This is a genomic window from Labilibaculum antarcticum, from assembly GCF_002356295.1.
Lineage (GTDB): Bacteria > Bacteroidota > Bacteroidia > Bacteroidales > Marinifilaceae > Labilibaculum > Labilibaculum antarcticum.
The window spans coordinates 5017421-5075091 of record NZ_AP018042.1 but is presented as its reverse complement, the minus strand read 5'-3'; the positions used below and the strand labels follow the sequence as shown (position 1 = coordinate 5075091).

Annotated in this window: 42 protein-coding genes (2 of these 42 running past the window's edge); 22 read left to right on the top strand and 20 right to left on the bottom strand. The window is 35.7% G+C overall.

From position 1 onward, the window contains the following. Nucleotides 1–1446 carry the 5' portion of a M3 family metallopeptidase gene (locus ALGA_RS20285; RefSeq protein ID WP_096432396.1) on the bottom strand. The gene continues 591 nt to the left of window position 1, outside the view, so only the first 1446 of its 2037 coding nucleotides appear in the window; the start codon lies at nucleotides 1444–1446; the stop codon falls past the left edge of the window. A gap of 561 nt (nucleotides 1447–2007) precedes the next feature. Between ALGA_RS20285 and proB the strand changes: the two genes are divergently transcribed. The 3 genes from proB (at nucleotide 2008) to ALGA_RS20270 (ending at nucleotide 6760) form a co-directional block, all read left to right on the top strand. Next, nucleotides 2008–3078 (top strand): glutamate 5-kinase, encoded by a 1071-nt coding sequence (gene proB / locus ALGA_RS20280; RefSeq protein ID WP_096432394.1) that lies wholly within the window; start codon nucleotides 2008–2010, stop codon nucleotides 3076–3078. A 92-nt stretch (nucleotides 3079–3170) separates the two neighbouring features. Further along, nucleotides 3171–4418 carry a glutamate-5-semialdehyde dehydrogenase gene (locus ALGA_RS20275; RefSeq protein ID WP_096432392.1) on the top strand — a complete coding sequence of 416 codons (1248 nt, stop codon included), beginning with the start codon at nucleotides 3171–3173 and terminating at the stop codon, nucleotides 4416–4418. Nucleotides 4419–4951: 533 nt separating this feature from the next. Further along, the gene (locus tag ALGA_RS20270) at nucleotides 4952–6760 is read left to right on the top strand and encodes a MutS-related protein (RefSeq protein WP_096432390.1); all 1809 of its coding nucleotides are present in this window, start codon (nucleotides 4952–4954) and stop codon (nucleotides 6758–6760) included. A gap of 424 nt (nucleotides 6761–7184) precedes the next feature. Here the strand turns inward: ALGA_RS20270 and lgt are convergent, their stop codons facing one another. The 4 genes from lgt to ALGA_RS20250 all read right to left on the bottom strand — a co-directional run bounded on the left by lgt (nucleotide 7185) and on the right by ALGA_RS20250 (nucleotide 12485). Beyond that, a complete protein-coding gene (lgt, locus tag ALGA_RS20265; RefSeq protein WP_096432388.1) occupies nucleotides 7185–7988 on the bottom strand; it encodes a prolipoprotein diacylglyceryl transferase in 804 nt (267 codons plus the stop codon). A 97-nt stretch (nucleotides 7989–8085) separates the two neighbouring features. Further along, on the bottom strand, nucleotides 8086–11382 hold the full coding sequence (gene secA / locus ALGA_RS20260; RefSeq protein ID WP_096432386.1) for a preprotein translocase subunit SecA: 3297 nt from the start codon (nucleotides 11380–11382) through the stop codon (nucleotides 8086–8088). Between the two features lie 103 nt (nucleotides 11383–11485). After that, nucleotides 11486–11869, bottom strand: coding sequence for a hypothetical protein (locus tag ALGA_RS20255; protein WP_145957691.1), 384 nt, complete (start codon nucleotides 11867–11869; stop codon nucleotides 11486–11488). Between the two features lie 103 nt (nucleotides 11870–11972). Beyond that, nucleotides 11973–12485: a ferritin gene (locus ALGA_RS20250; protein WP_096432382.1), complete on the bottom strand. Its 513-nt coding sequence runs from the start codon at nucleotides 12483–12485 to the stop codon at nucleotides 11973–11975. Nucleotides 12486–12739: 254 nt separating this feature from the next. Between ALGA_RS20250 and ALGA_RS20245 the strand changes: the two genes are divergently transcribed. Further along, nucleotides 12740–14338 carry a cation:proton antiporter family protein gene (locus tag ALGA_RS20245; RefSeq protein WP_096432380.1) on the top strand — a complete coding sequence of 533 codons (1599 nt, stop codon included), beginning with the start codon at nucleotides 12740–12742 and terminating at the stop codon, nucleotides 14336–14338. A 108-nt stretch (nucleotides 14339–14446) separates the two neighbouring features. Here the strand turns inward: ALGA_RS20245 and ALGA_RS20240 are convergent, their stop codons facing one another. From ALGA_RS20240 to ALGA_RS20230, 3 genes are all read right to left on the bottom strand, one after another. Continuing rightward, nucleotides 14447–16672: an NADP-dependent isocitrate dehydrogenase gene (locus ALGA_RS20240; RefSeq protein WP_096432378.1), complete on the bottom strand. Its 2226-nt coding sequence runs from the start codon at nucleotides 16670–16672 to the stop codon at nucleotides 14447–14449. A 246-nt stretch (nucleotides 16673–16918) separates the two neighbouring features. Further along, nucleotides 16919–18697: a DNA polymerase III subunit gamma/tau gene (locus ALGA_RS20235; protein ID WP_096432377.1), complete on the bottom strand. Its 1779-nt coding sequence runs from the start codon at nucleotides 18695–18697 to the stop codon at nucleotides 16919–16921. A gap of 214 nt (nucleotides 18698–18911) precedes the next feature. Then, nucleotides 18912–21113 carry a RelA/SpoT family protein gene (locus ALGA_RS20230; RefSeq protein WP_096432375.1) on the bottom strand — a complete coding sequence of 734 codons (2202 nt, stop codon included), beginning with the start codon at nucleotides 21111–21113 and terminating at the stop codon, nucleotides 18912–18914. A 309-nt stretch (nucleotides 21114–21422) separates the two neighbouring features. Here ALGA_RS20230 and ALGA_RS20225 point away from each other — a divergent pair, with 309 nt between their 5' ends. The 6 genes from ALGA_RS20225 to ALGA_RS20200 all read left to right on the top strand — a co-directional run bounded on the left by ALGA_RS20225 (nucleotide 21423) and on the right by ALGA_RS20200 (nucleotide 27316). Next, nucleotides 21423–22127, top strand: coding sequence for a uroporphyrinogen-III synthase (locus tag ALGA_RS20225; RefSeq protein ID WP_096432373.1), 705 nt, complete (start codon nucleotides 21423–21425; stop codon nucleotides 22125–22127). Nucleotides 22128–22139: 12 nt separating this feature from the next. Next, entirely contained in the window at nucleotides 22140–23432 is a 1293-nt protein-coding gene (gene hemL / locus ALGA_RS20220; RefSeq protein ID WP_096432371.1) for a glutamate-1-semialdehyde 2,1-aminomutase, read from the top strand. 86 nt (nucleotides 23433–23518) lie between these two features. Continuing rightward, nucleotides 23519–24457 (top strand): pyridoxal-phosphate dependent enzyme, encoded by a 939-nt coding sequence (locus tag ALGA_RS20215; RefSeq protein WP_096432369.1) that lies wholly within the window; start codon nucleotides 23519–23521, stop codon nucleotides 24455–24457. A gap of 92 nt (nucleotides 24458–24549) precedes the next feature. Continuing rightward, nucleotides 24550–25059 (top strand): hypothetical protein, encoded by a 510-nt coding sequence (locus ALGA_RS20210; RefSeq protein WP_096432367.1) that lies wholly within the window; start codon nucleotides 24550–24552, stop codon nucleotides 25057–25059. Nucleotides 25060–25711: 652 nt separating this feature from the next. Then, a complete protein-coding gene (locus ALGA_RS20205) occupies nucleotides 25712–26833 on the top strand; it encodes a hypothetical protein (protein WP_197705633.1) in 1122 nt (373 codons plus the stop codon). A gap of 84 nt (nucleotides 26834–26917) precedes the next feature. Further along, a complete protein-coding gene (locus ALGA_RS20200; RefSeq protein ID WP_096432365.1) occupies nucleotides 26918–27316 on the top strand; it encodes a permease in 399 nt (132 codons plus the stop codon). 54 nt (nucleotides 27317–27370) lie between these two features. Here the strand turns inward: ALGA_RS20200 and ALGA_RS20195 are convergent, their stop codons facing one another. The 7 genes from ALGA_RS20195 to hemA form a co-directional block, all read right to left on the bottom strand. After that, the gene (locus tag ALGA_RS20195) at nucleotides 27371–28117 is read right to left on the bottom strand and encodes an acyl-CoA dehydratase activase (protein ID WP_096432363.1); all 747 of its coding nucleotides are present in this window, start codon (nucleotides 28115–28117) and stop codon (nucleotides 27371–27373) included. 84 nt (nucleotides 28118–28201) lie between these two features. After that, nucleotides 28202–29476: a double-cubane-cluster-containing anaerobic reductase gene (locus tag ALGA_RS20190; protein WP_096432361.1), complete on the bottom strand. Its 1275-nt coding sequence runs from the start codon at nucleotides 29474–29476 to the stop codon at nucleotides 28202–28204. A gap of 186 nt (nucleotides 29477–29662) precedes the next feature. After that, nucleotides 29663–30751, bottom strand: coding sequence for a formylglycine-generating enzyme family protein (locus ALGA_RS20185; protein WP_096432359.1), 1089 nt, complete (start codon nucleotides 30749–30751; stop codon nucleotides 29663–29665). A gap of 126 nt (nucleotides 30752–30877) precedes the next feature. Then, entirely contained in the window at nucleotides 30878–31909 is a 1032-nt protein-coding gene (gene hemE / locus ALGA_RS20180; protein ID WP_096432357.1) for a uroporphyrinogen decarboxylase, read from the bottom strand. A gap of 60 nt (nucleotides 31910–31969) precedes the next feature. Further along, nucleotides 31970–32962, bottom strand: a complete 993-nt coding sequence (gene hemB, locus ALGA_RS20175; protein ID WP_096432355.1) for a porphobilinogen synthase — start codon at nucleotides 32960–32962, stop codon at nucleotides 31970–31972. 84 nt (nucleotides 32963–33046) lie between these two features. Further along, a complete protein-coding gene (gene hemC / locus ALGA_RS20170) occupies nucleotides 33047–33973 on the bottom strand; it encodes a hydroxymethylbilane synthase (protein WP_096432353.1) in 927 nt (308 codons plus the stop codon). Nucleotides 33974–34081: 108 nt separating this feature from the next. Then, on the bottom strand, nucleotides 34082–35335 hold the full coding sequence (gene hemA / locus ALGA_RS20165; protein WP_096432351.1) for a glutamyl-tRNA reductase: 1254 nt from the start codon (nucleotides 35333–35335) through the stop codon (nucleotides 34082–34084). A gap of 284 nt (nucleotides 35336–35619) precedes the next feature. Between hemA and ALGA_RS20160 the strand changes: the two genes are divergently transcribed. Together ALGA_RS20160 and ALGA_RS20155 are read left to right on the top strand one after the other, a co-directional pair. Continuing rightward, complete coding sequence (locus ALGA_RS20160; RefSeq protein ID WP_096432349.1) at nucleotides 35620–36456, top strand: Rossmann-fold NAD(P)-binding domain-containing protein; 837 nt, start codon at nucleotides 35620–35622, stop codon at nucleotides 36454–36456. 242 nt (nucleotides 36457–36698) lie between these two features. Next, entirely contained in the window at nucleotides 36699–37004 is a 306-nt protein-coding gene (locus ALGA_RS20155; protein WP_096432347.1) for a hypothetical protein, read from the top strand. Here the strand turns inward: ALGA_RS20155 and ALGA_RS20150 are convergent. From ALGA_RS20150 to ALGA_RS20130, 5 genes are all read right to left on the bottom strand, one after another. Beyond that, nucleotides 36976–37482 (bottom strand): hypothetical protein, encoded by a 507-nt coding sequence (locus ALGA_RS20150; protein ID WP_145957690.1) that lies wholly within the window; start codon nucleotides 37480–37482, stop codon nucleotides 36976–36978. The two genes, ALGA_RS20155 and ALGA_RS20150, sit on opposite strands and share 29 nt — an antisense overlap. Before the next feature lie 21 nt (nucleotides 37483–37503). Beyond that, a complete protein-coding gene (locus ALGA_RS20145) occupies nucleotides 37504–39216 on the bottom strand; it encodes a histidinol-phosphatase HisJ family protein (RefSeq protein ID WP_096432343.1) in 1713 nt (570 codons plus the stop codon). 165 nt (nucleotides 39217–39381) lie between these two features. Further along, nucleotides 39382–40644, bottom strand: a complete 1263-nt coding sequence (locus ALGA_RS20140; protein ID WP_096432341.1) for a TolC family protein — start codon at nucleotides 40642–40644, stop codon at nucleotides 39382–39384. A gap of 32 nt (nucleotides 40645–40676) precedes the next feature. Beyond that, nucleotides 40677–43805: an efflux RND transporter permease subunit gene (locus ALGA_RS20135; RefSeq protein WP_096432339.1), complete on the bottom strand. Its 3129-nt coding sequence runs from the start codon at nucleotides 43803–43805 to the stop codon at nucleotides 40677–40679. 59 nt (nucleotides 43806–43864) lie between these two features. Continuing rightward, a complete protein-coding gene (locus ALGA_RS20130; protein ID WP_096432337.1) occupies nucleotides 43865–44974 on the bottom strand; it encodes an efflux RND transporter periplasmic adaptor subunit in 1110 nt (369 codons plus the stop codon). A 223-nt stretch (nucleotides 44975–45197) separates the two neighbouring features. On the opposite strand from ALGA_RS20130, the gene ALGA_RS20125 reads away from it, so the two are divergent. The 10 genes from ALGA_RS20125 to ALGA_RS20080 form a co-directional block, all read left to right on the top strand. Next, entirely contained in the window at nucleotides 45198–46253 is a 1056-nt protein-coding gene (locus tag ALGA_RS20125; protein ID WP_096432335.1) for a sensor histidine kinase, read from the top strand. Continuing rightward, nucleotides 46250–46978, top strand: a complete 729-nt coding sequence (locus ALGA_RS20120) for a LytR/AlgR family response regulator transcription factor (protein WP_096432333.1) — start codon at nucleotides 46250–46252, stop codon at nucleotides 46976–46978. Before ALGA_RS20125 ends, ALGA_RS20120 begins: the two co-directional genes overlap by 4 nt. A 271-nt stretch (nucleotides 46979–47249) precedes the next feature. Continuing rightward, complete coding sequence (locus ALGA_RS20115) at nucleotides 47250–48257, top strand: DUF21 domain-containing protein (RefSeq protein WP_096432331.1); 1008 nt, start codon at nucleotides 47250–47252, stop codon at nucleotides 48255–48257. 27 nt (nucleotides 48258–48284) lie between these two features. Further along, nucleotides 48285–49349, top strand: a complete 1065-nt coding sequence (gene corA / locus ALGA_RS20110; RefSeq protein WP_096433793.1) for a magnesium/cobalt transporter CorA — start codon at nucleotides 48285–48287, stop codon at nucleotides 49347–49349. Nucleotides 49350–49693: 344 nt separating this feature from the next. Further along, nucleotides 49694–50203, top strand: coding sequence for a GbsR/MarR family transcriptional regulator (locus ALGA_RS20105; protein WP_096432329.1), 510 nt, complete (start codon nucleotides 49694–49696; stop codon nucleotides 50201–50203). A 122-nt stretch (nucleotides 50204–50325) separates the two neighbouring features. Beyond that, on the top strand, nucleotides 50326–51483 hold the full coding sequence (locus tag ALGA_RS20100; protein ID WP_096432327.1) for an efflux RND transporter periplasmic adaptor subunit: 1158 nt from the start codon (nucleotides 50326–50328) through the stop codon (nucleotides 51481–51483). Nucleotides 51484–51517: 34 nt separating this feature from the next. Next, nucleotides 51518–54670 (top strand): efflux RND transporter permease subunit, encoded by a 3153-nt coding sequence (locus tag ALGA_RS20095; protein ID WP_096432325.1) that lies wholly within the window; start codon nucleotides 51518–51520, stop codon nucleotides 54668–54670. Nucleotides 54671–54680: 10 nt separating this feature from the next. Then, nucleotides 54681–56096 (top strand): TolC family protein, encoded by a 1416-nt coding sequence (locus ALGA_RS20090; RefSeq protein WP_197705632.1) that lies wholly within the window; start codon nucleotides 54681–54683, stop codon nucleotides 56094–56096. A gap of 480 nt (nucleotides 56097–56576) precedes the next feature. Beyond that, on the top strand, nucleotides 56577–57089 hold the full coding sequence (locus ALGA_RS20085) for a ferritin-like domain-containing protein (protein ID WP_096432323.1): 513 nt from the start codon (nucleotides 56577–56579) through the stop codon (nucleotides 57087–57089). A gap of 25 nt (nucleotides 57090–57114) precedes the next feature. Then, nucleotides 57115–57671, top strand: the 5' portion of a protein-coding gene (locus ALGA_RS20080) for a peroxiredoxin (RefSeq protein ID WP_096432321.1). It continues 148 nt past the right edge of the window; 557 of the gene's 705 nt are visible here — the first part of the coding sequence; the start codon lies at nucleotides 57115–57117; its stop codon lies beyond the right edge, outside the window.

The window sequence follows — 57671 nt, the reverse complement described above, 5'->3', positions numbered from 1 at the left end:
TTTAGACAACATTCCGTGCAAAGCGTGACCAAACTCATGTAAGAATGTTGTTACTTCATTAAAAGTAAGCAAAGATGGCTTTGTCTCACCAGGTTTCGTGAAGTTGCATACAATAGAAATATGCGGACGATGATCTAAACCATTCTTTCGGTATTGATCAACGAAGGATGTCATCCACGCTCCTCCTTGTTTCGAATTACGAGGATGAAAATCAGTATATAGTAAGGACAAAAACTCTCCTTTTTCATTAGTCACCTCATACACATCAACTTCTTCATGGTATTTCGAAAGATTAGGGTTGATATTAAATTTGATTCCGTATAGACGTGTTGCTAACGAGAAAACGCCCTTTTTAACTCTTTCTAACTCAAAGTAAGGTCGGGTAATTTCATCATTAACATCAAATTTTTCTGTTTTTAATTTTTCAGCATAATAAGACCAATCCCATCGTTCTAATTTAAAATCAGCGCCTAAGCTTTTGGCGTAGTCTTGCAACTCCTTAAATTCTTCTTTTGCCTTTGGCATCGAAGCATCTAATAATTCAGTAAGAAAATCAAAAACCTTACTTGATTTTTCTGCCATTCTTTCTTCTAGAACAAAATCTGCGTAAGAATTGTATCCGAATAGCTGAACTTTCTTCAAACGCAGTTCAACAATGCGTTTGAGAGTCTCCTGGTTATCGTATTTGTCGTTAAAACAGCGAGAAGTATATGCTTTAAACATTTTCTCACGTAATTCTCGATTATCAGAGTATTGCATAAAAGGAACATAACTGGGAAATTGAAGAGTAAATCCCCATCCTTCCTTATTATTCTCCTTTGCAACGGTTCTTGCTGCTTCAATAATACCATCCGGTAGACCGGATAAGTCTTTTTTATCGGTAATATATAGCGCAAAATCATTTGTTGCAGCCAATACATTCTCACCAAACAGCAGGCTTAACTTAGAAAGCTCTTTTGATATTTCTCTAATCTGATCTTTTTTCTCTTTTTCCAAATTGGCACCCGATCTCACAAAGGATTTATAACGATCTGTCAACAATTTTTCTTGTTCAACAGTCAGTTTCAATTCACCTTTTTGATGATAAACTTCCTTTACGCGGGAGAATAGTTTCTCATTCATGATGATATCATTTGAAAACTCTGTTAACATTGGCGAAATTTCTCTGGCCAATGCCTGCATCTCATCATTTGTATTGGCATGATTCAAATTGAAGAAAATAGAAGCCACCCGATCTAATTTATGTCCGATATACTCTAAAGCTTCAATCGTATTTGCAAAACTTGCTTGATCTGTATTATCAGCAATTTGATCTATTTCCATTCTCGCGATTTCAACACTCTCGGTAAAAGCAGGCAAATAATGGTTTATCTCAATTTTTTCAAAAGGAGCTGATTCGTATGGAGTAGTAAATTCGTTTAGTAATGGATTTGTCTGTACAGTCATAGTTATTTTTTTATATCAAAAACAAAGATATAAAATTGAAAAGCCAATCAATCCAGAAAAAATCTAATTATCCAGAAAATTTCCGGATAGCACTTCTACACCTCCAAACAACCATTATTACCACCTGATAATATGCGACTTAGTATATGCGTAAACCTATCTGTGTTTTGATAATATTTTTTTACGCAAACCTTTCCATTCGATCTATAATAAGCAATATATCAATACGTAAGGAATCATTTCATGAAAAAATCCCTATATTTGATTCAATAAAAACAAGGGGGATTTGTAATTATCAAGCGTTATCGAAATGAAAGGCATGAATTTTCTTATCCAAAAAAGTTTACACACAGAAGCAATAATTCCACTTTTTGCTTCTGAATTGTTACGTCCTACGCTCACATACCACTTACCCACTCATCCCGTTGGGTATTTCTCAATTAGCATCTTGAATTAATATTTCTTTTTGCCATTCATTAGCCAATGAATGGATACTCAATACATTCCAATTTTAAGACTGGAATTAAATTCTCGTACTTTAAATTGTCATACCTAATATATATGAAACGAATTTGCATTAAAATCGGCTCCAACGTTCTTACAAATGAGAACGGAGAATTAAATACATCCCGAATTAAAAATATTGTCCATCAAATATCCTCACTACGAAATCAAGGAATACAATGTATTCTTGTATCATCGGGAGCGGTTGCTGCAGGTAAAAGTAAAGTAAAACTGCCCGCAAAAATTGATACTGTATCAGCAAGACAGGTATGGTCAGCTGTTGGTCAGGTAGAGCTACTGAATACCTATTCCTCTTTTCTTAGCGAGTTTGATATAGGATGTGCGCAAGTTCTTGTTACAAAACAAGATTTTCGAACAAGAGAGCACTATTTAAACATGAAGAACTGTTTAAATTCTCTTCTTAATAATGGAATTCTACCAATTATTAATGAAAATGACGCTGTATCGGTTACGGCTTTAATGTTCACCGATAATGATGAGTTATCTGGCTTGATTGCATCGATGATGGATGTTGAAGCACTTTATTTGCTGAGTAATATCAATGGAATTTATACAGGAAACCCTAATGATTCTAATTCCACCGTAATACAAACTGTAAATGGTGATATTAACCGATTAAAACAATACATCACGACGCAAAAATCTAATTTTGGAAGAGGTGGAATGCTAACCAAATGCACTATTGCCGGAAGAGTTGCCAAATCGGGAATACCAGTGCACATTGCTAATGGTGCAATTGACAATATCGTATTGGAACTTATTAATTCACCTGACAAGGTAAATCACACAAGTTTTACGGCAAGCAAGAAGGCATCAACAGTGAAACAATGGCTGGCGGGATCTGATGGTTTTGAAAAGGCCGAATTGGTTATTAATAAAGGTGCAGAGGAGGCTTTGCTCTCAAAAGAAGCAACAAGTTTATTGCCTATTGGTATCATGAATATGATTGGAGATTTTGAAAAAGGTGACATTATTAAAATAATTGGCTCAACAGGAAAAGTAATAGGACTTGGGAAAACACAATATAATAAAAGTAAAGCAGAAAGTTATATTGGAACAACTGGCGCAAAACCCCTGGTTCATTACGATTACCTTTTTCTTTACTAAAGAAAACGGTCGACAAATTCTATTGTATCGATTTAAAAAATAAGAATTAACTTACTTACAATACTTGATTTAAACCCATAATCATTCAAAATATGAATTGCACGGAACAACTATATAAAGTCAAAGAAGCTTCCAGAACCATGTGTTTACTAAGTTCTGAAAAGATAAATAATGTGTTAAAAGATCTTGCAAAGTCTCTAAGAGAGACAACTGCACAAATTTTAGAAGCCAATAAAGTAGATTTAGACTTAATGTCTGCATACGATCCAAAATATGATCGTTTACTACTAAGCGAAGAAAGAATTAATGGAATAGCTGAGGATATTGAAAATATCCTAAAACTGACTTCTCCATTGGGAAAAATACTCTCTGAAAAAACGCTTGAAAATGGTTTGCTAATTAAAAAAGTAAGTGTTCCATTAGGAACTGTAGGTGTCATTTATGAGGCACGGCCTAATGTTACGCTTGATGTTTTTGCACTTTGCTTTAAATCTGGCAATGCCTGCGTTTTAAAAGGTGGTAATGATGCCGAAAATTCGAATAAAGTTTTGGTTGAGTTAATAAAGAAGACACTGATCAAAAATGAGATTAATCCTGATATTATTCAATTACTACCTTCGGCCAGAGAAGCGGCTACGGAGTTAATGAATGCAATAGGTTTTGTAGATGTTCTAATACCAAGGGGCTCTCAGAATTTGATTAATTCAGTTCGGCAAAATTCTAAAATTCCGGTAATTGAAACTGGAGCCGGTATTGTACATACCTATTTTGATAAAGACGGAGATTTGCAAAAAGGAAAACAGATTGTATATAATGCCAAAACTCGCAGAGTAAGTGTTTGCAATGCATTGGACTGTCTAATTATGCATAAAGACCGACTTGCTGATTTATCAACGCTAGTAAATAAGCTACAGGATAAAAAAGTTGAAATATTTGCAGATCAAGAAGCTTACGATGCTATTAAAGATACCTACCCTGAGTCTCTACTTAAAAAAGCAGATGAGTCTTATTTTGGAAATGAGTTCTTGAGTCATAAAATGTCGATTAAAACTGTTTGTAATTTTCAAGAAGCTACAGATCATATCTATAAGTACAGTTCGAAGCATAGTGAAGCCATTATTAGCGAGAATTCAAAAACCGTAAGTGACTTTTACTCAGTGGTTGATGCTGCAGCAATTTATTCTAATACTTCAACGGCATTTACCGATGGGGCACAATTTGGATTAGGAGCTGAAATTGGGATAAGCACACAAAAATTACATGCTCGGGGACCTATGGGTTTGGAAGAATTATGCTCCTACAAATGGTTGATTACCGGAAATGGACAAATTAGAGAATAAGTAGAAAATAAAACGTAAGTTTTTCAAATCTAATCCGGTGAATATTTATATTCTACCGGATTTTTTATTTCCTTTTTTCCAAAAAAAAGGATTTATTACTTTAGAATAACAAAATCATTAAAAAGAGGCATTGTCAATACTTGAACTGATCTATTCATGATCACAATAATCACCATTAGATTCCTTTTTTCATTGATGAATACATCAACATATTACACTAAAGGTGATATACGGATAATACTACATTCTTAAAATATTACAAAACGACACCCATAAACATCAAAAAACACCGGATTCAGCACCATACGAACGGCTTCCAAAACAAAAATCGCTTTCCATTCGCCACAAAACCAATCAGATTTGACTAAAATAGGAGCTTCCGAAAAGCCACCGCTTGCTTAAGACATAGCAATGGCCAGCATTGTAATTATTGGAAGATTCATCTAAAATTAATCCTTATCTTAATCTAGTACTGAATATAAAACTCAATCTTTTGATTATTTTTGCATCTTTAATTTCAACAACAAATTGACATGAAGCAAAAACTATCCTTTTATACTGACAGAATAAATGACTTTAATAAGCAAAGCTCTGATCTGCAAAAGCAAAATAGAAACCTCTCTTTCTTACGTTTGATAAGTGCGATTGGAGCATTCGTGTTATTTTATGTAATTCTTTCCTATTCTCTATTAATTGCAAGCACAGTTGCTATCACACTAGTACTCTCATTGATTTATTTTGTAAGAAGATACAATCGTAATAGTAAAAATAGTAAAAGGCTAAAGGCTTTAATTGAAATCAACGAAAATGAAATCTCTTGCTTGCAAACACGCCATAGCAGGCTTTTTTACAATGGTGAAGAATATTTAAAGCCAAATCATTCTTATGCATCAGACTTAGATGTATTTGGCAAGTATTCTCTTTTTCAATTAATTAACCGAAGTGTTACAAAAACTGGAAATAACACTCTTGCTAATTGGCTTTCAAAGCCATCGTCTAATAAAGAGATTCGCAAAAGACAAGATGCCGTTAAGGAATTGGCAAAAAAAATTGATTGGAGACAAAATATTATTCAATATGGTTTTACAGGCAAACTAAAAAATGATGATCCCAATTTTGTTATTGAATGGGGTAAAAAGCCCTCTCTTTTTCATGGTCAAAAACTATTGAAGATCGTTGTAACTGTTATGCCGTTTCTTTCCTTAGCAGCCTTAATTTATGCTTTTATCGGCTCGCAAGCTCCTATTACAATTATGATATTGGCTAATATTGGAATCCATTACTTCAATCGCAAAAAGGTTAGTAAGGAGCATGAACAAACTTCGAAAAGAGGGGAAATGCTCAAAACCTACTCCTATATTATTGAGCAGTTCGAAAGAGGGAATTGGGAATCTGAAAAACTGAATGAGCTTAAAACTACATTAGCAACTGATGATCAGCCAACGGCAAAAAAAATAAACCAATTGACCCGTTTAATAGAATTACTTGATCAGCGCTTGAATCTTGTTGTTCAATTCCTTTTCAACCTTTTGTTTTTTTATGAATTGCACATATTGTTTCGGATTGACCGTTGGAAGGAAAAATACGGCCATGACATTGAAAAATGGTTTGATGCGATCAGTGAAATTGAAGCGATATCCAGCCTCGCTAATTTAAGTTTTAATCATGAAGATTGGGCTTTCCCGAAAATCTCTGAGAAACACTTTGAATTGGAATTAAAAGAAGCAGGACATCCGTTGATTGATCAGAAAGCTAGAGTGAATAATGACTATCAGCTGAATGGACCAGGAACTGTGCATATCGTTACAGGATCGAACATGGCAGGAAAAAGCACATTTTTGCGAACAGTTGGTGTCAATATTGTTTTAGCTCTTTCTGGTGCACCGGTTTGTGCCAAAGAAATGAAAGTTTCTAATGTTGAAGTCAACACCTCTATGAGAATTAAAGATTCAATAGAAGACAATGAATCATCATTTTATGCAGAGCTAAAGAGAATTCAGCAGGTTATTGAAAAGGTGAACAAAAAAGAGAAGACATTACTGCTGTTGGATGAAATTTTAAGAGGGACTAATTCGAAAGATAAACACACCGGATCGCGGGCATTGATTAAGCAATTGGTGAAACACGATGCTGTTGCCATGGTTGCGACTCACGATTTGGAGTTATCCATATTAGAAGAGGAGTTACCAGGACAAGTTGAAAATCGATTCTTTGACATTAAAATTGATGGTGATCAGCTTTATTTCGACTACAAAGTGCAGAAAGGATTTTGCAAAACCTTTAATGCTCCAATTTTAATGCGGAAAATGGGAATTGATCTGGAAATATTGAAGGAAGCATAAAGCTAAATACTTTTCCATGATCTGGTAATCCTGTTTGGGTGATTTTAAATGCCTTCCCATATTGGGGAATTTGCCTTGAATGCTTCGAAGTGCACTCCCTCAATTGGGAAACAGGATTGTATCGGTTAGAAGTGATTTCCCACAATTAGGAGCAAGCTTTGGATGATTCAAGCTGCTCTCCCATAATTAGGCAACTTGCTTTGGGTAGTTCAAACTGCTCTCCCATATTCGGGAAAGAGGCTTATGATGGTTTTGAGTGCTCTCCCACTTTTGGGAACAGGCTTTGGACGGTTTGAAGTGCTTTCCCATCATTAGGAAGGCTTTTTTGGATGATATGGATTGGCAAACTTGATTTTAAAAAGAGATTCAAACAACAAAAAAGCCGAATCAGAAATGATTCGGCTTTTTTTATGCTGTTTTTGTACTAAGCCACTGGTTTTATTTTAAAGGATCGTATAAAAAAGAACAACCCAATTAAAACAAAAGGTATACTTAATAATTGTCCCATATTCAATGCCATTCCCTGTTCAAAAGCTTCCTGATTTTCTTTTATGAATTCGATAAAGAAACGTGCAGTAAAAATCATCACGAAAAAGGCTCCAAACAGTCTTCCACTGTATTGTTTTGCATTTGTTTTCCAATACATGAACGACAATACAGCAAAGGAAATTAAATAACATATTGACTCGTATAACTGAGCTGGATGTCGAGGAGCCAATGGCTCATAAATAGATGCTCTGATGAATTGAATCCCCCATTCCGAATGAGTTTGAGTTCCGATAATTTCAGAGTTCATCAAATTTCCAAAACGAATAAAACATCCCGCCAAGGCAACTGGAATTACGACGTAATCCAATATCCAAAGCATTGACTTCTTGCTGACTTTCTTTGAATAAAACCACAATGCGATAAGAATTCCAATTGTAGCGCCATGAGAAGCTAATCCTCCACGCCAAATTTTTATAATTTCCGCTGGATGCTGAGAATAGAATTCCCAACCATAAAAGAATACATGTCCCAAACGAGCTCCTACAACTGTTGCAATCATGGTATACAGAAACAACTTATCAAGCCATTCCAGTTCAATACCATCTTTTTTAAACATCTTTTCTACCAAATAATATCCCAACAAAAAGCCTAAAGCGAAAAGTAATCCGTACCAACGGACAGCTACAGGGCCGATTCTAAATATTTCCGGGTCGATATCCCAAAGGATTGAAAGCAACATATGCGTTTTTTAAATTTTGGTAAGTAAAACTAAATGGATTGTTTCGACTTGCGAAACAATCCATGTCAATTTAGTATGATTTTTTTAATTATGGAAATTAAGCAGGAACTCCTTTTCCATGACATTGTTTGTATTTTTTACCACTACCACAAGGACAAGGTTCATTTCTACCCACTTTTTGAGCGACACGAACTGGCTCCATCTTTTTTGGCTCCGATTTGCCCCGACCTCCGCCAATTTCTTCTTTGGTAGTTTTTAAATTGCTTAAATCGGTTCTTTTACGCTCTTCGGCCTTACGAATATCTTCAGGATCCGATAATGGAATATGACCTTTCATTAAGCTGCTAACAACACTCTTATTTGTAGTTTCAATCATCGTTTTAAACAAATTGAACGATTCAAATTTGTAGATCAACAATGGATCCTTTTGTTCGTAAGAAGCATTCTGAACAGATTGTTTCAAGTCATCCATCTCACGCAAATGCTCTTTCCAAGCATCATCAATGGTTGCAAGAATAGATACCTTCTCGAAAGAACGAACCAAGTTTTCAGCCTTACTCTCGTATGCTTTCTTTAAGTTGGTTACTACCTGAAACATTTTAGAACCATCGGAGAATGGAACCACAATATTCTCATATATTTCCGCTTTGGATTCGTATACATTTTTGATTACCGGATAAGCTTGTTTGCTAATTGATTCCACTTTTCGCTTGTAGTTATCTAAAACCACTTGGTAAATCTTCTCAGTAACTACTTCTGGTTTCTCCTTCATTAATTCCTCTTCACTGATTGGAGAATCGGTTGATAAAGTACGAATTAAATCTAGTTTAAACTCCTCAAAATCACCACCATGATATTCATTTGCAATCAATTCAGACAAATCAAACATCATATTGGCAATATCAACCTGAATACGCTCACCAAATAAGGCATGACGGCGACGTTTATAAATAACCTCACGCTGAGAGTTCATTACATCATCGTACTCCAATAATCGTTTACGAATACCGAAGTTATTCTCTTCCACTTTTTTCTGGGCACGCTCTATCGATTTGCTAATCATGCTGTGCTGAATTACCTCACCCTCTTTCAGTCCCATTTTGTCCATCAACTTCACAATACGATCTGAGCTAAATAAACGCATCAAATCATCTTCCAAAGACACAAAGAATTGAGAAGATCCAACATCTCCCTGACGACCGGCACGACCACGTAACTGACGGTCAACACGACGGGAATCATGACGCTCGGTACCAACAATTGCCAAACCACCAGCAGCTTTTACTGCTTTGGTTAGCTTAATATCAGTACCACGACCAGCCATATTTGTAGCAATGGTTACAGTTCCTGATTGACCTGCTTCCGCTACAATATCTGCTTCGCGCTGATGTAATTTTGCATTCAGTACGTTGTGCTTAATTCCTTTAATCTTAAGCATACGACCTAATAATTCAGAAATTTCAACTGATGTTGTTCCTACCAAAACCGGACGACCAGCTTTTACCAGATCAACAATTTCATCAATTACCGCTGAATATTTTTCTCGTTTTGTTTTATAGACTAAATCCTCACGGTCGTCACGAATAATTGGACGGTTGGTTGGGATTACAACAACTTCTAATTTATAGATATCCCAAAGCTCACCTGCTTCTGTTTCCGCAGTACCAGTCATACCAGAAAGCTTCTGATACATTCTAAAGTAATTTTGAAGAGTAATGGTGGCAAATGTTTGAGTCGCAGCCTCTACTTTTACATTTTCTTTAGCTTCAATTGCCTGGTGTAAACCATCTGAGTAACGACGGCCTTCCATAATACGCCCTGTTTGCTCATCTACAATTTTCACCTTACCATCCATCATAACATACTCTACATCATTTTCGAAAAGAGTATATGCCTTTAATAGTTGGTTAATTGTATGAACCCTTTCTGATCTTACAGAGTAAGCCTGAATCATTTCATCTTTCTTAGCTAATTTTTCTTCATCCGAAAGATCTGATTTTTCAATAACGGCAACTTCTGATCCAATATCAGGTAACACAAAGAAACCTGAATCTTCAGCATCAGCACTAAGCAGGTCGATTCCTTTATCAGTAAGTTCAATAGAATTATGCTGTTCATCAATAATAAAATATAGCTCATCAGTAACGATGTGCATATTTTTACTATTTTCCTGCATATAGAAATTTTCGGTTTTCAAAAGAATGGCCTTATTTCCCTGCTCACTTAAGAATTTAATAAGTGGCTTCATTTTTGGCAAACCTTTAAAGGTTCTAAGCAATAATTTTGCACCCTCCTCAAGCTCCTTTTTATCTTCGCTGTTCAGTAATTTTTTAGTATCGGTAAAAATCTTCATTACCAATTCATTTTGAGCTCTCACCAAATTTTGAACCTTAGGTTTCAAATTATCAAACTGTTGATGCTCACCTCTTGGAATTGGACCGGAAATAATCAATGGAGTACGTGCATCATCAACCAAAACCGAGTCAACTTCATCGACAATCGAATAATTGTGACGGCGTTGAACCAAATCCTTAGGATTTGTTGCCATATTATCACGCAGGTAATCAAAACCGAACTCATTATTTGTTCCAAAAGTAATATCAGATGCATAAGCTTTTCTTCGTTCATCTGAATTTGGAGAGTGTTTATCGATACAGTCAACAGATAGTCCGTGGAATTGGTAGATTGGTCCCATCCATTCCGAGTCACGTTTTGCAAGGTAATCATTCACAGTAATCAAGTGAACACCTCTACCAGTTAATGCATTTAAAAATACAGGTAAGGTAGCCACAAGAGTTTTACCTTCACCTGTTGCCATCTCTGCAATTTTTCCTTGATGAAGAACAGTACCACCAATCAACTGAACATCGTAATGAATCATGTCCCAGGTTATCTCAGTTCCACCTGCAGTCCATGAATTAAAATAGACCGCAGTATCACCATCTATTTGTATGTTATCGTAATAGGGAGCTAAATCTCTATCAAATTTAGATGCTGTTACTTCCAGCTCTTCGTTTTCGGTAAATCTGCGTGCTGTATCTTTTACAATAGCAAAAGCAGTTGGAAGAATTTCGTCCAGTACTTCTTCTATTTTAGCGTCAATTTTATTTTCGATTTCGTCAATCTGATCGTAGATTAATTCTCTCTCATTGATTGAGACATCGCCATTTTCAACCTTTTCTTTAAGACTTAATATTTCGTCTTGTTCCGTTTTAATGAAATCCTGAATATGTTGCTTTAATTTATCTGATTCTCCACGAAGATCATCAGTACTTAAAACTGTGATTCTTTCATATTCTGCTTTAATCTGCCCTAAATAAGGGGTCAAATCTTTAAGGTCTCTATCTGACTTATTACCAAATAATTTACCTAATGTAGTATCTATAAAACCCATTTTGATTTGTTGAATTCGATGTGTAAAATGTTTTCAACTATAAAGTTGAAAACGAATAATAATATAACGAGTGAAATTTCCTATGGAAAACAGGAAAGGAAAGTTAGGCTAAAACCGGGGCTCTTATATGAAAATCCCCCTCAGGTATTGTACTAAGAATAACTTCTGGTAAGATTGAAAAACATTGCAATGTTTGTGATATTGGAATGCTTTCCAAAGGAATAACTTGATCTGCTACAGGGAATTTAGGTAAATTCTCAAGTAATGAAAAGTTTTCAATACTTGGAATGTATTTCCCAACCAATTGATCCTGTTCTACATGAGCAAGTATTGTCGATGAATAGGATTCATCCAAATTTTGAATATGATCGGCGTACCATTCGGCAAACAGATGATGATCAACAGACATTTCCTGGCCATTGGCCATAGGAACTGCCGCTGCACAACCTGTGAGCACACAAAATACTACTATTAAATACCTGTTCATATCCATAGAATCCAAAAGTAAATATTTTTATTGACTTAACAGTTCTACATCATAAAAAAAGCCTCACTAATGTGAGGCTTTTTTAAAATAATTTATTTTTCAACTATGCTTGAGTTGAATCAACAAAAACTCTAGCCTTAAATTCTTTGTCCATCATATACAAACCATGGCCTTTTCCTTCAAACATTCTCAATTGATCAAGAATTTCGTTAACTGTAGCTTCTTCTTCTACTTGCTCATCAACAAACCATTGTAAAAAATTTACAGAAGCATGATCTTTTTCTTCAATAGCAACATTAACACAGCCATTAATTAAGCCAGTCACGATTTCTTCGTGCTTCAATGTTTCTTCGAAAATATGCAAAATACCATTCCAGTCTGCAGGAACTTCAGTAATTGGATTCAAAACGACTCTTCCGCCTCGTTCATTTACGTAATCCAAAATTTTCATTGCATGAGAAGTTTCTTCCTGGAACTGTACTTTCATCCAGTTTGCAACGCCAGGCATTCCATTCGCATTGCAATAGTTAGACATTGATAAATAGAAATAAGCAGACCAAAATTCAGCATTGATTTGCTTGTTCAAAATTTCCTCTACTTTCTTACTAATAGCCATAACGTATAATATTTTATGTGTTTTCTAAATCCTCCTCAAAAATAGCAAGAATTACACGAAAGCCCTACGATTGCCAATGTAGATTGATTCTATTTTATATTTGATCAAAATATTTGTCAACTCTTTTGTATAAATAGCAACATATTTAAAATTTCCCTGAAAAATTGGCTGGATTCTAGGATGATCTGTTATTTTTTATCTCTATTTTTAATATTCCACAAAAAAAATGTGGTAACTATTAAAAACATATTTCTATGGATCCAGTATGGCTAGCAATTGCATTTGCATTAGGACTTCTTGTTAAACTGATTGGATTACCTCCATTGGTTGGCTATCTGATTGCTGGCTTTACACTTAAATATTTTGGTGCGGAGTCCGATGATTTAATCCGAACCATATCGGATATGGGAATCACCCTACTTCTCTTTACCATTGGACTAAAACTAAGGATTAAAGACCTTTTACACAAGGAGGTTTGGGGAGGAGCATCAATTCATATGTTGTTAGTGACCCTGCTCATGGCATTGATTTTATTTGGTTTAAGTTATACTTCTCTACATATCTTCACTGATTTCACATGGCAACAGGCATTGATCATTGGATTTGCATTAAGTTTCTCAAGTACCATTTATGCCGTAAAAATATTGGAAGAAAAAAGTGAACTGAAATCGGCTTACGGTGTTCTATCCATTGGAATTCTGATCATACAAGACATATTCGCGGTTTTCTACATTGTATTGGTTGCAGGAAAACTCCCTACTATTTGGGCAATAGGCTTACCTGTACTTTTTGTTATCATTCGTCCGGTATTACTTCTAATTTTAGATAAAATCGGACATGGTGAGATACTTGTACTTTATGGGTTTTTTCTGGCATTTGTTGTAGGTGCTGAGCTGTTTACAGTTGTTGGTTTAAAGGCCGACTTAGGAGCTTTGGTTGTTGGTATTCTTATATCCAATCATAAGAAAGCAAAAGAGCTGGCAGACTCTCTTATGAACTTTAAAGACATCTTTTTGATCGGGTTTTTTCTATCCATTGGACTAATAGGCTTACCAAGCCTTCAAATGTTAACATTAGCAATTGTGCTAGCTTTGGCAATTAACTTTAAAGTCATCCTTTATTTTTGGGTATTGACCAGATTTCGGGTTCGTGCCAGAACATCTTTGTTTACCTCTTTAACTCTTGCTAATTTCAGCGAGTTTGGATTAATTGTTGCCTCCATTGCTGTTGCTAAAGGTTTAATTCCTTCCGATTGGCTAGTATCGATTGCAATTGCAGTCGCTACTACTTTTATCATCTCATCACCTCTTAACGCGAAAGCACATAAGATATACTATTCACTTAAAGATCATTTGCGCAAATTCGAAACACAAAAACGTTTGATTTACGATAAAGCTTTTGATATTGGAAATGCTGAAATTCTTGTGTTTGGTATGGGTAAACTTGGTCTATCTGTTTACGATCAACTAAACAAAACCTATGGCCGCAAGGTTCTTGGGTTAGACTACAACTACGATGTAGTTCAACAACTAAAAAAAGATGGAAAAAATATTCAACAGGATGATGCTACAGATAGTGAATTTTGGGAGAATATTTTTGAAAAACCTGATAGTCACAAGGTAAGGTTGGTTATGCTTTGTATGAATGACCACAAATCGAACATTTTTGCCGTTGAGCGATTGAAAGCGACTAGTTTTAAAGGAAATATTGCAGCCATTGCTCGATTCGATGATGAACGCAAGCAACTTGAAAAAATGAATGTAGATGCTGTTTACGACATCTACTCAGAGGCTGGTTATGGTTTCGCTAATCATGTTTGTCATCAGATTGACATTGGTTGTACAGCTTCATAACATTCAAATTAGAGAGGTTGAATATATTTCGGTTAATAAACCTGATACAAAAATAAAAGGCCTCCCAAAATGGAAGGCCTTCAATATATTTAATCGATAATATCTGATTTATATTGCATCGATTATTGTATTTAAAGTCACACTAGGACGCATAGCCTTAGTTACCAACTCCTCGTTTGGCATAAAATAGCCACCAATATTCATTGGCTTACCTTGAGCATCGTTTAATTCAGCTACAATCTTAGCTTCATTTGCTTTCAAATCTGCAGCAACTTTAACGAATGTCTTTTTCAATTCAGCATTCTTATTCTGAGCTGCAAGTGCTTCAGCCCAATACATTGCTAAATAAAAATTAGAACCACGGTTATCCAACTCATTTACCTTACGTGATGGTGATTTTTTTTCTTCTAAAAACTTACTTACACCTAAATCAAGAGTTTCTGCAAATAAAGCAGCTTTCTCATTATTGAATTTATTTGCCAAGTGCTCTAAAGAAACACCTAAAGCAAGATATTCACCTAATGAATCCCAACGTAAGTGACCTTCAGTCAAGAATTGTTGAACATGCTTCGGAGCAGATCCACCTGCACCTGTTTCAAACAAACCACCACCATTCATCAAAGGAACGATTGAAAGCATTTTAGACGAAGATCCTAGTTCCAAAATTGGGAAAAGATCTGTCAAGTAGTCACGCATTACGTTACCAGTTACCGAAATCGTATCTTCTCCTTTACGAATTCTTTCTAATGAGAATGCAATTGCGTCATCAGGAGCCAAAATACGAATATCCAATCCTTTTGTGTCGTACTCAGCTAAGTAAGTATTTACTTTAGTAATTAACTGAGCATCGTGAGCACGATTTTTATCTAACCAGAAAATAGCTGGAGTATTAGTTGCTTTAGCTCTATTTACAGCCAATTTAACCCAATCCTGAATTGGAGCATCTTTCGCCTGACACATTCTAAAGATATCACCTTCTTCAACCCTCTGATCCATAATAACAGTTCCGTTGAATTCAACAATACGAATCGTACCTTCGCCTTGAGCTATGAACGTTTTATCGTGAGAACCATATTCTTCAGCTTTTTTAGCCATTAAACCAACATTCGATACAGATCCCATAGTTGCTACATCGTAAGCACCATTTTTTCTACAGTCATCGAAACAAACCTGGTAAATAGTAGCATAACATCTGTCAGGAATTAATGCTTTGGTATCCTGAAGTTTTCCTGTAGCATTCCACATTTTTCCACCATCACGAACAACAACCGGCATCGAAGCATCTATAATTACGCTGTTAGGTACGTGTAAATTGGTAATTCCTTTATCAGAATCAACCATAGCAATATCAGGACGAGATTTATATACTTCCATAATATCAGCTTCGATTTCTTTTTTCTTAGCCTCAGGAAGTTTTTCAATTTTAGCATAAAGATCACCTAAACCATTATTGAAGTTTACGCCTAATTTTTTAATTGTATCAGCGTGCTTCGAAATCGCTTTTTCGTAGAAAACCTCAACAGCGTGCTTAAACATGACAGGATCTGATATCTTCATCATGGTTGCCTTCAAGTGAAGTGACCATAGTAATCCCTCATTTTTAGCAGCTGCAATTTCTTTTGCGTAAAATGCACGTAAAGCTTTCACATTCATTACAGATGAATCAATAACTTCACCTGCTAATAACTCTAGCTTCTCTTTTAATACACTTACATTTCCGGCAGTATTAACATACTCAATTCGTACATTAGTAGGATTAGCCATAGTGACTGATTTCTCGGTACCATAGAAATCACCTTCTGTCATAAATGCGATATGCGATTTTGAATCAGGAGACCATTTACCCATTTTGTGTGGGTTATTTTTAGCGTACTGCTTAACAGAACCTGCAGCTCTACGATCCGAGTTTCCTTCACGAAGCACAGGATTTACTGCACTACCCAAAACTTTAGCAAATCTTACTTGAAGTGCTTTATCTTCTTCTGTTTTAGCCTCTTCTGGATATTGTGGAATATTGTACCCCTTTTCCTGCAATTCCTTAATTGCTGCTTGCAACTGTGGAATTGAAGCACTAATATTTGGCAATTTAATGATGTTTGCGTCCGGAGTTAAGGAAAGCTCTCCTAATTCGGCTAAATAATCAGAAACTCTCTGCTTTTCAGTTAAATTCTCTGGAAAATTAGCTAAAATCCTTCCTGGCAAAGAGATATCTTTTGTTTCAATTTCAATACCTGAAGTTTTAGTGAAGGCCTTAATAATTGGCAATAGTGAATAAGTTGCCAAGGCTGGGGCTTCATCAATTTTAGTGTAAATGATTTTTGACTTCTGTGCCATGTTAGTTGTTGTTTTGAATGATTTAATAAATAATAAAAATTCAGTGCTTAATAAGTCTGAGCTTGAATTTATCCCAATTCAAATTCGGAGTAAACATATGTATTTTTTTTATTTTACAAATTAAATGAATCTAATTTATAATGTTTTTTTTCTTTAATCACAATTGGCTAAAAATTAGGCTTCTGTGCAAAAACAGAAGCCTAATTTAGATCAATATATATGCTGCATATCCTATTATGCAATCTTTTATTCAAAATCCAAGGCGAATTTGTGTTTAAGTAGTCCTAAAGCCGGATTTTTCTCACACAAATAGTTAAATCGGTCAGAATCTGTATACATTCTTTTTTCTGTTATTATTTGAATGATTTCTGTTTCAATTTGAATCTCAGAATTATTTAATTCCTTTTTCAAATAATTCCGAACCTCATTTTTTACAGCAATAACATCATCTTCCTGTAAAGGATTACTAACCATTAAAACGACACGGTTAGAATCTAATATCTTTGGCTTATTAACTGTGATTGCTAATCGGATACGGTCACTTTTCCCTTTGGCAATTATATATTCTTTTAGCTTTGCTTCAACTTTTTCTTGCGTGATTGGTTCATTACCAACAACCACAACTTCGGCAAAGCTAATGGCTTTTTTATCTATTGGCTTAGCTGCATTAGTTGAACGTGTATTACCACTATTCATTGCTTGCTTAATAGACACTGAGGATGCAAAATTGGATTTTGGTGAAACAGTTACACCCTTGCTCTTTTCCTTTTTTGAATTATATGTTTGACCAGTATCACTTACTGTTTGTGTTGCCTTACCATTATTTCCCTGAGGTTCGGGTTGCTTAACAACAGCGCTAATAGCCTCCCCTTCAACAATTATCTTCTGAAGTTTTTTTGAATTCAGATTTAATTTAAGTCCTTTTTTTTTTAATTCAATTATCTGAGATAATTGAATTAAGCTTAATTCGATAAGAAGTCTTTGGTTTTGACTGCCTTTAAAGCTGATATCACATTGATTCAAAATTTTGAGTGCTTCATACAAAAAATCAAGCGGGCACTTTTTCGACTGATCTACGTATTTTTGTTTTACCGAATCACTAACCTCGAGCAACTGAATGGTTACCGGGTCTTTCCCAACCAATACATCCCGAATGTGAGCACTTAAGCCAGCAACAAAATGATGACCGTCAAATCCTTTCTCAATAATTTCATTAAGCATCAGAAGCACATCTGTTACTTTCCCATCCAGGAAAGCATCTACCATTTTAAAATAGTAGTCGTAATCCAAAACATTCAAATTCTGAATTACATTTTCAAAAGATATTTCTTTTCCAGAAAAACTTACAATCTGATCAAAAATAGAAAGAGCATCGCGCATGGCTCCATCCGCCTTTTGAGCGATTACATTTAAACCTTCCTCCTCGATTATAACAGATTCTTTTATCGCTATTTCTTTTAAATGCTTAACGGCATCCTCAACCTTAATCCGATTAAAATCAAATATCTGACAACGAGATAGAATTGTAGGAAGTATTTTATGTTTTTCGGTAGTTGCTAAAACGAATATGGCATGAGCCGGAGGTTCTTCTAAAGTTTTCAGAAAAGCATTAAATGCCGATGCCGAAAGCATGTGAACCTCGTCAATAATATAAACACTATAACTTCCAATTTGTGGGGGTATACGAACTTGATCAATCAGAGTACGAATATCTTCAACTGAATTATTGGAAGCTGCATCTAGCTCGTGAATGTTGTATGAGCGACTCTCATTAAAGGCAACACATGATTCACATTCATCACATGCTTCAAAATCGGAACTTATATTTGAACAATTAATTGTTTTTGCAAATATCCGGGCACATGAGGTCTTGCCAACGCCACGAGGGCCACAAAACAAATAGGCATGAGCCAGATGATTGTTCTTAATAGCATTTTTAAGGGTAACCGTAATGGATTGCTGGCCTACTACCGATGAAAAAATCGAAGGGCGATATTTACGTGCTGAAACAATATAATTCTCCATAAACTCAAACAAAAAAACCTGATTTGGTTTCTATTTTTTTCGAAATTCAAATATACTGATTCAATATAAATAAAACACCAAAGGACTTGTAAGAATTTCAATAAAAACAGTTAAGTTTCTTACTACAAGTCCCTTAAATAAAATCACCGATTAAAGATAATTATCCACAAAAAAAGGATGAAACTTTATACCTCCATCCTTTTTCATGTTATTTTTATTGTTCGCCTATAGGATCATATCTTGTAACCCGACGAACACCTTTAACTCGTTTTAACTTAACAATTAAGGTATCCAGATGATCAGTACTCGCAATAACAACTGCAACATTACCTGCAAAGGAACCTGCATTTGTATCCACCGAAATAGATCTCATTTGAACCCTCAGATCTTTAGAAATAACATCTGAGATATTACTTACAATTCCCAGGTCATCATCACCCGTTATATGCAAAACGGCTTGATAAGAAGCAGAACCTTTATCAGTCCAATTTGCCTTTACAACCCGATACGGATAACGTGTTTGCATTTCGCGGGCATTTGGACAGCCTAACCTATGAATTCGAATTCCCTTACCTATTGAAATAAATCCAAAAATTTCATCCCCAAAAATTGGGTTACAGCAATTTGCCAATGAATACTCAACATTAGAAATGTTCTCATCTACAATTAATACATCCTCACCTCCTTTGGTGACTTTCTTCGTTGAATAATCCGTTTTGTGTTCAGGAACAATTTTCTCAACTTCTTTTTTATCTGTAAGAATATCCTTTATTTCTGATAGCTCATGCTTTTCCGATGCAATTCCTTGATACAAATCGACAGCTAATTTGTACTTGTAATAAGTCATTAACTTCCTGATGTTTTCATCGCAGAATTCAATCTTCCAATTCTTCATTCTCCGCTTCAAAGTCTCCTTGCCAAGATCTGCTTCTTTAAGCAACTCCTCTTTTATCGATTGACGAATCTTATTTTTTGCTTTGGTAGATACGACAAAGCTAAGCCAATCCGATTTCGGTTTTTGAGAATTGGAAGTGGTTATAGAAACCTGATCTCCATTATTTAAGACCTGCTTAATGGATACATTTTTCTGATTAACTGTTCCTCCAATACATTTATCTCCTACATCAGAGTGAATTGAATAAGCAAAATCAAGTAAGGTTGCTCCTGCAGACAATTGTTTTAAATCACCTTTTGGAGTAAAAACATATATCTCTTTATGGTATAAATCAGCTTTAAAACTATCCATCATGTCGATAGAATCGCTTCCATGGCTTTCGATCACCTCACGAATATCCTGCAACCATGTATCCAATCCGCCTTCACCTTTTCCGCCTTTGTATTTCCAGTGTGCCGCAAAGCCCTGCTCAGCAATTTGATTCATTCGTTTACTTCGAATCTGAACCTCAACCCAACGATTATCGGGTCCCATAACTGTAGTATGCAAAGATTCATAACCATTTGATTTTGGTATGGTAATCCAATCTCTTAATCGGTTTGGATTCGGTTGATATAAATCACTTACTGTAGAATACACTTTCCAACATTCCGATTTTTCCTTTTTAGGAATTGCTTTTAAAATTATCCGAATGGCAAAAATATCATACACCTCTTCAAACTCAACTTGCTTTGTCTTCATTTTATGAAGAATGGAAGCAATAGACTTAGTTCGGGCTTTTATTTTGTATTTCATGCCGAATTGATCCAATTCCGCTTTTATCGGATTGACAAAATCCTTTATATATTTTTCACGTTCTTCCTCACTATCCTTCAATTTCTTTTCAATCTCGAAGTAAACGTCCGGATCTAAATATTGCAATGCCAAATCTTCCATATCAGATTTCACATTGTACATTCCTAAACGATGAGCGAATGGAATGTAAAGAAATTCTATTTCTTTGGCTAAATCTTGTTGAATCTTCTTCGATTTATTCTCCAAATTTCTCAGATTAAACAAGCGATCAGCCATAATGATAAGCACTACACGAACATCATCGGCAAAGCTTAGCAAAAGCTTTCTAAAATTCTCAGATTGAAGAGTTGGGTTTTGATTGTAAATATTCGTAACCTTAACCAGGCCTTGAATGATTTGAGTAACCTTAGGTCCAAATAAATTAGAGACTTCATCTAAAGTGATGCGGTTTTTTTGAACAATATCATATAATAGAGAGCAAATCACTGATGTTCTTCCAAGTCCAAGTTCTTCAACAACAATTTGGGCTATCGAGATGCTTTTATATATAGCTGGTTCTCCATTGGTTCTTCTTTCACCATCATGATCTTGCAAGCTTAATTCAAATGCTTTTCGAACCAATTTTATATCTGTACTTGTAATGATATTCTTACATGTAACAAGTAAATGTTTATATCTATATAAAATTTGTCTTCTCTCTTCTTCTTCTTTGTTGAATTCAGTCATAAATATCTTCCTGATTTAAAGCCTTGGATTTGTTTAAATTTGATTAAAAAACTGATTCACCATGATATTTTCTCATTCAAAATAATGATCTACCCCTCTATTTAGGCACACTAAAAGTATAAAAGCTATTGCTGAATGGCAAGCCAGTTAATACTTTTTAACGATTCGAAAGTCTAATATTTCAAAGATACTCTTCTGAGCATCTAATTTTCAAACGATTGATAAAATAATACATTTCTAGAGCATAAAAAATGGTCTGATTTACTAAATTTGTTAGCTTGCGATTAGAAATCATTTGGAACTCTATTTATGCCTAAAGCAGATAACAAACATATTCTTTTTACCAGATCGTTAAATTCTGAGCATTTAAAATATGCGGCTGAATTGAACCTATCAATAACGGCTAAAGCATTTATTCAAATCGATATACTATCTCTATCAGAGGCAAAAATAGAACTAATCAATTCAAAACCAGAGTCAAACTGGATATTCACCAGTCAGAATGCAGTTAAAGTTATCTCAAAATCTCTAAGTTCATTTCAATCCTTAAAAGAGAAAAAAGTATTTGCAGTAGGAGATAGAACAGCCGAAGAGCTTTTAAAAATAGGAATTAAGGCTTTTCTACCTGAACAACACAACTCTGAATCATTAATTGAGTTACTTGAAAAGCAAACTGTATCTTCTTACATCCATTTTTCAGGAAATTTAAGACAAAATATCATTTCTGATTTTATGAGTGAAAAAGAACTTGATTTTGAAGAAATTGAATGTTATCAAACGAAATTGCATCAACCAAATATAAATGTTGATGATTTTGATGCCATCTGTTTTTGCAGTCCGAGTGCAGTAACCAGCTTTTTTAGTAAATACAGAATAAAAGACACGGTTCCTTGCATTGCCATTGGAAGCACTACTGCGGTTAAACTTTTGGATTTTTCAGAGCATGTAGTTATGTCTGAAAGAACTGATGTATTCTCCCTACTTGAAATTTGTCACAACTATTTAAATTCATAAAACCTATACAATATGTATCAATACAAAAGAAGTTCCGAATTATTCACAGAAGCAAACAAATACATTCCGGGTGGAGTAAACTCTCCAGTTAGAGCATTTAACTCTGTTGGTGGAACTCCTGTTTTTATCAAAAAAGCAAAAGGAAGTATTCTTACCGATGTTGATGGAAACGAATACATCGATTACATCTCATCATGGGGACCAATGATATTGGGACATGCGTATCCTAAAGTTATAGATGCTATTAAGGCAAAAGTTGAAGATTCAACATCTTTTGGTGCTCCTACCGAATTGGAAATTGATATCGCCAAATTAATAGTGGATATGGTTCCTAATATTGATAAAGTGAGAATGGTAAACTCAGGTACCGAAGCATGTATGAGTGCAATTCGTGTTGCCAGAGGTTATACCGGCCGAAATAAATTCATCAAATTCGAAGGTTGTTATCACGGTCATGCCGATTCATTTTTGATTAAAGCCGGTAGTGGTGCCAGTACTTTTGGAGTGCCAAACTCACCAGGTGTAACTCCAGGAACCGCAAACGACACGCTAACAGCAAAATATAATAATATTGAAGAAGTAAAGCAATTAGTTACCGAGAACAAAGGTGAAATTGCCGCTATAATAGTAGAAGCCATTGCTGGAAACATGGGTTGCGTACTTCCTAAAAAAGGATTTTTGGAAGATTTACGTGAGTTATGTGACAAAGAAGAAATTTTATTGATTTTCGATGAAGTGATGTCTGGTTTCCGTTTGGGAAAAGGTGGAGCTCAGGAATACTTTGGTGTTAAGGCTGATTTGATAACTTTCGGTAAAGTTATTGGAGGAGGAATGCCAGTTGGTGCTTATGCTGGTTCCAGTAAAATAATGGATATTGTTTCTCCTGTAGGTCCTGTTTATCAGGCAGGAACTTTATCGGGTAATCCAATTGCTATGATTGCAGGTTACACTTTATTAAAAGAGCTAAATCAGAATCCTCAAATCTATACTGAACTTGCTGATAAAACAGAATATCTACACAAGGGATTGGATAAAGTATTTACGGAATCAGGTTTTGATTACAAAATTAACCGTTGTGGTTCAATGATTAGTATTTTCTTTACGGATATTGATGTGGTTGATTTTGACACAGCAGCAACCGCTAATAACGAAAAGTTCCCTAAATTCTTTCATGAAATGTTGAAAAGAGGTATTTATCTTCCTCCATCATCATTCGAAAGTTATTTTTTATCAAATTCATTAACTTACGAAATGCTTGACAAGACAATTCAAGCTGCAAAAGAGTCATTGGAGGCAATGAAATAATATCAATTTAGGAAGTCTAAATGTGGGCTTCCTATTTTTTTTGCCTTATCTTTTGATGTATCAAATTATTCTCAAAAAAATCTGACATGATCACCAAAGAAAGTTTACAGGAAACCCAACAACGTATTCATAAATTCATTCACAGAACACCTATTATGAGCTCACGGCTTATTAATGATATTGTTGGTGCTGATATTTACTTTAAATGTGAAAATTTTCAGAAAATGGGCGCCTTTAAAATGCGGGGCGCAACAAATGCAATTCTTCAACTCTCTGAAACGGAAAAAGAATTTGGAGTCGCTACTCACTCATCGGGTAATTTTGCACAAGCCATAGCTCTTGCTGCTAAAGTGCAAGGCATTAAGGCATTTATTGTGATGCCTTCGAATGCACCTGAAATAAAGAAAACTGCAGTAAAAGGTTATGGTGGCGAAATCATTGAATGCATCCCTACCCTTGAAGCAAGGGAAACAACATTAAATGAGGTGGTGAATAAAACCGGAGCCGTTTTCTTACATCCCTATAATGACTATAATGTGATTCAGGGACAAGCAACTGCTGCAATGGAATTGATTGAAGAGCATGATGATTTGGATGCAATTTTCGCTCCTGTTGGTGGTGGTGGTTTACTATCCGGCACAGCTTTGGCAGCACATTATTTTTCACCAAGCACAAAAATTGTAGCTGGAGAACCAATGGGTGCTGATGATGCCTGGCAATCGATGCAAAAAGGAGAAATTGTTCCGCAAACCAATCCTAAAACTATTGCCGATGGCCTGCTAACCTCTCTTGGTGATAAAACTTTTCCAATTATTAAGGAACATGTTGAGAAAATTATCAGAGTAGAAGAAAATGAAATAATAGCTGCCATGAGGCTGATTTGGGAGCGAATGAAACTCATAGTAGAACCATCTAGTGCCGTCGCTTTGGCCGCATTGATAAAAGAGAAGAAAAAGTACAAAGGACAGAAAATTGGAGTTATTCTTTCAGGAGGAAATGTTGAATTGAGTAAGTTGCCATTTTAAAACTTAGCCCATAAGGAATCCCAAAGTAAAAAAACAAAGTTTGTTTGAGATTCCTTATATCACTCACATTTTCATTATTAATATTTTTTTCGATGGAGCTTAAAAAACTACTCGATCCTTTTCCGGTAAAAGAAGAAGCCAAACTGGTTGCTCAAAGTATCGCAGAAAATCCTATGTATATGAAGGAACTGTGGGAAATCTGCATTAGCAACGAGAAACATTCCTGGCGTGCGACATGGATTTTAGATAAGGTATATGATATTGATCCTGATTTGGTTCGCCTGTATCTTCCACAAATGATTAAGCTAGTCCCTACTCTTTCTAACGAAAGCAAATTGCGCCAGTATTTAAAATTGATAAGTTTAGAACCTCTTCCAAGCAATATATCCGGTGATTTTATCAATTACTGCTTCGATGCCTTGATTTCCAGCACTTCTGCCATTGCGATAAAGGTGTATACTATGCAAATCCTTTACAATTTCTCTTTGCAAGAACCAGATATCCAAAATGAACTAGCTCTTGTGATCGAAGAACAAATGGAAAATGGAAGCGCGGGACTCTACTCCAGAGGTCGTAGAATACTAAAAGCCATTAACAAATAAGGACTTATCCCGATTGGATAAATTAGCTGGCTGCATTTATTCACGAATAATTACAGGGGGTTTTCCGATACGGGATCGGCAGCTCGCCATGCTCAACATAGCTTCCTATTATTTCATCGGCAATAGACCGGTTTTTTTCACCCGCCATGGCTCACTAATTCAAAATGGTATAAGACATAGCCTAACACTAAAAGTAAGTTCCCAATGCCCAAAAGTGTTTTCTCGATACCCAAAAGTGACTCTTTGTCAGAAAAAGCAGATTCTCGAACCCCCAAAATGAATTCCCGATGGTCAAAAGTGACTCTTTGTCAGAGAAAGTGAGTTCCGGAACCCCCAAAGTGCTTTCCCGATACCCAAAAGTGAATTCCCGATGCCTAAAAGGAGAATTCCTGATACGTATCCGATACTGTCTCAGATTTTTGTGAAATAATACTGATTGGATAAATTAGTGGGCTATCCTTCGCCATGCTCAACATAGCTTCCTATTTATTCCATTGGCATTAGACCGGTTTTTCCGTCCGCCATGGCTCACTAATTATTCAAAATGATATTATATACATCTGTTTAATTTTTCTTATTCTTACAATAATATACAGGAGATCTTGCCGTTAAGTAGAAATAGTAAGATTATTCATGTTAACTATTTGTCGGAATGAAATTAATTCAGTTAAAATCGAATGTATATAAAGTATCTCTCCTATTTATTTGCCTTCTTCTTAATTCCTGTTCTTCGGATAAGCAGGACGATAATATTAAAAGTCAGGAATTAATCGAAATATCCGACAATGGACCTGCCGCTGGAAATCCAAACGGTAATGCTTCTATTCCCGCAGAAGCAAGATTGGAAGACGTTTCGCAACCCGACAGAGTTGTTGGGAATGGAACAGCCGAAAGTTGCACTTCCCAAGCCTTTATTGATGCAGTCGCTTTAGGAGGGAAGATTGTGTTCGATTGTGGATCCGAGCCAATCACAATTAAGTTAACCGAAACAGCCAAAATATTCAACGACGCCAGTAATGATATTGTAATTGACGGTGGTGGCTTAGTAACACTTAGTGGTGAAGGAAAAACACGTATTCTTTACATGAACACTTGTGATGAAGATCAGCATTGGACCACATCTCACTGTCAAAATCAAGATCATCCAAGAGTAAGCTTGCAGAATCTCACTTTTATCAATGGCAATTCAAAGTCGGAAGACCTGTATGATGGTGGTGGTGCAATTTGGATTCGCGGTGGCCGTTTAAAGATCGTCAATTGCCGTTTCTTCAATAATGTATGTGCCGATTTAGGACCCGATGTTGGTGGCGGAGCCATACGTGTTTTTAGTCAGTTTGAGAACAAACCTGTGTATGTGGTTAACTGTACTTTTGGTGGTACCGAAGGATATGGAAATGTTGGTTCGAATGGTGGTGCAATTAGTAGTATCGGAGTTTCATGGACAATCATAAACAGTTTATTTTCATACAATCAGGCAATTGGGAATGGGGGAAATCCTTCACAAAGTGGCACACCCGGTGGCGGTAGTGGTGGTGCAATTTATAATGATGGAAATACGATGACTCTAGACATACGAGGAACTCTTATTAAGCAAAATGAAGTAACAACACATGGTTCAGCAATTTTCTTTGTGACAAATGACCACTCAGGGAATATTCGAATCGATGATTCGGTAATTCAAGATAATATTGGAGGCTCGTGGTATCCAGTTTATCCAAGCATCTCTATGCACAGCGACACAAAAATTGATGTGACGGATTCTCTTATTGAGTGAAAATTTATTTGCCCAATTCTCACTCAAATGTAGTAACTTACTTTATCGTAAATCCAATGATTTTAATATCTAATTAAGACGGATATGAGAAAGGAAGAAAAATTATACGAGGTCTTTGGAGAATTACTTTACGCTTTAGCTAAAGCAGATGGCGTAATCAAGAAGGAAGAAAAAGAAATTCTTAAGCAGCTATTAAAGAATCATGCACTTGGTTCCGAAATTCTATGGTCGTTTGAATTTGAAGAATCACATAACTCATCTGTCGAAGAAATCTACAATAAGGTGATTAATTACTGTCACGTTTATGGACCTGCTCCCCAATACGATGAGTTTATTAACGCAATGAAAATTGTTGCTGATGCCTCAGATGGAATCACGTCAAAGGAACACAACTTGATTAATTCTTTTTCGGAAGATTTAATGGAAAGATTTCAACGTGACATAGATAAACTAAAACAATTTGAAAAAAAAGAATATTGGTAATTCCTCACTTCAAGCAATTACAAAAGCCACCTGCAGGTGGCTTTATTATTTTTATTATAAAGATCCAGCTAAAATAGCAGCACCATACGCGCCTACAAATTGCGGCGATTCCGGAATAACGATATCATCACCAAAAGTCTGTTGTAAGAGATGAATCATGCACGAATTATTTGCAACACCGCCAGCAAATAACATTGGAGCTTTCAAATCCTGACGTTTAATCATTCCTACAGCCCGGCGACAAACTGACTGATGTATTGCCATTGCAATATCCGCTCGTTGGCAACCTTTTGCCAAAAGAGAAGTGACTTCAGATTCTGCAAATACGGCACACATACTATTGATTTCGATTCCCTCCTGCCCTTTTAGAGCTTCTAAACCAAAGGTTTCTTGTTTGTAACCCAAAGTTACCGCCATCATTTCTAGAAACTTACCAGTCCCGGCAGCACATTTATCATTCATCTCAAACTTAAATACTTTGCCATTTTCGTTCAAAGATATCACCTTAGTATCCTGCCCTCCAATATCAAGAATACCCCGAATGCCAGGATGTAATGCAGCTGCTCCTATTCCATATGCTTTAATTTCTGTTACCGTAGAATAATCGAAGGCAATTTCAAGACTAGCACGGCCATAACCTGTCGCCATCACTTTATCAAAAGAAATATCAGCAATTAATTCCTCAACACGCTCAACCGGATTGTAACCAGATTCAGCCTGTTTCCTCACAATTACCTTTCCCTCCTCAATCACCACCAACTCTATACTTCTAGAGCCTATATCTATTCCTGCATGTCTCATTCTACTAGTTCAGTATCTTATTCTGATGCAAATAAAAAAACTGAGAAAGCAATAGCCTCTCAGTCTTCTATGTTTCAATTCTATTTATTTTATAATTTCAACAAAAGCTTCTACACGAGTTGATAATTGTCCCATGTCTTCCTGACTGTAGTCTGTTTCTAATCTCAATACAGAAACGCCATCTTTTTCTAGAATTTTTTCTACAGAAAAAGACTCCATGATATAAGGCTGACAAAATTGAAGACCATAATGAATCACACCATCGGCATTCGTGTTTTTAGCCATTTCTTTGATGTGCTCTACGCGCTCCTGATTTGGTGTAAATACGGCACAATCAATTTTGAAATAACGATCAACAACCGCATCAATAAGACCATCGAGTGTATCTGAAGAATCGTCGGTTGTGTTTCTCTGACCGCGCTCACCAATACATGATTCTTCGCCAACAATTACAGCACCTGTAGATTCGATTATAGCAGGCACTTTCCAATTTGGAATCGCCATAGGACAACCAGAAATAACTACACGAGGAGCTTTTACAGCTTTTACGCCCTTATTTTCCTTTACAAAGAGCTCTAATTCATCACACAATACATTTACCTTCTCGGTAAAACGAGCAGGATTATCTAAAAAAGCAATTTGATTAATCAGTAAAGCATCCAGTCCTGAAATTGGACTTGGGTCAGCAGAACGAAGTTTAGACAAACGAGCTAAGGCATTTCGTTTTGCATTTACGGTAGCAATTCCCTGCTTTAAATCTTCCAAGCTAATGCTCTTGCCAGTCATTTCCTCTAACTTAGCAACAAAAGCCATATATTCATGTTTCAATAATTTTCTTGCCATTGGAGCCTTATTTTGTGGAAGGTCCATTTGGTAGAAATTAGGCACTAATTGACTAAATGTCTCAAATGATTTTTTCTTTCCATCGCAAGTATTCTCACCAACAATAAGGTCAGAAGCTTCCATATAAGGACAAACCTTACCCAACTTAAAACCAAAAAAAGATTTGATCAACGAACAGGTATTGCGAGGTAGTACTTTCTCAACTTCTTCTTGGGCAAAATCGGCTCCGGCACATAGTCCTACCGAAGTGCAACCTGCTGCAAGTACTAACTCTTCAGGTACAAAAACACAAAATGAACCAATTATCTTTCGCCCTGCCTCCTGCTCATCACGCAATTCCTGAATTCTTAATCCGTGAGCTTCGCTCATTACAAAATCAAAATATCCCATTCCTTCAGGACGTTTCTCCTGCGACATGAAAATAGATTGATACGCTCCGCCCAAATTCTCTAGTAAAGCATCATGATTATCAAGGTCTAAGCCAAGCTCAGTCCACATCTTTGTGTAATCTGCCATTGTTATTATGTTTTTATTGATTTTTCGACGGTAAAATTAGTAATCATAAAAATCTATTCCTAACCGACAAACAAGTTTTTCAACATAAAATTAATATATTTTTAGAGTTCGCTGTCTATTTTACTGACGGCCAAAAAAAAAGCCACCTCACGGTAGCTCTTAGTTATATAGCTTTAAAATTCATTTCTATTTGTCTTTCACACAACGAAATCCTGTATGTTCCATACCTGTGTCTATGCTCGATTTCATTCTGGCCGCTACACGATAACCTGAACAATATGCTGTGTTACAAAGAAATGAACCGCCACGGGTAACTTTCTTAAAAACACCTGGCTCATTTGGATCGTAACTTGTTTCAGGTCCTTTAGGATTAACACTTGTACCTTTTATCGTTTTATAATAATCGTAATGATAGGTATCTGAGCACCATTCCCAAACGTTACCTGCCATATCATACAAACCATATTCATTCGGAGCAAATGTTTTAACTGGAGCTGACTTATAAAACCCGTCCTTTTCCTCATTTATATTTGGAAATTGTCCTTGCCACGAATTCGCTTTTATCTTACCTAAATCAATATCCTCGTTTCCCCAAGGATATATGTTATCAATTAAACCACCACGGGCAGCAAATTCCCATTCGGCTTCGGTTGGCAGGCGTTTACCTGCCCATTTGCAGTAAGCCATTACATCATTCCACGAAACATGTACTACCGGAAAGTTCAATTTGTTATCTATCGATGAATCTGGGCCTTGCGGATGTCTCCAATTTGCACCTAATGTCCAAGCCCACCAGGCAGCATTATTATTTAGATTAACAGAATGATTTGGCGCAAAAAATGTTAATGAAGCCGGAGCCAAAACACTATCATCGGGTTCTGGTGTTCCTGGAGGTAATTGTTTTTTAATTTCTTCCCAATCTGGTTTTTTCTCTGCCTCGGTTACATATCCCGTAGCCTCGGCAAATTCCATAAATTGTGCATTCGTTACTTCATGAGCATCCATATAAAAACCGGAAACAGTAACTTCATGCTTAGGAAATTCATCATCACGAGCTTGTTTATCATCTCCTCCCATCATAAAAGTACCGCCTTCAATCCAAACCATTTCATCTGCTTTCACTTCTTTTTCAGATGTAAAACGATTCGGTATATTTTCACAGCAAGCCTTTTTCTCAGCTTTATTTTCTATTGTTATTGATGTTTCTTTTGGTGTCGATTTGCAAGCGACAAATAGCATCGATGTAATTATGCAAAAAATCTGAATTTTACTCATTGGGCAATATTGGTTATGATTTACTAATTAGATGTGTGAAGATAACAATTTGAATAGTCTAATTCCACTTAAAGCAAAAAAGAGGTGCCAAATTTGACACCTCTTTTTATATGTTTAATTCGGAATTTATCTTCCCCAATCAGATTCTTTCACTTTTTTCACAAGATACTCCACATTTTCAACGGGTATTGATGGCAACAAGCCATGTCCCAAATTGAAGATCCATTTGTGATCTTTTCTGCCATAATTCAGGAAATATTCAAATTCCTGATCGATAGCTTGTGGTGTAGCTTCCAGAATACGAGGATCGAAATTCCCTTGTAGAATCATCTCTTCACCTACAATTCCTCTCACCTCATGCAATGGCATTTGCCAATCAACACTTACACAATCGCACAAATCGTAATTCACCATATTGATACCGGTGCCTAATCCTTTTGGCAAGTAAATGGTCTTCACCCCTGTTTCGCGAACTGCACTTAAAATAGCTCTTACAGATGGCAAAAACACTTCTTTGTACAATTCGACAGGAATTAATCCAGCATGGGTTTCAAATAGCTGAAATGCTTTTACGCCATGTTCTACCTGCTTTAACGCATAATGAATACTCATCTCGGTAATTTTAGCAACCACCTTCTTCATTAGTGCCTTATCACGATAGATCGCAGGTACAAAATCAGGGAAATTCTGATTTCGACTGAAGCCTTGATACATATAACACAATGTAGTTAAAGGACCTCCGCAAAATCCAATCAAAGGAATCTCATTTGGTTTGGTTTCTAAAATACGATCAATAGCTTTATAAATATGCTCTAGTTTTTCAGGCTTATCTGATAAAAAAGACAAAGGATCAGCAACATCTTTCAGTGCAGTTGAAAAACTTGGACCTTTTCCCTCAAAACTCAACTCCATTCCTAAAGCTTCTGGAATCACCAAAATATCAGAAAACAAAATTGCAGCATCAACACCTAAATCATGAATAGGCAATAAAGTTACCTGAGCCGCCAATTCCGGATTCTCCATCAATTCTTTGAATCCATATTTCTCACGCAACTTCATATAGGATGGAAGTACTCTTCCCGCCTGACGCATGAACCACACTGGAGGTCTCTCTCTCTTAATTCCGTTAATTGTATCTAAAAAAATTGATTGACTCATATTAAATTTAGTATGTAGTTGTTAGTATCAAATATGTAGCAAAAAACACTAAATGTATTTTTACATTTTACCGTTTAAAATATCAGCCACTTCTTTGGCATGATAAGTTATAATGATATCAGCTCCTGCTCTTTTAATTGATGTCATAATTTCCATCATTACGCGCTTGCCATCAATCCAATCGTTAGCTTCTGCAGCTTTTACCATAGAAAACTCACCACTAACATTATAGGCAGCTACAGGAATGTTAAACTCATTTTTCACTCTGTAAATCACATCAAGATAGCTCATAGCAGGCTTTACCATTACAATATCAGCTCCTTCAGCAATATCCATCTCTACCTCTCGAATGGCTTCATCGCTATTTCTAGGATCCATTTGATAAGTTGATCTATCGCCAAACTGAGGTGCACTGCCGGCAGCATCTCTAAATGGACCATAAAATCCAGATGCATATTTTGCAGAATAAGCCATAATTGGCATTTTCTCGAAACAATTCTCGTCCAAAGCTTTTCTCATGTAACCAATTCGGCCATCCATCATGTCGCTAGGCGCAACCATATCAACTCCAGCTTCAGCCAAAGAAACAGCTTGTGCTGCTAGGGTTACCAATGTTTGGTCATTGTCTACATCACCATCAACGATAGTTCCGCAATGACCATGAGTTGTATATTCGCAATTACAGATATCCGCGATGATAAACATTTCAGGGTAAGTTTCCTTAATGGCACGAGTGGCTTTTTGCACGATACTATGTTCGTGAGTTGCAACAGTGCCATCTTCATCTTTCGATTCAGGGATACCAAACAGCAATACTGATTTTACGCCTGACTCCAATAATTCGCCACACTTTTTCACTAACATGTCAACAGATAACTGATCGTTACCAGGCATGCTTTTAATAGGATTTTGAACATTTTCGCCCGGACAAACAAAAAGAGGCATGATTAAATCATCAACAGATAGAGAAGTTTCAGCAACCATGTTGCGCACGACTTTACTATAACGTAGTCTTCTTAATCGTGTATCTGGAAATAGAGGTCTTAAACTCATAATGTTATGTGTTTTTTATATTTGTGTATAAATAAGATGTCAAGTTATAAATAACAATCGTTTTGATGAATTATTATCAGAAAATTAAAGATAGAAATTTATTCCTTTTTCTTTACAGATTGCTTTCATCTTAATCGCTAATTCTTTTGATTTTTCTACGGATTCAATAACAGAAACTTCAATTCCTTCTACAATGAATTGATTCGTTTTTAAATCCCCAACAATGGCAATCATGTTCAAGGTATTATCTGAAACAACAGCATGTGCTGCCAATGGAAATTTACATCCACCTTCTATTTCAGCCATGAAAGCACGTTCTGCTAAAACTGCCTTTTCTGTATCTCTATGATTTACCTTTTCTAAAATTGCGATGGTTTCTGCATCGTTACTGCGACATTCAATTGCAAGTGCACCTTGTCCAATAGCAGGAATACATAAATCAACATCAAGCAGCATATTCTCATCGTACTGCTTACTCATTCGGTTTAAACCTGCAGCAGCCAATATAATTGCATCGTATTCACCATCCATTAGTTTTTGAAAACGACTATCAATATTTCCTCTGATTTCTTTAAAGACGATATCCTTACGGAGATTTGCAAATTGAACCCTTCTTCTTGGACTTCCGGTTCCCAAAACAAATCCTTCCGGCATATCATCAATGGAGCTTCCATCACGAGTCAAAAAAACATCACGTGAATCTTCACGTTCGGGAAAAGCCACCAATTGCAAGCCTGCCGGATGAGCACTAGGAACATCTTTTAAACTGTGAATTGCAATATCGGCTTCATTCTCCAACAAAGCATGTTCCAACTCCTTTACAAATACTCCAGTCCCACCAAACTCAGTTAAAGCACGATTTAAAACCCTATCGCCTTGAGTGCTGAATTTTTTCACTTCAAATTCAATTTCAGGATTGGCTTTTCGTAATAATTCTACAGTTTGCATAGTTTGCGTGTAAGCAAGCAGACTGGGACGAGTGGCAACAACTATTTTCTTTTTAGAAATCATAGTTTATTATTTTCAGGAAGTTTATTATTCGAATATTAATTTATCTGGAAATAAAAAAGCCATATAAAACAAGGTTTATATAGCTTTTTATCGAAAGCTTACTAGGCTTTACGAATCCATATCTTTAAAAATCATGTCTATTGTTTCCATTGGACTTGATTGCTTTTTGTGATGGTCCTTCAAGTGATTGATACATGCACGTGCAATCTTATTCACAATATTACTGGTGATGTGTTCAACCTTTTTCAATTCATCATCAGTCAATTTATTTTTGTGATAATCCAACTCTTTCTGTTGAACTCTCTGTAAATTTTCTTTTAAAGCAATAATAACCGGCGATAAATACTTAATCTCAAGCCAGCTGTAAAATTCAGCTATTGATCCGTAAATAATACCTTCTGCCTGTGGAATACAATCTTTTCTTTGCTGAATAGCTTCCGATATGTGCTCTGATAATTCATCAACAGTAATCACTAAAACATGAGCTAACTTATCAATTTCAGGATGAACATTTCTTGGTACAGAAAGATCTAAAATCAATTTACACTTTTCACTTCCATTAAAATGTTCGGGTAACAAGGTAGGTTGTGGTGCTCCGGTAGCAACAATAATAACCTCAGCCTTATCTACCTCTTCCTTTAAGTTAGCAACAGGTTTGTACTGTATATTAAATTTGTTAGCCAGAGCCTCAGCTTTTGATACTGTTCTATTAATCAAGGTTAAAGAACGGTTACTCATGTGTTTCAATAAATTACCGCAGGTATCTTTTCCTATATCACCTGTTCCGTATAATAAAAAATTACACGACTCCAGAGTCGAAACCTTGTCTTTAATATACTGAACCGCTGCATGTGAAACAGAAGCTGCTCCCTTACTAATTTCAGTATTTGTTTTTATTTTTTTACTTGCCTGAAAGGCAAATGAGAATAAACGATTTAAAAAGGGGTTCATTAAGCTCATTTCTTCAGATAATTGAACAGCATTTTTAACCTGCCCAACAATTTGAAAATCCCCAATAATCTGAGAATCTAATCCTGAAGTAACTCTATAAAGATGATGAATACAATCATTTCCAAACAAAGTGTACCCATTGGAGGCGAAATCTTCCTGATCACCTTCGCTATATTTCAGGAATAAATTAGTAATAAACTCCGATTCGCTTGAATGAGCATAAATTTCAGTACGATTACAAGTAGAAAGAACTACTATCCCATCGATTTGATTTTCTTTTGCCTCTTTCAGTAAATCCTCCCGCTGTTCAGCAGTTAGTGAAAATTTCCCCCTAACTTCAAGAGCTGTCTTCTTATAACTAATTCCTAAAACGAATAATTTTTGTAAATTTTCTCGTATTTGTGATGACATAAAACGAAATTTATTTTTAAGCGCACATCGAAATCATGAAAAATAGTCAATGAATGCTGGGTCAAATATAAAAGTAATTATTCGAAAATCCTTGTGTTTTCAATTCCTTTACCGATACTTTACTTAGCTCTTTACTTATTATGGAACTTGAAAAACGCTAAAAGGATTTTAATATCTTAAATACCAAATTAATTAACTTCGTATTCATAATTATATATTTTAAAATTATTTAATTGTTTAAATTAAATTTAAATTTGACCACCGATATATTTAGACACAATTGCATGAATAAAACGCTTTATAAACCCGAAAAAACCATAAGTATTCTTGGATGCGGTTGGTTGGGATTACCTCTAGCTAAATTTTTCATTAAAAATGGCTACTCCGTAAAAGGCTCAACCCCTACACCTGAGAAAATATCGATCTTAGCGGAGAATGGAATAATTCCTTATCGGATTTTATTAAATCCTGAAATAAATACAGATTTTGATGCCGACTTTTTTAATTCAGAAATAATAGTCGTCAATTTCCCGCCTAAACGCAGAGAGGATATTGAAGAATTTCACCCGCAACAGTTTAAAGCATTAATCGAACAGGTACGTCTTTCTTCAATTAAAAAACTAATTTTTATTAGCTCTACTTCGGTTTATGCTAATTTAAATAGAATAGTGACCGAAGCTGACAATCAAATTTCTGAAAAGAATAGTGGTAAAGCATTACGTGTTGTTGAGAATATGCTTCTCGCGCAAGATGACTTTAAAACCAGTATTATTCGATTTGGTGGCTTAATAGGATATGATCGTAAACCTGGTCGGTTTTTCTCTAAAATGAAAAATGCGGTTGAAGGTGATACTCCTGTTAATTTAATCCATCAGGATGATTGTATTGGTATTATTTCGCATGTAATAGAAAATGGTTTGTGGGGCGAAACTTACAATGCTTGTTGTCCCGAGCATCCTACCCGAAAAGAGTTCTATATAAAAGCTGCTAAAAGTGGCGGTTTTGAATTGCCGCAATTTGTAGCGAATAAAAGTACCTTTAAAATTATCAGCTCAGCAAAACTCGAAAAAACTAATTATAAATTTAAGTATGCAAACCCAATTGAAGCATTAGCCTTTTAGACTGCAAATAAAATTTCTCATTGGATATTTGATCTATTCATCAATGATTTTGGATGATAAGTGTAATGTATTTTATTAAAAAAAACATTTTTATTAATTTTAATTAAACAACAGTGTAGCTGTTTTGATGTTTAAGTTAAAAAAAGATATAATCATCCCCGCTTTTAAGTCTGTAATCAATTAATTGCAAGCTTGTTTGTTGATTTTAATTAAATTCGAATTAATAACATATCCACTACATAATGATATATTTATTAATTAAGCAATCCATAAAAAATTTTGTTCGCTGGAAAAGTTCCTTTGATCAGTTTCATGAATACCGTAAAGTTGGAGGTGAACTTTCGTGTGAAATTTACGCAACGAATGAAAAAAGAGACGAACATATTATTCTTTCTCAATGGAAAAGTGAAGCAAGTGCTCTTGAATATCTTGAATCACAATCTTTTGAAATGATTAAAGAATTAGAGGGCGAAGAACCTGTTTCGATTCAATTTCTGCCCATCGCTGAACTTGCTAATTTTAAATCAAATCATCAACTCGGATCATAACATCCGAATTTATTTTAGATAGTAAATCTTTCGTCAGAATGGCTAATTTAGCCGCAAAATCTTCTTCATATACGTAGTTTTCCAAATCATTAATTGCCTCTTTTATTTGGAATCGATCCCGTTCTCTTGCATTAAAATTCCGATATAATTCTACGGTCTGTATTTCAGTTATTTTTGAATCGGAATGTTTATTTATTGGAAGAATTGTATTTTCTTCCTCAGGAAAAATCTTGATTAATTCTTCTCCTACCTGATTCAGATAAGAGTTTAAGACATCCCCTACATCTTCCAAACAAACAGATTCATTCGATCCAATACATTCATCAATATCAGTCATCGCTTCCTGGTAATGAGCATTCATTAAAATTAAATATTCTTCTATTTTTTCTATTTGAAGCTCCTGAATTCTTGGTTGAATTTTATAAAACTCAAGAATATTCCACATGGCTTCGTATGTAACGGACTCTTTATTACTCAATTTTAAATTAATTAAACGTTACTATTCAACACCATTTAAAGATAAATGCGTGGTTTCGAAAAATTGTGGTCCTAGTTTAGTTAAAACATTGCCTGCGTTTTGAGCATTTCCTTCGATACTCAAAAGAGCATACCCTTTTTGACCTCTATGTCCGAGTTTTAAATCGATTATATTGATATTTTGTGAAGCCAATGCCGATAATAAAATCAGTAATATTCCTGGTGTATTGTTATGAATAGAAAGAATCATTTGTTTGCTGATGGCAATGGGTAAATTTACACCATCAACCTCTAACACATAATTCTTGTGTTTTTTTAATTCTTGTATTTCCAGAATATCACCCACCCTAATTTCAATAAAGCTATCTCCTCCCGTACCTTTAACAAACTCGACAGCTTCATGCACAGAACTATCATCTCCCGTAAGGGTTAAAAAAGCTGTTGCGGTACCATCATTATTGGCATTTAAATAGGCTGTTTCAACATTTATTTCTTCAGATGCCAAAGCATTAAATATCATCGATAAAACACCTGGCTCATCCTTATGATGCGAAAATAATCCCTTCACTTTCATCATCTCCTCTTGATTTTGAGGAATAGTGTTACTAATGGTAATCGATTTATTTCCTTTTCGGATACGTATGGCTTCAAATTCACCTAATGAGGAAGCATTTTTATGATGCTCCAAAAATGTTCTAAAAGTACCTCCGAAAGAAAATTTAGGAATTCGTCGTTGCTTACGATCTTCAAAACGAAGATTCAACATTTCAATTCCCAAATTCATGACTTTGTATTCTTCTTTTTTATAAGCCTGATTTCGTAATGGTCGTTTTTCAGGTATGCACTTTGAGAAACTCAGGTAATGCTTGTAACCAGCGTCGTGGGCATAATGAATACCTGTTTCGTGGTGATTACCCAAATTTTGAAGTGTGTGAGTATCGGTACCCAAAGAAATTGGTATATCCAGCTGTTTGGCTCTTTTCAAAATAGAGATATCCGGATAAATCCCACAACCTTTGTTGATTCCAGCCAAATTAACATCTAAAGCAAGATTATATTCGCTAATCATTTCCAGTAAAAAGCGCATTCTACGAGCCAAAAAATGACCCGAAGTATCTAACTCTAGCAGAGGCTGAGGAATTGGCGCAAACAATTTTGGCAAATCGATATGACCAACAACTTGAATAATTTCCCAAGTAGAATCAACCATTTCGATGAGTTCCTCGATGTATCCGCCCCAAAAATTTTCCAATCCACCTCTCAGCTTAATTAGTTCTTCAGTTTCCTCAATCGATCCATCGTATGGAATTCCTTCCCGTGAAAAATGTAATGAACCAATCACAAAATCAGCATCTTGTGCCTGAAACACTTTCGATCGATTCCACTGCATTCCCAAATCAGGTCCCAACCATTCCAGTTCAATCCCAAAACGAATAGTAATTTGATTGCCATATTTCAATTTCAACTTTTCAATCTGACTTGGATAGTTAAAATAGGCACTATCGCCACGTATAAACTTTACTCCCAGTCGTTTCTCTGCAGCATACCTGTATCTGGTTAAACGTGGTGTATGTATTATAAATGCAATATTGGGATGACCTTTAGCTATGGCTAATTCAGTTATTTTGTCTAGTTCATCAACTCCATGTTTAACATGATCGTTACCTGTACCTGTATGAATTCCATGAGTCTCCCAAATGAAATACTCGGGTGTGGCAATATTATTTTGTGGCATTTACTTAATCTATGTGGTTAATAGCTGGGTAAAAATAATCATTTGAATAGGAAATGATGATCAATTAGCAAGAGAATTAATAAAAAAGACCGGCTTTCAAAAAGAAAGACGGTCTATGAAGTATTAAATACAATTACTTTCACAAAAAGAACAAGATACTGAGCATTAAATTTCTGAGAATTTCAATAATGAACCGCTTATCTTTTTAATATTTACTTCTGAATCTTTTGTATCGTAGCGAGCGGCAGATTTATTATTTTGTGCTTCAACCAAATTCAATTGCGCTTCACGAAAAGTTGTCGAACTAATTTGTCCTAATTGATAATACTCTTTGGTTTGCTCAAAATTAAGCGTGGCAGCTTCCAATGCATCTTCTTCCAATGCCAATACTTTCAAATTGTATTGATAATCAGCATAAGCATTTACCAAATTCTTTTCCAATTCTAACATTTTGTCCTGATACTCTAACTCAGTATTCTGTTTCTGAATTCGTGCATTTGCAATTTCTATTTTTTTTCTTTTTCCATCGAAAATATTAAAACTCATGCTTACACCTCCCGTTAATTGAGTGTTTGAATTTGTCCCAACAATTTCATTCTCGTAATACGAATAAGAAGAGTTAATACTTACCGATGGTAATTGTCCCGACTTTGCCTTTTTCACAGCTAAATCATCCTCTCTTAATTGATTTGCCTGAATCAAATAATCAGCATTTTCCTCCAATGTCCTTTTTTTCAAATCACTCAAATTAAAAGACTGAAATTCTGATGCATCAGGAATTAATTGAAATTTAGTTTCCGCGCTTCTTCCCAGCAAAACATTCATTTCACGAACTAATTCCTCAGAAAACTGTTGGGATTTTAGATAGGTGCTGCTATCCCGATTAAAATCAACCTTTGCATTCAGAACTTCCAATTTATTGATATTTCCAAACTCATATTTAGATTGATTTCTTTGCAAACGTTCCTTAGAAATTGCCATGTTCTTGGATGCCACATCGAAATCGTCAAAAGCCTTACTTAATTGATAAAAACCTGAAATAACATTCGCAATTGTATTTTCGATATTGTACCGGGTAATTAATTCGCCCCGCTCCTTTTGAAGGTTTAATATTTTATAATTATAGCTACCTCCAAATCCATCAAATAGAGTATAAGAGAAATTCAAAGAGGTGGAAGAAGATATTTTGTCTGAACTATGCTCGCTATAATTTGTATTGGCACTGGCACTCAAACTCGGCAACAAACCAGCATTCCCTTTTGTAGCATTGTTTGCAGATATTTCATACTGATTTTTGGCTACTTTAATACTTAAATTATTCTCTAATGCTATTTCAATGGAGGATTCCAAAGTTAAGGCCTCCTGAGCTGCAGCTTCTGCTATAAAACTGAAAAATACTGCAGTAAATATGATCATTCGATTCTTCATTATAAGGATCTCTTTTTTTACTAAAATAAATACTATTGTTCAAGCTCTTTAACAGCAGTTTCTACACTCTCTCGAGATGGCATAACTCCTGTTAGTAACCATTTGTATTTGCATTTAAGGGAGTTGACAGCAACCAATAAAACTGGCAATAATAGAAGATTTAAGAAGGTAGCTATAGCAAGTCCATAAGCTAATGAAATGGCCATAGGAATTACCATTTTCGCCTCGGGTTCATTGGATACTATTAAAGGAGCAATACCAATGATGGTGGTTAAAGAGGTTAAGACGATGGGTCTGAAGCGCGAAACACACGAATCATAAATTGCAGTCATGAATTCTTTACCAGTCTTCAATTGCTTGTTAAATGTACTTATAAGAACAATTGAATCGTTCACCATTACGCCCATTAGCGCGACCATACCCAAATATGATGGCATATCTAAAGCAACACCATGAATCCAGTGTCCCCATCCTACACCAATAAATCCAAGAGGAACAAGAGTGAAAATTAATATGGTTTGAAAATAAGATCGAAATGTGAAAATTACAATGGCAAATAGAAGAACAAGAATAACCGGAGCGATTAGAATTCCTGAAGATTTTGCCTTTTGCAGATTTTCCTCATGACCTCCGTAACGGAATCGTAAGCCTGCATATTTTGCTTTTAAATCGGGTAAAATATGATCCTCAATTTCACTGTTAATTTCGGACATATTAACCGTTGCATTTGCCGCATCAGCTTCAACTGTAATTTCACGTTGCCCATCTAAGTGATTAATTTGAACCAAATTTCTTTCGTAAATGATCTCAGCAACATCTTTTAGGTAGTATTCTCCTCCGTCGTCGGTTCTGATTCTCATATTCTCAAGATTTCCTACCGAAGACCGCTCCTGCTTTGGGTAGCGAACCCAAACTTTCACCACGTCGGTTCCTCGCTGTAAACGCTGTACTTCCTTTCCATAAAAACCTGCTCTTACTTGACTAGACAGATCGCTTAATGTTAAGCCTAACTTATAAGCACTCTTCTTTAATTTTAATTTCACCTCACGCATTCCAAGTTCATCATTATCCTGAACATTCATTAGTCCTTCCATTCTGGATAAGTGTGTCTTGAATTCATTTTTGGCAAGATATAAATCCTCTAAATTGCTACTCTGCAATGATATTGATACAGCTTTTCCGAAATGACTTTCCTGAGTATAACTGAGCAGCTGAGCCTGAGGAATTTCTCCAACCTTATCTTTTATTAAATTACTATATTCTGTTGATAAAAAATTTCTTTTCTGGGTGCCCAACAAATATACCTTCAAAGTTCCTACATTCGAGGCTGTAATATTCAATTCGGTACCAGTAATAACAGGTTCTCCAGTTATACTTTTGTCCTGAAATTCTTCTCCTGCTTCTATTGCTGCATCCTCAATTCGTTGCATGTAAAGAAGTGTTTCATTTTCGGGTGTGCCAGCAGGCATTTCCAGTTCCACATCTACGTAATCATTATTATCAACAGAACTATCTCCCGTTTTAATAATTCCTCCTTCATACGCACCAATAGTCATGGCAAATAATCCAATTGCCAAACCGATGGTAACCAATTTATTATTTAGACAAAAACGAATCAGTGGTTCATATGTCCATCTTCTTAAATAAGAAACAGCCGTCATCGATATTTTCTCAATTTTAGACTCTTTTTTATTTGCTCGAAGGGCTTTAGAATGCACCACATGAGCGGGAAGTATAAGGAATGCTTCAATCAAAGAAAAAATCAAAGCAAATATTACCACAAATGCCAATTCTCGAAAAAACTCACCAATAACACCATCAATAAAGAAAAATGCAGTAAAAGCAACAATCGTTGTTAACACAGCAGAAAACACAGCGGGCATAACTTCCATTGTACCGTCGATTCCTGCTTGTAAGGCTGATTTTCCTTTTTCGTAATGCTGAAAAATATTTTCACAAATAACAATACCATCATCCACCAGAATACCGATAACAAGAATCATCCCAAACAAGGAAATTCTGTTTAGTGTGAGGCCATACATCCCGGCCACCATAAACATTCCCATGAATGAAATTGGAATCCCAATTGCCACCCAAAAAGAAAGGCGATGGTTCAGGAAAAGAGAAAGAAATAACAGCACCAGCAGAAAACCTGCAATTCCGTTGTTTGCCAGAATATCCTGCATCACTTTTATAGAGGAAGACTTATCTTGAAGCACATTTAGTTTGACTACTTCATGTTCCTCATTATATTTGGCTACATACTTATTTATAGTTTCAGATATGACTAAAATATCCTCGCGAGAAGTCTGTGTAATTGAAATTTTAACTGCTGGATCTCCGTTGATATAAATCCGATTAGGCTCTTCGTTCCATTTGTCGTTAACAACAGCCAAATCACTTAAATAAACTGTTCCTCCATTTTCTTGCGAACGAACTACAATATCCTTTAAACCTTCAGCATAATATTGCTTCTCATTAACACGGATTCTCAATTCTTCGTTTTCTCCACGAATGGTACCTCCAGTTTGTTCGATATTTGCTGCAACAACTGCGTTGTAAATCTCATCAATCGTAATGTTGTAGGCTTTTAGAGCGTCCTCGTTCACACTCACTTCTATTTCTTCATCAGGGAAACCATATAAATCTACCTGGGAAATACCATCTATGCCTCTTAAATCATTTTCGATTGATCTGGCATAAGTTTTAAGATCTTTTAAATCAATATCACCACTCAACGACATGGAAACGGCAAGCATGGTGAATTCTCTTTTTGCTACACTAATATTCTCTACTGCAGCAGGAAAAGAACTAATTCCATCTACAGCATTTTTCACATCCTGTAAGGCTATATTAGGATCGTATCCCGATTCCAAATCCACATAAATAGAACAATAATTCTCGGTTGAAGATGAAGTAACCTTCTCTACTCCACTAATTCCCTTTAGGTTATCTTCAATTTTTAGGGCAACTCCTTTTTCAACTTCTTCGGGGGATGCGCCCGGGTAACTGGCCGTAATACTAAGCATTCCCGGATCAATCTGAGGCATCACCGAGGAATTTAGCGTAAAGAGTCCAAACATTCCCAATAAAACGAACACTCCAGCCAAAAGGTTCCCAGCGAAGGGATATTTTACAAAATATTTAATTAATGCCTTCATTTACTTTTTTTCTAGTTGTTACCTGACTAATCTGAATTTTCGAATAAAAATAGTTTCGCTTACTGTTCGCGGGTAGTCACCGAAATCCCTTTGTGTATACCCGTTGTTTTTAAAACGAGTAAAGCATTATCTTCTAACCCCTCTAGAATAACAGAATCAGTTTTCTTCTGAACGACTGAAACCTGTTGCTGATTGATAACTCCATCCTTAACCGTGAATACATATTCTGAATTCACTAGAAATTTACGAGGAATCTCAATTCCAAAAACATCTTTTTTAAGCTCTATATTAGCACTTAAGAACATTCCTTCTTTCAGATTACTCCCATTTATTGCAATGTAAATATCCACCATTTGGGTTTCATCGTCTACTTTATTGCTAATTCGTCGCACAACACCCGACCATTTACCTGTCGTAGATTCTGAATAGATATTCACTTTGTTTCCTTCCTTAATACCAGTAAGACTATTTAGATCGATACCTACCACTAAATCGTAAGCTTTTGTATTCGCAAACTCCCCTAATTTTTGACCAGCTATTACTAGGGTTCCTGTTTTGATATCCGACTCGATCACTTCGCCCATAAAAGGAGCAATAATTTGATATTTAGAAAGTTCAATTTCCTGACCTTTAATTGTGTAGTAATCGGTATAAATATTTTTTCCGGCTAAGTAGTACTTTTCCTTTTCATTTTGTGCAGTAGGTATGGGAGCCAGTTCTTTTTCAACGTCGAATTCTTTCAGGTATTTCTCCCAGGTTATATAACTTTCCGGATAATCAAACTTTAAATCAGGCAAAATGGTCGCAATCTCATTCATAAAACTACTACGCTGGGAAAACACTTCGGATCTGAATTTATCGTCGTTAAGAGATAAAAGAACTTCCCCACCCGAAAACCGCACTCCTTCCAAAAATTGTTTTTGGGAAGGCTGTAGAATGCCTGTAACTTCAGTATACACATCTACTTTATCACTAGCTTCCAAATTTCCTACTACGGAAAGCACTAAATTTATTTTGCTGTTTTTTATCGTTTGAACAGGAACAATTATTTCTTTTGAAACAACATCACTCTCCTTTGGTGCTTTCTTCATATCTGCAAAAACGAATGTGATGCCAAAACAAACAACAATTACGATTACTCCTAAAAGGATACTTTTTCTTTTTAACATGACTGTTCTTTTTTATAATCTGAAGCAATAGTAACCGCTTCCTTTTTAAGAAATAAATTTTATCGGCCAACGAGCCATATCTACCTGTATCAAAAGAAAAATTGTCGGTATCTTTGCTTGCAGTCAAAATTCCATGTGTTTGCAGCTCATTTTTCATTGTTCATCGACAAAAGGTGTTTTGAAAAACTAAATTTTGTTCTTTAGCTGTACTAAATTGTATTTCATGAATTTAAAAGACAGATTATATCATATATTTTCGATAAGATGGGTTCAGCACCTTTCCTTTTGGTCGGTTTTCCTATTATTAGAATTAGGCCGTTTTACCGATATGGATCCAGAGCGAATTCCCAGGGAAATTCTGTTCGAGGGAATCCAAAATTCATTTATCGCAATTCTGGTTTATTTTAATTTAAGGTTTTTAATTCCACGCTATTGGAATACCGGCAGATATGGCAAATATGTATTAATATTCATTATTTGTGAGGTTTTTACCATCTCAACATTAAGTCTATTATTCTATCACTTTCCCGATTTAGAATTTAAAAGGTTCATCAGATTTAACACCACTAAAATCATCATGATGAATACATTTAAAACAAATATATTTGTCTTATCAAGTACATTATTTCATTTCGTAAAAGAATGGATTAAACTGAAGGATGAGAATCTAAAATTCACAGAGAAAGCTCAGGAACAATTAGAAGCAGAATTAAACGTACTAAAAGGCCAGGTCAATCCACATTTCCTGTTCAATACACTTAACAATATTTACTCGATGAGTTTATACGATTCAGTGAAAACTCCAGATATGATTCTAAGATTGAGTCAGCTTATTAGTTATATGATTTATGAATGCAAAGATGAAGAAGTTCAACTAGAGAAAGAGATTCAATTTATAAAAAACTATATTGAATTAGAATCAATAAGAGTTGAGGATGTTGCTACCATTCAATTAAATATTGAAGGAGAGAATCCTGGACATAAAATACCACCCCTTTTGTTTATTCCCCTAATCGAGAATGCATTTAAGCACGGAATATCATCAGAATTGGAAACATCTGAAATTAAAATTCTCATGAAAATATCACAACACAATATTGATCTTGAAATAAGCAATCCTTTAGAATCAAAAAGTGGTGTAATTAATACGAAAGAACACGATGGTTTAGGAATTGAGAACGTTAGAAAGAGGCTAAATTTGTTATTTCCGAACAAACACATTTTCGAAATATTTGAGACCAAAAACCAATACACTACACATTTAAGCTTATCGATATGAATATAAATTGCATTATAGTAGATGATGAAATTCATGCAAGAAAAGTATTGGAAAAATACATTCAGGATATTCCTCACGTTACTTTGGTGAAATCGTGTAAAAATGCCTTGGAAGCTATGGAAGTGCTCCGAAACAGCAGTGTCGATGCCATGTTTTTAGATATCAATATGCCTAAGCTTAGCGGATTGAGTTTTTTAGAAAGTCTTGTGAATCCACCATTGGTTGTTATTACCACAGCTTACCGAGAATATGCCGTAGATGCTTACGAATTAGATGTTATGGACTATTTACACAAGCCAATACCATTTCCACGTTTTATTAAAGCCATTTCTAAAATTGAAGAAAAACTTCAATTAAAAAACAATTTACAAACTGTGTCGCAAGACAATACTCCAGACACAAGTCAGAATTTCATTTTTATTAAGGCTGACAAAAAAACCATAAAACTTAATTTTGAAGACATTAAATACATTGAAGGTTTAGGAGATTACATTAAGATACATACCAAATCAAAAAATATTGTAAGCAAGCTCACCATAAAAAAAATGGAGGAATTGCTACCCGAAAATCTATTTCCCCGCGTTCATAAATCTTTCATCATCTCTCTGCAATTAATCGATTCAATTGAAGGTAATCAAGTAGAAATTGGTGACCAGAAAATCCCCATTGGACAAATGTACCGACAAGCCTTTATGGATTTAATCAATACATTTCTTAAAAAATAAATGTTTACTGACAGGAAGATCTCATTCTTTCGCCAAATTAAAACCTCCAGTATTGGCGACTAAATTCATTTTAACACACACACACATCAAAATTTGCTTTACCTGCAAAACCCATTAAGTTAATTGTGTTTCTACCTTACTCCTTTTCATCGAAAATACAGAGAACATGACTTCATTTTTTAAAAATATTAGGTAGCAACCAAAATTCAATGGAAATGATCAGAATATGTATTAATTTCATTGTCTTGAACAAGAAGAAAGTTTTCAACTTATGAATGAAATGTTAATTTGGATTGGAATTGCTTTTTGCATTACACAATCAGCCATGTTTTCGGGACTAAATCTGGCTTTTTTCAGTCTCACCCGACTTCGACTTGAAGTTGAGGCGGAAACTTCATCTTTAATGGGTGCAAAGCAAGTATTGGAAATGCGTAAGGATTCAAATTTCCTGTTAACTACTATTTTGTGGGGGAATGTTGCGATTAATGTTTTATTAACCTTGCTCTCCGATTCGGTAATGACTGGATTTATTTCATTTGGATTTTCTACGGTTTTGATTACTCTTTTTGGCGAAATTGTACCTCAGGCTTATTTTTCAAGAAATGCATTAAAAATGGCCTCTTTTTTAACTCCAATTTTAAAGTTTTATCAGATCCTTTTTTATCCCGTCGCGAAACCAAGTGCTCTTGTATTGGATTTCTGGCTTGGGAAAGAATCGGTGCAATACTTTGCGGAAAAGAACATCAAGATGTTTATAAAAAAGCACATGGAGGGAACCGGCAATGAAATTGACCATATTGAAGGAACCGGAGCCATTAATTTCTTTTCGCTTGATGATATAAATATTTTGCATGAAGGTGAAGCTCTCAACCCCAAAAGTATTATCAGTTTAAAAAGCAGTAATGATAAATTGATATTTCCGGATTACGCCGCTAAGCCAGAAGATGATTTTTTGAAAAGAATAAACGAATCCGGAGAAAAATGGATCACTTTTACAGATGAAAACGACATTCCAAAATTGGTTTTAGATGCCGATGAATTTATTCGCAGTATCCTATTTTCAGGAGATGTGAAGCAAATAATTAATTATTGCCACGTCCCAATAATTATTACAGATGATTCATATAATCTGGGAAACGTAATCCAGAAATTAAGAATCAAAATGGATATCAATTCCGACAGTCCGCTTAAAAATGACATTGTTCTATTTTGGAAGACCGACAATAAACATATCATAACAGGAGCCGATATTTTAGGCCGATTGTTAAAAGGAATATAAAAACTAATGCATACAAATTTTGAAGTAATGGCAAGATTTATAAAAAAGTCAAAGCATGAAATTGGCATCTCTCCAGACGAATTATTATTTCGGGGAGAACAAAAAATAGACAATGTGTTGTTACGTATTATCGATTTTGATGCAAATAATCTTGAAGAGAATGCAATGGCAACAGTAAATGAGGTGCTCAAGTATCAGGAAAAAGATACCGTAACCTGGTTTAATGTCGATGGAATTCATAATACATCCATTATGCAAGAAATTGCAAAAGGTTTCAACCTGGATCCCCTCATTATGGCAGATGTAATGAATACTCAGTCGAGACCAATGATACAGGAGTATGACAATTGTATTTATATTTCGATTAAAATGCTCCGTCACGACGAAGAAACAAATCTTATTCAGGTTGAAAATTTAAGTTTAATTTTGACAAAAACAGTACTGATTACCTTTCAGGAAAGAAAAGGCGATGTTTTTGAACCTGTTCGGGGAAGAATCAGAAAGCAGAAAAAACGAATACGTAATTCAGGGACAGATTATTTGGCTTTTGCTCTTCTCGATATTGTAATCGACAATTACATCTATATTATTAGTGAGTTTGGTGAAAAGATTGAAACTTTAGAAGAAAATTTGCTTTTGGAGCCAAAACAGTCGGTAATTGAAGATATCAACAACTATAAACGTGAGTTAAATTTTCTTCGAAAAAACATTAAGCCCGCTAAAGAAATGATCCTTAACCTTTCTAAAATGGAATCGGACTTAATTGAATATTCAACAGATGTGCATTTTAGAGAACTACAGGACAATATTAATCAGGCAAATGAATCGTCGGACAGTTACCGGGAAATCCTCTCTGATCAGCTGAATATTTACCACACAACCATAAGTAGTAAACTGAATGACATCATGAAATTCCTAACGATTTTCTCAGTCATTTTTATTCCTCTAACATTTATAGCTGGAATATATGGAACTAATTTCGATGTAGTGCCTGAACTTCACTATGAGTATAGCTATTTCATTATGTGGTTTGTGATGCTTAGCGTGGCAATAGGAATGCTGTTCTATTTTAAAAAGAGAAAATGGTTTTAGATCATGATCCCTAAATAGGGACTTAATGACTATATAATCGACCAAATATTTTAGAGTAAAATCTATTTTATTTGGTCTTTTAAATTGTGGCAACAAACAATAAGAGAATTAACCCCTATAGACACCTTTAGATAAGTAGTCTGTTAAGCTTCGTAACAACAGCCATTTCTCAAATCGGCTTTATATTCAGCCTAAACATTTCTTAAAAAAACCGTTTTCAACGGGATTTAATGAGTGTTATTACCCATTGTATCGATTGCGAAAGCTTCTTTCTATTTTTTTAACATTTTTTAGTTCGGAACTAACCGAACTAATCGTACATTTGTCTCATAAAATTTACAAAAATGATGGATCTTACCCAATTAGAAGAGCAAAAGAAAATATTAGTAGAACGATTTGGAATGTTCATGGAGAAGCAGGAAAACCTTGCCCCTATAGCCGCAAGAATCTTTGCCACTCTTTTCATGAATAAGGAAAAAGGAATCACTTTTGACGATTTAGTTCATTTTTTAGGAGCGAGTAAGAGTACAATCTCGACCAATCTACAGAACCTAACTAAATCGAACATGATTGTATATCATACTGAACCAGGTGACCGGAAGAAGTATTACAGCCTATCCCCTGTTGGGTTTTTGGCGAGAATTGAAGAGAAAATTGCTGATTTTAAAACAGAGCATTTATTGGTTGGACAGATATTGGATCACAAGAAACTAGCCAATGAAATTACAAAAGAAAATGAGCCACAATATATTGAGGACCACGAAACTCCATATTTGGATTATTTATCGAATACAGTAACAATTTTGGAACAGCTTCGCGATGAGATAAAAGAGAAATGTCCGCTGACTCACTAAAAACAGCGAACTAAAATAATTTTGGTACTTAAGAAAGGTACTTAAAGACTTAGATGCATATGGTTCGATGCAGACAGAACTAAAGGAAATAATTAAAAACAATTAATACATTTATTTTGATCATGAAAAGAAATCACATCTTAGCAAGCATAGCGATCATCCTACTGGGCTTATCATCTTGTACGGATTCATCAAAGCAACAAATGGCACAAGGGCCAATGCCTTTTCCTGTGCAGTCAGCAGAAAAAGCGAATGTAACTGTTTACAATGAATATGCTGCAAATATAGAAGGAGAGCAAAACATCGAAATCCGACCTAGAGTGGAAGGATTCGTCGACAAAATTTATATTGATGAAGGAAGTCAGGTAAAAAAAGGACAACTATTATTCAAACTAAGTGCTGAGACGTTGAATCAACAGGTTAATGCTGCCAATGCTATAGTTGAAGTGGCAAAAGCACAAGTTGTATCAGCAAAGGTTGAAGTGGATAAAATTAAACCTTTGGTAGAGAAAAATATCATTAGCTCAGTTCAGCTTCAAACTGCGGAAAGTGCTTTAAATGCAGCAAAAGCGCAACTAAATGCAGCCAATGCAGATTACCTAAATGCGAAAGAAAACTTAAGTTATACGGTAATTACAAGCCCGGTGGATGGAATGATTGGTGACATACCTTACAGAGTAGGTAGTTTAGTTGGCCGTGCCGAAACACAACCACTTACAACTGTTTCTAATATCAGTAATGTGTATGCTTATTTCAACCTAAACGAAAAGCAATTGTTACAATTCAACCGACAATTGAACGGGAATAGTGTTGATGATATGATTAAGGCATTACCTGAAGTAGAGCTTATTCTTGCTGATGGTTCTGTATACGAACAAAAAGGACGAATTGAAACCATCAATGGAATGGTAAATCCAAGAACCGGAAGCGTAAGCTTTCGTGCAATTTTCCCAAATCCAGCTAATTTATTGCGAAGTGGTATTAGTGGTATTATAAAATTACCATCCATGCAAAATGAAGTTATTTTGGTTCCCCAAAAAGCAACTTTTGAATTACAAGGGAAGAAATTTGTGTATCTGGTTGATAAGGACAGCAAAGTACTATCCAAAGAGGTGAATATATCCGAATCTATCGATCAGGATTTTATTGTGCAAAACGGGTTGGATGCAGGACAAACATTTGTTATTGGCGGACTAATTAAACTTCGTGAAGGAATGCAAATTAAGCCTGTAACAGAAAAGCACACACCTGAAGGAAACGCAGCATTTTCTAAAAAATAAGCACCATTAAATTGATTATTTAACACAAAATTCCATGTTAAGAAAATTTATTGAACGGCCGGTATTATCGACCGTAATATCCATACTCATTGTAATTTTAGGAGTCTTGGGACTCACATCATTACCAAGAGAACAATTTCCGGAGATTGCACCTCCAACGGTGCAAATTTCGGCAAGCTATCCAGGTGCGAATGCGGAAACCTTACTAAAAAGTGTTGTTGTTCCTATCGAAGAAGCTGTAAATGGTGTTGAGAACATGACCTATATGTCGTCAACCGCAAGTAACGATGGATCAGCAACCATAAGTGTTTATTTTGAACTCGGAACCAATGCTGATATTGCAGCTGTAAACGTTCAAAACAGAGTCGCTACAGTAAACAGCAAGTTGCCACAACAGGTTATTCAATCGGGTGTTACCACCACAAAGGTTCAGAATAGTGTTTTGATGTTCTTCTCCTTATTAACTGAGAATGAAGATTTCGATGCAACCTTTGTTGAAAACTACGCCCGTATCAACCTGATACCGATGATTAAAAGAATTAACGGAGTTGGTGATGCAACGGTTTTTGGATCTCGTGACTATTCCATGAGAATCTGGTTAAAACCTGAAAAAATGGCTGCTTTTGGAATCACTCCTCAGGATATCGTTGGTGCTTTGGATGAGCAGAATTTAGAAGCTTCACCAGGTAAATTTGGCGCGAATTCATCTCAGTCATTCGAATATGTAATTCGTTACAAAGGAAAACTTTCAACAAAAGAAGAATACGATAATATCATTCTTCGTTCAGAAGGCAACAGTGAGTTCCTTCGCCTGAAAGATGTTGCAAAAATTGAATTAGGGGCGTTTAGTTATGCGACCAAGAATATTACCAATGGTCATCCTTCTAGTGCAATTGCGGTATATCAAACTTCAGGTTCGAATGCTCAGGAAATTATCAAAGAAGTGGAGCGCACATTGGAATCTGCACAAAAGGATTTCCCTACAGGTATCGACTATGTGATTCCTTTTAATACCAATGACTTTCTAGAAGCATCCATCAGTAAGGTGATTACAACCTTAATTGAAGCATTTCTGTTGGTATTTTTAGTTGTTTTTCTATTCTTACAAGATTTTAGATCAACTTTAATTCCAGCAATTGCTGTACCGGTTGCAATTATAGGTACTTTCTTCTTTCTGAATCTCTTTGGATTTTCAATCAACATGCTTACCCTGTTTGCTTTAGTGCTTGCAATTGGTATTGTGGTAGATGATGCCATTGTCGTCGTCGAGGCTGTTCATGCCAAGCTCGACGCTGGTGCGAAGAGTGCCAAGAAAGCCACCGTGTCGGCCATGAGCGAGATTACCGGTGCCATTATATCCATTACTTTGGTGATGTCGGCAGTGTTTATTCCAGTTTCCTTTTTAGAAGGCCCAACCGGAGCATTCTATCAACAATTCGCGATTACACTGGCTGTGGCAATTGTTATATCAGCAATTAATGCATTAACACTAAGTCCTGCTTTATGTGCTCTACTATTGAAACCACATAATCCAAGCGAAGAACACAAAAAAGGAATAGCAAGTCGTTTCTATACTTCCTTTAATGCTGGGTTCGATGCAATAACCGAACGTTACACCAATTCTGTTCACTTTTTAATTCGTAAAAAATGGCTTACAGGTGTAATTCTGGTTGTTTTTATTGCCCTTGCGGGATATTTCTTTCAGACTACTCCTACAGGATTTATTCCCAACGAAGATCAAGGAATCATCTTTTGCGATATTAGCCTGCCTCCTGGAAGTACTTTAGAAAGAACAAGCGAAGTTGCAGGTAAAGTTGAAGACATCATTAATCAAATTGATGTTGTTCAGGAAAATATGTTTGTGGTTGGTTTTAGTTTAATGAGCGGTACGAGAGGTGGCTCGAAGGCCTTTGCAGTTATTAAACTAAAAAACTGGAAAGAACGGAAAGAAGATAATCAGAAAGTAAATGCACTTATTGGTCAATTGTTTGGAAGAACTGCAAGCATTAACGAAGCTCGAATTCTTTTCTTCGCACCACCAACGGTTCGTGGATTTGGTAATTCAGATGGTTTCGAAATGCGTTTGCAAGACAAATCGAACGGAGAGTTTAGCGACTTAATGGAAAAAAGCAATAAGTTTTTGGGAGCCTTAAATCAACGTCCTGAAATTAAGTATGCAATTACCTCTTTCAACACCGGGTTCCCTCAGTACGAGATGGAAGTAAATGTTGAAAAAGTGAAAGAAGCCGGAATATCAGTTAATGGATTGTTTGCTACCCTTCAAGGATATTACGGAAGTTGGTATGCAGCCGATTTTAACCGATTCGGAAAACAGTACCGTGTAATGATTCAGGCAGCACCGGAAGATCGTGAAACCGTTGAATCAATGAACAATGTATTTGTAAGAAATGCTCAAAACGAATTGGTTTCGGTAAGTCAGTTTGTGAATATGAAAAAGGTGAACGGTCCTGATGTGGTAAATCGTTTCAACCTATTCAACTCTGCAACCATCAATGGGAACGTGAATCCTGGTTACAGTACAGGAGACGCCATTACAGCCATTCAGGAAGTAGCTGCAGAAACATTGCCTTCGAACTACGGATACGAGTTTTCGGGAATGACACGTGAAGAACAAAAAGCAGGAAATCAAGCTATTTTAGTATTTGCACTAAGTTTGATATTCGTGTACTTCATACTCGCTGCTCAATACGAGAGTTACATACTCCCCTTCTCTATTATTCTATCTCTGCCTATCGGTATATTTGGAGCCATCTTTTTTGTGAATATGGTTGGTTTAGAGAATAACATCTATTTCCAGGTGGCCCTGATCATGTTGATTGGCTTGTTGGCAAAAAATGCGATTCTGATTGTAGAATTTGCTTTACAGCGTCGCCGTCAGGGAATGGAATTAATGCAGGCAGCAACTGAAGGAGCAAAAGCACGTTTACGTCCTATTTTAATGACTTCTTTCGCATTTATACTTGGAATAGTGCCATTGATGCTGGCAAGTGGTGCTGGTGCTGTAGGTAACCGTTCAATTGGTACTGGTGCAGTTGGTGGAATGTTAATAGGAACCCTGTTTGGTGTGTTTGTGATCCCTGCCTTCTTTGTAGTTTTCCAGTCGATTCAGGAAAAAATTACAGGAGCTCCAAAACCGGAAGATAACGAATCGGAAACTGCAGAATAAATAGAAAGAAATGATGAAGAAAAGATATATAATACTTAGTCTGGTCTTGACAGCATTCAGTCTTCAATCCTGTTTTGTTGCAAAAAAATACCAACAACCAGAAATGGAAACTGTAGATCAGTATCGAAATGTTTCCACAACCGATTCGGCAACACTTGCCAGCATGCCTTGGGAGGAATTGTTTACCGATGCGAACCTGAAAAGCTTAATTAGTAAAGCTTTGGATAACAATCTGGACTACCTTATGGCTATTGAGCGTGTAAATGCGGCAGAAGCTTATTACAAGCAAGGTAAAATGGGTTATCTGCCTAGTCTTAACATGGGTGCAAATGGGGGTAACTACGAATTGTCGGACAATAGCTTGACAGGAATTTCGGCAGGCGGCAATGGCCCAAATTACGAAAACTACCAATTAACAGGTACCATTTCGTGGGAAGCTGATATTTGGGGAAAAATCCGAAGCAACAAAAGAGCAAGCCAAGCTGGTTATTTGCAAAGTGAAGCTGCTCGAAGAGCTGTAGAAAGTTCTTTAGTTGGCAATTTAGCATCGGCTTATTTTCAGTTGATTGCTTTGGATGCTCAGGTTAGTGTTGCAAAACGAACAGTAACCAACCGAATTGAAGGCCTGGAGACTATGAAAAGTCTTAAGGAAGCAGGTCAGGTAACGGAAGCTGCTGTAAAGCAAACAGAAGCACAATTGTACAACACTCAAATTCTTCTTTTAAATTTGGAAGAGAATGTAAATTTGTTAGAAAACACACTTTCTCTACTACTGGGACAAAATGCCGGAGATATTGTTCGTGGAAAACTAGATGACCAAAAGGTTGTGGCTGAATTGAAAACTGGTTTTCCTGCACAATTATTAAGAAACCGACCCGATGTAATGGTAGCTGAATATGGCCTGATGAATGCTTTTGAGCTGACTAATGTTGCCCGCAGTAACTTCTACCCTAGTTTGAGTATTAGTGCCAGCGCAGGTTTGGAAAGCATCAATTTCGACGATTGGTTCAGCACCTCTTCATTGTTTAGCAATGTGATTGGGAATTTGACCCAACCAATTTTTAACAAGCGAAGTATCAGAACCAAGTATGAAGTAGCTAAAGCTCAACAAGCCGAAGCTCGTTACAATTTCAAAAAATCGATGCTACAGGCAGGCAAAGAAGTTTCGGATGCATTGTACAGTTACCAATCTGAAGGAAGAAAATATGAAATTCAGAAAATGGAATTGGAAGCTTTAACAAAAGCAGTTCAGTATTCCGAAGAATTGCTAAACAACGGCTACGAAAACACAACCTATATTGAGGTTCTAACTGCACGTAACAATGCTCTTAGTTCAGAGATTAATACCATAGACACTAAATTCCAACAATTAAATACCATTGTGGAACTATACCTTTCCTTAGGTGGTGGTTGGAGCCATAAATAGTACAGAATTCGAATAGTGAGTAGATTTTGACCGGATTAGGTCAGTAGGATGGTTTTGAAGTTGGTTCTTCAATTTAGTAATCCGGTCAAATCTTTTTTTTTAAAATTAGCAGCTAAATAACAGGCAGCACGATTATCCAATGGATGAACGTGCTGCTTTTTTTATTGGATTAAAGACTAATTCTATTGGAAGTGAAAATTGGCTGTAAAAGGAAAGTCTGACAATACATAAAACATAAAGTTCAGGATCGTAAAATGCTAGATGAAAGACAATCACCTAAATATTCCTTCTTAGTTCAAAAAATTACATCCTGCAATAAAAAGCTAAACTTATAGATATAGTCTATCATGAAATCAATAATTCTAATCGAGAATATTCTCATTATCTATCAAAAATAATTAACTTTATAATTCCATTAAAAGAGTAAAAACAGGTAAGAGGAAAATTTGATAAATGCAATTAATTTAAATAAACAAAAATATGGGCAAACAAGGAATTAAAATTTCATCAGTTGATGTAGAAGAACTTATTAAAATGCTAAATGCAGCACTTTCTGAAGAATGGCTTGCGTATTATCAATACTGGATAGGCGCAAGGGTAATGGAAGGTCCTATGCGAAGCGAAGTAGAACCAGAACTATTACTACATGCTGACCAAGAATTAGGACATGCTTTATTGGTAGTCAATAGAATTATTCAATTAGGCGGTACACCCGTAATAAATCCTACCGAATGGACGAAATTGGCTCGTTGTTCTTATGACGAACCATCCGACCCTTACATTGAAATAATTTTAGAACAGAACTTAAAGGGAGAAAGATGTGCAATTCAAAGGTATCAGGAAATAGCCGATTTTACGAATGGCAAAGATCATTCTACCTATCAAATGGCTGTTCAGATTCTGAATGAAGAACTTGAACATGAAAATGATATTGAATCCTGGATTACCGACTTGAATCGAATGAAAGAGGAATGGAAAAAAGTTAGAATGTAAAAATAAAACTATAGGAGGTTATATCATGGGATGCGACACAGGCTTAAAACCTAGAAAAAAAGTACAAGTAGAAAATACAGAAAATAGTAATCAACAAGTAAAGGAGGAAAAAACGATGAGTTCAACAATGGTTAGACAAGAAATGCCAAATTTCACAATGGATGCCTTTAATTCGGCAACCGGACATTTCACAACAGTTTCAAGCGAGGATTACAAAGGAAAATGGGCTGTAATATGCTTCTATCCTGCTGATTTCACTTTCGTTTGCCCAACTGAAATTGCCGCAATGAATGCTAAATACGATGATTTTAAGGCTTTAAACACTGAAATTCTTGCAATATCAGTAGATACTAAATTTTCGCACAAGAGATTTGTTGAAACTGAACCACTACTTAAAGGTTTAAGACTAATCATTGGTGCTGATGGCAACCAAGAAGTAAGTCGTGCTTTTGGAGTACTTGTTGAAGAAGAAGGTGTTGCTCTTCGTGGTCGCTTTTTATTCAACCCTGATGGTATTTGTGTAGCTCAGGAAGTACAAGCTGATTCTGTAGGTAGAAATGTAAATGAATTCCTACGTCAGGT

What these genes read in the sequence shown, in the direction of transcription:
- ALGA_RS20190 (WP_096432361.1), bottom strand. Translation starts at nt 29,476, where the DNA reads ATGGCAGATTACACAAAGATGTGGACTGAGCTTGGCTTAGACCTTGAT.
- ALGA_RS20130 (WP_096432337.1), bottom strand. Translation starts at nt 44,974, where the DNA reads ATGTTAAAAAGAAAAAGTATCCTTTTAGGAGTAATCGTAATTGTTGTT.
- proB (WP_096432394.1), top strand. Translation starts at nt 2,008, where the DNA reads ATGAAACGAATTTGCATTAAAATCGGCTCCAACGTTCTTACAAATGAG.
- ALGA_RS20195 (WP_096432363.1), bottom strand. Translation starts at nt 28,117, where the DNA reads ATGAGACATGCAGGAATAGATATAGGCTCTAGAAGTATAGAGTTGGTG.
- ALGA_RS20185 (WP_096432359.1), bottom strand. Translation starts at nt 30,751, where the DNA reads ATGAGTAAAATTCAGATTTTTTGCATAATTACATCGATGCTATTTGTC.
- ALGA_RS20200 (WP_096432365.1), top strand. Translation starts at nt 26,918, where the DNA reads ATGAGAAAGGAAGAAAAATTATACGAGGTCTTTGGAGAATTACTTTAC.
- hemE (WP_096432357.1), bottom strand. Translation starts at nt 31,909, where the DNA reads ATGAGTCAATCAATTTTTTTAGATACAATTAACGGAATTAAGAGAGAG.
- ALGA_RS20250 (WP_096432382.1), bottom strand. Translation starts at nt 12,485, where the DNA reads ATGGCTATTAGTAAGAAAGTAGAGGAAATTTTGAACAAGCAAATCAAT.
- ALGA_RS20215 (WP_096432369.1), top strand. Translation starts at nt 23,519, where the DNA reads ATGATCACCAAAGAAAGTTTACAGGAAACCCAACAACGTATTCATAAA.
- ALGA_RS20155 (WP_096432347.1), top strand. Translation starts at nt 36,699, where the DNA reads ATGATATATTTATTAATTAAGCAATCCATAAAAAATTTTGTTCGCTGG.
- ALGA_RS20245 (WP_096432380.1), top strand. Translation starts at nt 12,740, where the DNA reads ATGGATCCAGTATGGCTAGCAATTGCATTTGCATTAGGACTTCTTGTT.
- ALGA_RS20255 (WP_145957691.1), bottom strand. Translation starts at nt 11,869, where the DNA reads ATGAACAGGTATTTAATAGTAGTATTTTGTGTGCTCACAGGTTGTGCA.
- ALGA_RS20100 (WP_096432327.1), top strand. Translation starts at nt 50,326, where the DNA reads ATGAAAAGAAATCACATCTTAGCAAGCATAGCGATCATCCTACTGGGC.
- corA (WP_096433793.1), top strand. Translation starts at nt 48,285, where the DNA reads ATGGCAAGATTTATAAAAAAGTCAAAGCATGAAATTGGCATCTCTCCA.
- ALGA_RS20205 (WP_197705633.1), top strand. Translation starts at nt 25,712, where the DNA reads ATGAAATTAATTCAGTTAAAATCGAATGTATATAAAGTATCTCTCCTA.
- ALGA_RS20105 (WP_096432329.1), top strand. Translation starts at nt 49,694, where the DNA reads ATGATGGATCTTACCCAATTAGAAGAGCAAAAGAAAATATTAGTAGAA.
- ALGA_RS20160 (WP_096432349.1), top strand. Translation starts at nt 35,620, where the DNA reads ATGAATAAAACGCTTTATAAACCCGAAAAAACCATAAGTATTCTTGGA.
- ALGA_RS20240 (WP_096432378.1), bottom strand. Translation starts at nt 16,672, where the DNA reads ATGGCACAGAAGTCAAAAATCATTTACACTAAAATTGATGAAGCCCCA.
- ALGA_RS20115 (WP_096432331.1), top strand. Translation starts at nt 47,250, where the DNA reads ATGAATGAAATGTTAATTTGGATTGGAATTGCTTTTTGCATTACACAA.
- ALGA_RS20275 (WP_096432392.1), top strand. Translation starts at nt 3,171, where the DNA reads ATGAATTGCACGGAACAACTATATAAAGTCAAAGAAGCTTCCAGAACC.
- ALGA_RS20095 (WP_096432325.1), top strand. Translation starts at nt 51,518, where the DNA reads ATGTTAAGAAAATTTATTGAACGGCCGGTATTATCGACCGTAATATCC.
- ALGA_RS20225 (WP_096432373.1), top strand. Translation starts at nt 21,423, where the DNA reads ATGCCTAAAGCAGATAACAAACATATTCTTTTTACCAGATCGTTAAAT.
- ALGA_RS20135 (WP_096432339.1), bottom strand. Translation starts at nt 43,805, where the DNA reads ATGAAGGCATTAATTAAATATTTTGTAAAATATCCCTTCGCTGGGAAC.
- ALGA_RS20145 (WP_096432343.1), bottom strand. Translation starts at nt 39,216, where the DNA reads ATGCCACAAAATAATATTGCCACACCCGAGTATTTCATTTGGGAGACT.
- secA (WP_096432386.1), bottom strand. Translation starts at nt 11,382, where the DNA reads ATGGGTTTTATAGATACTACATTAGGTAAATTATTTGGTAATAAGTCA.
- ALGA_RS20090 (WP_197705632.1), top strand. Translation starts at nt 54,681, where the DNA reads ATGATGAAGAAAAGATATATAATACTTAGTCTGGTCTTGACAGCATTC.
- ALGA_RS20210 (WP_096432367.1), top strand. Translation starts at nt 24,550, where the DNA reads ATGGAGCTTAAAAAACTACTCGATCCTTTTCCGGTAAAAGAAGAAGCC.
- hemC (WP_096432353.1), bottom strand. Translation starts at nt 33,973, where the DNA reads ATGATTTCTAAAAAGAAAATAGTTGTTGCCACTCGTCCCAGTCTGCTT.
- hemB (WP_096432355.1), bottom strand. Translation starts at nt 32,962, where the DNA reads ATGAGTTTAAGACCTCTATTTCCAGATACACGATTAAGAAGACTACGT.
- ALGA_RS20230 (WP_096432375.1), bottom strand. Translation starts at nt 21,113, where the DNA reads ATGACTGAATTCAACAAAGAAGAAGAAGAGAGAAGACAAATTTTATAT.
- lgt (WP_096432388.1), bottom strand. Translation starts at nt 7,988, where the DNA reads ATGTTGCTTTCAATCCTTTGGGATATCGACCCGGAAATATTTAGAATC.
- ALGA_RS20140 (WP_096432341.1), bottom strand. Translation starts at nt 40,644, where the DNA reads ATGAAGAATCGAATGATCATATTTACTGCAGTATTTTTCAGTTTTATA.
- hemA (WP_096432351.1), bottom strand. Translation starts at nt 35,335, where the DNA reads ATGTCATCACAAATACGAGAAAATTTACAAAAATTATTCGTTTTAGGA.
- ALGA_RS20235 (WP_096432377.1), bottom strand. Translation starts at nt 18,697, where the DNA reads ATGGAGAATTATATTGTTTCAGCACGTAAATATCGCCCTTCGATTTTT.
- ALGA_RS20085 (WP_096432323.1), top strand. Translation starts at nt 56,577, where the DNA reads ATGGGCAAACAAGGAATTAAAATTTCATCAGTTGATGTAGAAGAACTT.
- ALGA_RS20120 (WP_096432333.1), top strand. Translation starts at nt 46,250, where the DNA reads ATGAATATAAATTGCATTATAGTAGATGATGAAATTCATGCAAGAAAA.
- hemL (WP_096432371.1), top strand. Translation starts at nt 22,140, where the DNA reads ATGTATCAATACAAAAGAAGTTCCGAATTATTCACAGAAGCAAACAAA.
- ALGA_RS20125 (WP_096432335.1), top strand. Translation starts at nt 45,198, where the DNA reads ATGAATTTAAAAGACAGATTATATCATATATTTTCGATAAGATGGGTT.
- ALGA_RS20270 (WP_096432390.1), top strand. Translation starts at nt 4,952, where the DNA reads ATGAAGCAAAAACTATCCTTTTATACTGACAGAATAAATGACTTTAAT.